53 protein-coding genes (2 of these 53 cut by a window edge) are annotated in these 56,596 nt (G+C 71.4%); 26 read left to right on the top strand and 27 right to left on the bottom strand.

From position 1 onward, the window contains the following. Positions 1-156, top strand: partial view of a Gfo/Idh/MocA family protein gene (locus STRCI_RS37505; RefSeq protein WP_269663456.1) — the final stretch only. Its footprint begins 732 nt before the window's first position; only the last 156 of its 888 coding nucleotides appear in the window; the start codon falls outside the window, past its left edge; its stop codon occupies positions 154-156. Between the two features lie 11 nt (positions 157-167). Here the strand turns inward: STRCI_RS37505 and STRCI_RS37500 are convergent, their stop codons facing one another. Together STRCI_RS37500 and STRCI_RS37495 are read right to left on the bottom strand one after the other, a co-directional pair. Beyond that, positions 168-491, bottom strand: coding sequence for a hypothetical protein (locus STRCI_RS37500; RefSeq protein WP_269663455.1), 324 nt, complete (start codon positions 489-491; stop codon positions 168-170). A 67-nt stretch (positions 492-558) separates the two neighbouring features. Then, positions 559-1,458 carry a GNAT family protein gene (locus tag STRCI_RS37495; protein WP_269663454.1) on the bottom strand — a complete coding sequence of 300 codons (900 nt, stop codon included), beginning with the start codon at positions 1,456-1,458 and terminating at the stop codon, positions 559-561. A gap of 239 nt (positions 1,459-1,697) precedes the next feature. Between STRCI_RS37495 and STRCI_RS37490 the strand changes: the two genes are divergently transcribed. Both STRCI_RS37490 and STRCI_RS37485 read left to right on the top strand, forming a co-directional pair. Continuing rightward, positions 1,698-2,123 carry an OsmC family protein gene (locus STRCI_RS37490; protein ID WP_269663453.1) on the top strand — a complete coding sequence of 142 codons (426 nt, stop codon included), beginning with the start codon at positions 1,698-1,700 and terminating at the stop codon, positions 2,121-2,123. Between the two features lie 47 nt (positions 2,124-2,170). Beyond that, entirely contained in the window at positions 2,171-3,097 is a 927-nt protein-coding gene (locus STRCI_RS37485; protein WP_269663452.1) for a GNAT family N-acetyltransferase, read from the top strand. A 10-nt stretch (positions 3,098-3,107) separates the two neighbouring features. On the opposite strand, the gene STRCI_RS37480 is transcribed toward STRCI_RS37485, so the two are convergent. After that, positions 3,108-3,866 (bottom strand): hypothetical protein, encoded by a 759-nt coding sequence (locus STRCI_RS37480; protein ID WP_269664745.1) that lies wholly within the window; start codon positions 3,864-3,866, stop codon positions 3,108-3,110. Positions 3,867-4,068: 202 nt separating this feature from the next. Here STRCI_RS37480 and STRCI_RS37475 point away from each other — a divergent pair, with 202 nt between their 5' ends. Then, positions 4,069-5,256 carry a glycoside hydrolase family 64 protein gene (locus tag STRCI_RS37475; RefSeq protein WP_269663451.1) on the top strand — a complete coding sequence of 396 codons (1,188 nt, stop codon included), beginning with the start codon at positions 4,069-4,071 and terminating at the stop codon, positions 5,254-5,256. 42 nt (positions 5,257-5,298) lie between these two features. Here STRCI_RS37475 and STRCI_RS37470 read toward each other — a convergent pair whose 3' ends face one another. Next, positions 5,299-7,548: an MMPL family transporter gene (locus STRCI_RS37470; protein WP_269663450.1), complete on the bottom strand. Its 2,250-nt coding sequence runs from the start codon at positions 7,546-7,548 to the stop codon at positions 5,299-5,301. Positions 7,549-7,737: 189 nt separating this feature from the next. On the opposite strand from STRCI_RS37470, the gene STRCI_RS37465 reads away from it, so the two are divergent. Beyond that, the gene (locus STRCI_RS37465) at positions 7,738-7,941 is read left to right on the top strand and encodes a hypothetical protein (RefSeq protein ID WP_269663449.1); all 204 of its coding nucleotides are present in this window, start codon (positions 7,738-7,740) and stop codon (positions 7,939-7,941) included. Between the two features lie 16 nt (positions 7,942-7,957). On the opposite strand, the gene STRCI_RS37460 is transcribed toward STRCI_RS37465, so the two are convergent. Continuing rightward, positions 7,958-9,088 (bottom strand): sulfite oxidase, encoded by a 1,131-nt coding sequence (locus STRCI_RS37460; RefSeq protein ID WP_269663448.1) that lies wholly within the window; start codon positions 9,086-9,088, stop codon positions 7,958-7,960. 136 nt (positions 9,089-9,224) lie between these two features. Here STRCI_RS37460 and sthA point away from each other — a divergent pair, with 136 nt between their 5' ends. From sthA to STRCI_RS37445, 3 genes are all read left to right on the top strand, one after another. Then, complete coding sequence (sthA, locus tag STRCI_RS37455) at positions 9,225-10,628, top strand: Si-specific NAD(P)(+) transhydrogenase (RefSeq protein ID WP_269663447.1); 1,404 nt, start codon at positions 9,225-9,227, stop codon at positions 10,626-10,628. 246 nt (positions 10,629-10,874) lie between these two features. Continuing rightward, complete coding sequence (locus STRCI_RS37450; RefSeq protein ID WP_269663446.1) at positions 10,875-12,347, top strand: APC family permease; 1,473 nt, start codon at positions 10,875-10,877, stop codon at positions 12,345-12,347. Positions 12,348-12,357: 10 nt separating this feature from the next. Beyond that, positions 12,358-13,317: a hypothetical protein gene (locus tag STRCI_RS37445; RefSeq protein ID WP_269663445.1), complete on the top strand. Its 960-nt coding sequence runs from the start codon at positions 12,358-12,360 to the stop codon at positions 13,315-13,317. A gap of 1 nt (position 13,318) precedes the next feature. Here STRCI_RS37445 and prcB read toward each other — a convergent pair whose 3' ends face one another. From prcB to STRCI_RS37430, 3 genes are all read right to left on the bottom strand, one after another. Beyond that, positions 13,319-14,173 (bottom strand): proteasome subunit beta, encoded by an 855-nt coding sequence (prcB, locus tag STRCI_RS37440; RefSeq protein WP_269663444.1) that lies wholly within the window; start codon positions 14,171-14,173, stop codon positions 13,319-13,321. A 73-nt stretch (positions 14,174-14,246) separates the two neighbouring features. After that, complete coding sequence (locus STRCI_RS37435; RefSeq protein WP_269663443.1) at positions 14,247-15,200, bottom strand: lysylphosphatidylglycerol synthase domain-containing protein; 954 nt, start codon at positions 15,198-15,200, stop codon at positions 14,247-14,249. Continuing rightward, positions 15,197-16,696 (bottom strand): hypothetical protein, encoded by a 1,500-nt coding sequence (locus STRCI_RS37430; RefSeq protein WP_418953411.1) that lies wholly within the window; start codon positions 16,694-16,696, stop codon positions 15,197-15,199. The genes STRCI_RS37435 and STRCI_RS37430 overlap by 4 nt, the downstream gene beginning before the upstream one ends. 127 nt (positions 16,697-16,823) lie before the next feature. On the opposite strand from STRCI_RS37430, the gene STRCI_RS37425 reads away from it, so the two are divergent. The 3 genes from STRCI_RS37425 (at position 16,824) to STRCI_RS37415 (ending at position 18,353) form a co-directional block, all read left to right on the top strand. Beyond that, positions 16,824-17,477: a nucleoside/nucleotide kinase family protein gene (locus STRCI_RS37425; protein ID WP_269663441.1), complete on the top strand. Its 654-nt coding sequence runs from the start codon at positions 16,824-16,826 to the stop codon at positions 17,475-17,477. 94 nt (positions 17,478-17,571) lie between these two features. After that, positions 17,572-18,015: a DUF6325 family protein gene (locus tag STRCI_RS37420; protein ID WP_269663440.1), complete on the top strand. Its 444-nt coding sequence runs from the start codon at positions 17,572-17,574 to the stop codon at positions 18,013-18,015. 35 nt (positions 18,016-18,050) lie between these two features. Beyond that, positions 18,051-18,353, top strand: coding sequence for an SHOCT domain-containing protein (locus tag STRCI_RS37415; protein WP_269663439.1), 303 nt, complete (start codon positions 18,051-18,053; stop codon positions 18,351-18,353). 35 nt (positions 18,354-18,388) lie between these two features. On the opposite strand, the gene STRCI_RS37410 is transcribed toward STRCI_RS37415, so the two are convergent. The 6 genes from STRCI_RS37410 to STRCI_RS37385 form a co-directional block, all read right to left on the bottom strand. Then, positions 18,389-18,568: a hypothetical protein gene (locus STRCI_RS37410; protein ID WP_269663438.1), complete on the bottom strand. Its 180-nt coding sequence runs from the start codon at positions 18,566-18,568 to the stop codon at positions 18,389-18,391. A gap of 27 nt (positions 18,569-18,595) precedes the next feature. Further along, complete coding sequence (locus tag STRCI_RS37405; protein ID WP_269663437.1) at positions 18,596-20,431, bottom strand: hypothetical protein; 1,836 nt, start codon at positions 20,429-20,431, stop codon at positions 18,596-18,598. 6 nt (positions 20,432-20,437) lie between these two features. Then, positions 20,438-21,316, bottom strand: coding sequence for a carbohydrate ABC transporter permease (locus tag STRCI_RS37400; RefSeq protein ID WP_269663436.1), 879 nt, complete (start codon positions 21,314-21,316; stop codon positions 20,438-20,440). A gap of 26 nt (positions 21,317-21,342) precedes the next feature. Then, a complete protein-coding gene (locus STRCI_RS37395; protein ID WP_269663435.1) occupies positions 21,343-22,320 on the bottom strand; it encodes a carbohydrate ABC transporter permease in 978 nt (325 codons plus the stop codon). 137 nt (positions 22,321-22,457) lie between these two features. Further along, positions 22,458-23,789, bottom strand: a complete 1,332-nt coding sequence (locus tag STRCI_RS37390) for an ABC transporter substrate-binding protein (RefSeq protein ID WP_269663434.1) — start codon at positions 23,787-23,789, stop codon at positions 22,458-22,460. 268 nt (positions 23,790-24,057) lie between these two features. Then, positions 24,058-25,179 (bottom strand): ROK family transcriptional regulator, encoded by a 1,122-nt coding sequence (locus tag STRCI_RS37385; protein WP_269663433.1) that lies wholly within the window; start codon positions 25,177-25,179, stop codon positions 24,058-24,060. A gap of 313 nt (positions 25,180-25,492) precedes the next feature. Here STRCI_RS37385 and STRCI_RS37380 point away from each other — a divergent pair, with 313 nt between their 5' ends. From STRCI_RS37380 to STRCI_RS37360, 5 genes are all read left to right on the top strand, one after another. Continuing rightward, complete coding sequence (locus tag STRCI_RS37380; RefSeq protein ID WP_269663432.1) at positions 25,493-26,401, top strand: N-acetylglucosamine kinase; 909 nt, start codon at positions 25,493-25,495, stop codon at positions 26,399-26,401. 131 nt (positions 26,402-26,532) lie between these two features. Beyond that, positions 26,533-28,461: a phosphatase PAP2 family protein gene (locus STRCI_RS37375; protein WP_269663431.1), complete on the top strand. Its 1,929-nt coding sequence runs from the start codon at positions 26,533-26,535 to the stop codon at positions 28,459-28,461. A gap of 92 nt (positions 28,462-28,553) precedes the next feature. After that, positions 28,554-30,242: a phospholipid carrier-dependent glycosyltransferase gene (locus STRCI_RS37370; RefSeq protein WP_269663430.1), complete on the top strand. Its 1,689-nt coding sequence runs from the start codon at positions 28,554-28,556 to the stop codon at positions 30,240-30,242. Positions 30,243-30,384: 142 nt separating this feature from the next. Beyond that, entirely contained in the window at positions 30,385-31,305 is a 921-nt protein-coding gene (locus tag STRCI_RS37365) for a MurR/RpiR family transcriptional regulator (RefSeq protein WP_269663429.1), read from the top strand. 344 nt (positions 31,306-31,649) lie between these two features. Continuing rightward, positions 31,650-32,018, top strand: a complete 369-nt coding sequence (locus STRCI_RS37360) for a hypothetical protein (RefSeq protein WP_269663428.1) — start codon at positions 31,650-31,652, stop codon at positions 32,016-32,018. 322 nt (positions 32,019-32,340) lie between these two features. Here STRCI_RS37360 and STRCI_RS37355 read toward each other — a convergent pair whose 3' ends face one another. Beyond that, positions 32,341-33,021, bottom strand: coding sequence for a peptidoglycan-binding domain-containing protein (locus STRCI_RS37355; protein ID WP_269663427.1), 681 nt, complete (start codon positions 33,019-33,021; stop codon positions 32,341-32,343). Between the two features lie 167 nt (positions 33,022-33,188). Here STRCI_RS37355 and STRCI_RS37350 point away from each other — a divergent pair, with 167 nt between their 5' ends. After that, positions 33,189-35,627 (top strand): polysaccharide lyase 8 family protein, encoded by a 2,439-nt coding sequence (locus STRCI_RS37350; RefSeq protein ID WP_269663426.1) that lies wholly within the window; start codon positions 33,189-33,191, stop codon positions 35,625-35,627. Here STRCI_RS37350 and STRCI_RS37345 read toward each other — a convergent pair. From STRCI_RS37345 to STRCI_RS37310, 8 genes are all read right to left on the bottom strand, one after another. Further along, positions 35,614-36,444: an ATP-grasp domain-containing protein gene (locus STRCI_RS37345; RefSeq protein ID WP_269663425.1), complete on the bottom strand. Its 831-nt coding sequence runs from the start codon at positions 36,442-36,444 to the stop codon at positions 35,614-35,616. The genes STRCI_RS37350 and STRCI_RS37345 overlap by 14 nt on opposite strands. 75 nt (positions 36,445-36,519) lie before the next feature. Then, positions 36,520-37,980 (bottom strand): HAD-IA family hydrolase, encoded by a 1,461-nt coding sequence (locus STRCI_RS37340; RefSeq protein WP_269663424.1) that lies wholly within the window; start codon positions 37,978-37,980, stop codon positions 36,520-36,522. A 45-nt stretch (positions 37,981-38,025) separates the two neighbouring features. After that, positions 38,026-39,015, bottom strand: a complete 990-nt coding sequence (locus STRCI_RS37335) for a hydroxyacid dehydrogenase (RefSeq protein ID WP_269664744.1) — start codon at positions 39,013-39,015, stop codon at positions 38,026-38,028. Between the two features lie 116 nt (positions 39,016-39,131). Further along, the gene (locus STRCI_RS37330; RefSeq protein ID WP_269663423.1) at positions 39,132-40,058 is read right to left on the bottom strand and encodes a carbohydrate ABC transporter permease; all 927 of its coding nucleotides are present in this window, start codon (positions 40,056-40,058) and stop codon (positions 39,132-39,134) included. Next, a complete protein-coding gene (locus STRCI_RS37325) occupies positions 40,055-41,023 on the bottom strand; it encodes a carbohydrate ABC transporter permease (RefSeq protein ID WP_269663422.1) in 969 nt (322 codons plus the stop codon). Before STRCI_RS37325 ends, STRCI_RS37330 begins: the two co-directional genes overlap by 4 nt. A 99-nt stretch (positions 41,024-41,122) precedes the next feature. Continuing rightward, positions 41,123-42,433, bottom strand: a complete 1,311-nt coding sequence (locus tag STRCI_RS37320; RefSeq protein WP_269663421.1) for an ABC transporter substrate-binding protein — start codon at positions 42,431-42,433, stop codon at positions 41,123-41,125. 124 nt (positions 42,434-42,557) lie between these two features. After that, a complete protein-coding gene (locus STRCI_RS37315) occupies positions 42,558-43,649 on the bottom strand; it encodes a substrate-binding domain-containing protein (RefSeq protein WP_269663420.1) in 1,092 nt (363 codons plus the stop codon). A 105-nt stretch (positions 43,650-43,754) separates the two neighbouring features. Further along, a complete protein-coding gene (locus tag STRCI_RS37310; RefSeq protein WP_269663419.1) occupies positions 43,755-44,381 on the bottom strand; it encodes a DUF6629 family protein in 627 nt (208 codons plus the stop codon). A 122-nt stretch (positions 44,382-44,503) separates the two neighbouring features. Between STRCI_RS37310 and STRCI_RS37305 the strand changes: the two genes are divergently transcribed. Next, positions 44,504-45,271, top strand: coding sequence for a TetR family transcriptional regulator (locus STRCI_RS37305; RefSeq protein WP_269663418.1), 768 nt, complete (start codon positions 44,504-44,506; stop codon positions 45,269-45,271). Positions 45,272-45,416: 145 nt separating this feature from the next. Next, a complete protein-coding gene (locus STRCI_RS37300; RefSeq protein ID WP_269663417.1) occupies positions 45,417-45,839 on the top strand; it encodes a Zn-ribbon domain-containing OB-fold protein in 423 nt (140 codons plus the stop codon). 58 nt (positions 45,840-45,897) lie between these two features. Here STRCI_RS37300 and STRCI_RS37295 read toward each other — a convergent pair whose 3' ends face one another. Beyond that, positions 45,898-46,284, bottom strand: coding sequence for a PPOX class F420-dependent oxidoreductase (locus tag STRCI_RS37295; protein ID WP_269663416.1), 387 nt, complete (start codon positions 46,282-46,284; stop codon positions 45,898-45,900). A 43-nt stretch (positions 46,285-46,327) separates the two neighbouring features. Between STRCI_RS37295 and STRCI_RS37290 the strand changes: the two genes are divergently transcribed. The 3 genes from STRCI_RS37290 (at position 46,328) to STRCI_RS37280 (ending at position 49,747) form a co-directional block, all read left to right on the top strand. Then, positions 46,328-47,395 carry a hypothetical protein gene (locus STRCI_RS37290; protein WP_418953480.1) on the top strand — a complete coding sequence of 356 codons (1,068 nt, stop codon included), beginning with the start codon at positions 46,328-46,330 and terminating at the stop codon, positions 47,393-47,395. A 46-nt stretch (positions 47,396-47,441) separates the two neighbouring features. Continuing rightward, positions 47,442-48,260, top strand: coding sequence for an SAM-dependent methyltransferase (locus STRCI_RS37285; protein ID WP_269663415.1), 819 nt, complete (start codon positions 47,442-47,444; stop codon positions 48,258-48,260). Between the two features lie 104 nt (positions 48,261-48,364). After that, positions 48,365-49,747 carry a S1 family peptidase gene (locus STRCI_RS37280; protein WP_269663414.1) on the top strand — a complete coding sequence of 461 codons (1,383 nt, stop codon included), beginning with the start codon at positions 48,365-48,367 and terminating at the stop codon, positions 49,745-49,747. A gap of 46 nt (positions 49,748-49,793) precedes the next feature. On the opposite strand, the gene STRCI_RS37275 is transcribed toward STRCI_RS37280, so the two are convergent. Further along, positions 49,794-49,979 carry a hypothetical protein gene (locus STRCI_RS37275; protein ID WP_269664742.1) on the bottom strand — a complete coding sequence of 62 codons (186 nt, stop codon included), beginning with the start codon at positions 49,977-49,979 and terminating at the stop codon, positions 49,794-49,796. 111 nt (positions 49,980-50,090) lie between these two features. Then, entirely contained in the window at positions 50,091-51,251 is a 1,161-nt protein-coding gene (locus STRCI_RS37270) for an ROK family transcriptional regulator (protein WP_269663413.1), read from the bottom strand. Positions 51,252-51,426: 175 nt separating this feature from the next. On the opposite strand from STRCI_RS37270, the gene STRCI_RS37265 reads away from it, so the two are divergent. From STRCI_RS37265 to STRCI_RS37250, 4 genes are read left to right on the top strand one after another with little or no spacing between them, the layout of a single operon-like run. Continuing rightward, on the top strand, positions 51,427-52,392 hold the full coding sequence (locus STRCI_RS37265; protein WP_269663412.1) for a carbohydrate ABC transporter permease: 966 nt from the start codon (positions 51,427-51,429) through the stop codon (positions 52,390-52,392). A gap of 18 nt (positions 52,393-52,410) precedes the next feature. Next, positions 52,411-53,334 (top strand): carbohydrate ABC transporter permease, encoded by a 924-nt coding sequence (locus tag STRCI_RS37260; protein WP_269663411.1) that lies wholly within the window; start codon positions 52,411-52,413, stop codon positions 53,332-53,334. 10 nt (positions 53,335-53,344) lie between these two features. Then, positions 53,345-54,688 (top strand): ABC transporter substrate-binding protein, encoded by a 1,344-nt coding sequence (locus STRCI_RS37255; protein WP_269663410.1) that lies wholly within the window; start codon positions 53,345-53,347, stop codon positions 54,686-54,688. A 14-nt stretch (positions 54,689-54,702) separates the two neighbouring features. Then, positions 54,703-55,905 (top strand): Gfo/Idh/MocA family protein, encoded by a 1,203-nt coding sequence (locus STRCI_RS37250; protein WP_269663409.1) that lies wholly within the window; start codon positions 54,703-54,705, stop codon positions 55,903-55,905. A gap of 35 nt (positions 55,906-55,940) precedes the next feature. Here the strand turns inward: STRCI_RS37250 and STRCI_RS37245 are convergent, their stop codons facing one another. Next, on the bottom strand, positions 55,941-56,596 hold the 3' portion of the coding sequence (locus STRCI_RS37245) for a L,D-transpeptidase family protein (protein WP_269663408.1). It continues 40 nt past the right edge of the window; only the last 656 of its 696 coding nucleotides appear in the window; its start codon lies off the right edge, out of view; the stop codon is at positions 55,941-55,943.

The raw sequence follows: 56,596 nt of genomic DNA, 5'->3' as shown, positions 1-56,596 counted from the left end.
AGCGCGCACGGCGCCGTACCGGCCTTCGCGCGGGCGACGGACGCTCTGCTCGCCACCGTCCGCACGGGCCGTCCGCATCCCTGCGACGCGGCGTTCGGGCTGCGCGTCACCGAGATCCTCGCCGAGGCCGACGCGCTGCTGGCCGCAGCCGGCTGAGTCGGTCCCCCTCAGTCCTCAAAGGGCTCGTCGCTCCACCGGAACCAGGCCCGGTCGCCGTCGATGTGCAGCAGGAACTCGGCGACCGGCCCGTCCGGGGAGGAGAGGGTGACGCGCCGCTCGATCTCGGCGTACACCGCCTCCCACTCCTCCATGTGCTCGTCGACCCGTTCCAGCAGGGCGAGTTCGCGGTCGAACAGCTCGCGTACGGAAGGGTAGGCGGGACCCGGGGTGAAGTGACCCGACAGCCAGGGGAAGTCGGCCTCGTCGATGCCGATCTCCCCGACCGTTCCGTCACCGCTGCGGACCTGCCACACCGCGCCCTGGAATCCCACCGTGCCTCCGTACGCCGCCACTGTCAGTGCCGGATCAGCATCGCATCCGGCACTGACAGCAGGCCTGTTACCGCGTCCGGCCCGGGATGTGGAAGTCGATACGCTCCCGGACCACGGGGTGGCCGGCCTTGGTGAAGTTCGCGGCCATCGGGAAGTTGCCCTGGTCGGTGGCGCCGCTGATGAACTCGGCGCCCTCTTCCGCGAGGAAGTTCGTGCACTCCGCGAGGAGATCGTAGGCGTAGCCGTGGCCGCGCTGTTCCGGCACGACCCCGATGAAGCCGATGACGGGCGAGGTCATGTTGCGCCCCGGGATGTGGATGCCCACGGTCTCGCCCTCCGGAGTGCGGGCGATCTGCCACCACTCGCGCGGGGAGGGGCACCAGTTGAAGAAGTCCAGCTCCTCCTGGGCCGCCTGGTCGAGGCCACCCTGCTCGATGGCCTTCAACGCGTGGGCGTCCAGGGTGACGGAGTGGATGCGGCGCAGCAGGTCGAAGAAGACGCCGTCGTCGGGCTCGGGTGCGAAGACGAGCCGTCCGGGCCGCTCGGGGAGCCCGCAGTCCGGGGTCCAGCGGTACAGGTAGCGCTCGACGAGGAGGTCGTATCCGGCGGCGCGGGCGGCCGCGAAGCGGGTCTCGGCGGCGGCGCTCACGGCCGTGTCGTCGCGCCAGCCTGCGGGCAGGTTGAACTCCAGCTCGACCTGCCACGGCGCGGAGCGCAGGAGTTCGGCCCCCGCCTCCTCCTCGCCCTCGGCCACGTCGAACCAGTTGACGAGCAGGGGCTCCGTGGCGTCGGGGCCGCCCCACCAGGCGCCGCGCGCGACGACCTCGCCGTCGCGCAGGGCCACGCGCTTCCAGTCGGGGCGGTGCACGGTGGCGCGGTGCGCCTCACTCGCGCCCAGCGGGTCGGGCAGGGTGTCGAAGAGATGGGCGTCGCTCTCGTCGAGCGAACGGATGACCAGATCGGTCATGGGTGGATTCCTCCGGGATGAAAGGCTGCGAAGAGCGCTCCCGGCCGGATCACACGAAGCACGCCGGGACAGCGGTGAGGGGAGCGCTGGAGAGGGTGAACTGCACGGCACTCGCCTCCTTCCGTCGTCTCAAGGCGTGATGATCACACCGTAGGTGATCCTCCTCGGGCGCGTCCACCTGTTTTCCCGCGGGTGCGTCCCCGCCTGCCGCACGGCCGCGCGCGATTAGGGTCGGCGGCATGACCGACAACTCCCTGCGCTCCGTCACCGTCGAGCGCGCCTCCTCCGGCCACTTCACCGCGGTCAACGCCCGCGGTGGCACGATCGAGTTCGGCACCGAGGGCGCCGACTTCACCCCGGTCGAGCTGCTGCTCGCCGCGATCGGCGGCTGCACCATGGCCGATGTCGACGTCGCCACCACCCGGCACGCCGAGCCCGGCCGCTTCACCGTCACCGTGACCGGCCACAAGGTCAGCGACGAGCAGGGCAACCGGATGACCGACCTGGAGGTCGGCTTCTCCGTCACCTTCCCCGAGGGCGAGGGCGGCGACCGCGCCCGCGCGATCCTCCCCCGCGCAGTGAAGACCTCCCACGACCGCCTCTGCACGGTCAGCCGCACCATCGAGGCCGGTACGCCGGTCCGGGTCACCGTCGAGGACGCCTGAGCGATAACCGTTTGCAGTCGGCCGTCCGGTGACCGGACCCTGGCCCCATGTCCTACGCCGTCCGCCCCGCCGAACCCGCCGACGCACCCGCCGTCACCGACCTGCTCAACCAGGTCGATCTGATCGAGATCGGCCGCCCGGAGACCGATCTCAGCACCGTGGAGGCCGAGTTCAAGCACCCCGAGGTCGACCTCTCCCAGGATTCCTGGCTGGCCTTCCACGGGGACCGGCTGGTGGCCTACGCGCTGGTGTGGGACGAGTCGAACGGCGAGCGCATCGACGCCGACCACTATGTGCTGCCCGACCACCAGGAGGCCGGGCAGCAGCTGTTCACGGCGCTGGAGACCCGGGCCCTGGCCAGGGCGCACGCGAACGGCGCGTCCCAGGCCGTGCTCCACCTCCACCTCAACACCGAGCCGACCCTGGACACCGAGCTGATCCGCGAGCGCGGCTGGTCCGTCGTACGGCGCTATCACGTGCTGCACCGCCGGGTGGATCCCGCCGAGGACGGCGCCCCGCGGGTCCCGGCCGGAGTACGGCTGCGGGTGTGTGCCGACGAGGCGGACCGCGAGCGGGTCCACGCCCTGTACCAGGCCACCTTCGCCGAGCACTTCGACTTCCAGCCGCGCGCCTACGAGCAGTGGCTGCACGACGTGGACGCCGAGAAGCTCGACTGGTCCCTGGTGTGGCTGGTGAGCACCGAGGAGGCCGGGGACGTGGGCTTCCTCCTCGCCCGCGACGACCGTGAGGCCATGGGCTGGATCCGCAGCGTCGGGGTGCTGCGCGAGGCCCGCGCCCAGGGGCTTGGCGGACTGCTGCTGCGGCACGCCTTCGCGGCCTTCGCCGCCCGGGGACGGGACACGGTGGGCCTCGGCGTGGACACCGGCAACACCACCGGCGCGCCGGGCCTGTACGCCCGGCAGGGCATGACGGTCCACTACGCCGTGGACACCTGGGAGACGGTCCTGAGCTGACCCTGCGCTCTCAGTAGGTGTGGTTCGGGAAGTGCGGATCGTCCCAGCGGTCGGAACCTCTGAGCCCTATCAGGCGTACGTAGTGCAGGAGTTCCTCGGACGCGTCGACCGCGCGCAACCGCTCCGGGGCGCACCGGACGAGCCAGTCGGCGAGTTCGGTGCGCAGCGCCTCCCGGTCGTGCCAGGAGTCCCAGGGCAGCTCGTCGACCAGCAGCTCGTACTCCCATTCGTCCACCGCCAGCGCCAAGTGCCGGTCGGTGACGGGGTGGTGGAGCGCCTCCCAGACGCCCAGCCAGGGGGTGAGCGTGCCGGACGCCTCCGCGCACAGCGCGAACAGCTCGTGCACGGGCACGACGGGCTCCGGATCCAGCAGGCTGCGGGACCACCAGGCGTACAGGAACTCCCATACGGCACCGCTCTGCCGCGCGGGCCACTCCCGCCAGTGGCCGCGCATGAAGGACCGGCCGACCTCGTACATGCCGAACATCGGCTCCACCCGGCCGGCGACCAGTTCCCGGGCGAACTGGGGCAGGATGCGGCGCAGCACGGCGCCGTGGTCGTGCCAGTCGGGGGCGTCCCAGGTCCGGCGGAGCAGATCCGGGTCCAGCTCCACGTCAGGGGTCTTGAGCAGGGTCAGCTCTTCGTCGCTGCCCCAGTGGCACTCGCACTGGTTCTCGTCGCTCGGGGCGGTCATTCCGCGGAAGGTGACGGCCAGGCCGTCCAGGGCGCGGTCGAGGCGGAGCTGTGCGGGAGTGGCGTCGGGGTTCATGGTCGTCGGCAGCCTCAAGGGGACTCCGGACGGGCTTCCACCGGCCGAAGATCGCGACTCTACCTCCTTAAGGGAGCCTTAGTACACCGTTAAATGATCGCCGGATTCTGACGGAGGCTCGATTTCCCGGTGGGCGGCGAGCATTCTGAGAGCGCTCTCAGATCCATCCCCCACGCACCTCCCGCACTCCGGAGACCCCCACATGACACCCCGTCACCAGCGTCCGCTCGGCCGCCGCAAGCTGCTCTTCGCCCTCGGCGGGGCCGCCGTCGCGGCGCCCGCCGTGGCCGCCCTCGCCCCGCACGCGCTCGCCGGTCCCACCGCGGCCGCGGGCCTGCCGCTGACGCTCGTCAACGACACCGGCTCCTTCGGGAACGGCAGCGTCCACGTCTACGTCGTCGGCAACCAGGACGGCCGCCAGGTACGGCTCACCCCCGACGGCACGCTCGCGCCGATCGCCCTGTCGGACAACGGCCCGGACGGTTTCACCGACTACGCGATCAGCCTCGCGGGCAGCGGGGAGACCCGGTTGACGCTGCCGTACATGTCCGGGCGGATCTACGTGGCGCTCGGACAGAAGCTGAGGTTCAAGGCGGTGGCCGACGGCAACGGCAACGCCGCCCTCCAGTACCCGGCGGGCTGGGTGACCTCGGACCCCAACTACCCGGTGCTGCACGACTGTGCCGAGTTCACGTACAACTCCTCCGGCATGTTCTGCAACACCACGATGGTCGACATGTTCAGCGTGCCGATGAGCATCCGGCTGACCGGCGCCAAGGAGCAGACCACGGGCACGCTGCGTCCCGGCGGGCGGGCGTCCGTCTTCGCGGCCGTGGGACGGAACGCGGAGTTCGAGCGGCTCGTGGTGGACGACACCCGGGTGCTGGCGCCCGGGCACGGACTGGACGCCGGGCTGTTCCCGAAGGACTACCTCGCGCCGTACATCGACGAGGTGTGGAGCGCGTACACCGGGCGGGATCTGGTCGTCACGACCAACGCGGGGGCCTTCACCGGGCGGGTGCGCGGTGAGCGGCTGACCTTCTCCGGGCCCGCCGAGGTGTCGTTCGCGCGGCCCTCGACCCGGGACGTGCTGTTCTGCGACGGCACGCTCGCCGCGCCGAACGACGGCACGACCGGTCCGGTCGCGGCGGTCCTCGGCGCCGGGTTCAACCGGTCGACGCTGGTCTCGCACCCGGCCCAGCCGACGACCGAGCCGGCCGACTTCTACCGCGGCGACCTGTCCAACCACTACTCCGCGGCCCTGCACGCGGCGAGTGCGGACGGCAAGGCGTACGGCTTCGCCTTCGACGATGTCGCCGACTTCGCCTCGTACATCCAGGACACCGCCCCGACCGGGATACGGCTGACCCTCACGCCGTTCGAGGACTGAGGCCCGAAGGGGGAGCCTGCAGGGGGAGCCCGAAAGAGCCGCTCAGCTCCGCTCGTGCTCCCCCTCCGCGTCGATGTGCGGGAGGATCCGGTCCAGCCAGCGGGGTGTCCACCAGGCATGCCGGCCGAGCAGGGTCATCACCGCGGGGACCATGAGCAGCCGGATGACGGTCGCGTCGATCAACACGCTCACGGCCAGGCCCAGTCCGAGCATCTTGACCACCACGTTGTCACTGATGATGAAGGCGGCGAAGACGCTCACCATGATCAGTGCGGCGCAGGTGATGACCCTGGCGGTGATCTCCAGGGCGTGCGCGACCGATGCCTTCGCGTCCTGGGTGCGCAGCCAGGCCTCGTGCACCCGGGAGAGGAGGAAGATCTCGTAGTCCATGCTCAGCCCGAAGATGATCGCGAACATCATCATCGGCACATAGCTCTCGATCGGCACCTTGCCGTTGACGCCCAGTGCGGGGCCGCCCCAGCCCCACTGGAAGACGGCGACGACGACGCCGTAGGAGGCGGCGATGGACAGCACGTTGAGGACGGCGGCCTTGAGCGCGACCAGCAGTCCGCGGAAGACGGCCAGAATGATCAGGAAGGCCAGCGCGACCACCACGCCGATGATCAGGGGCAGCCGTTCGGCGACGATGTCACGGAAGTCGACCTGGGCCGCGGTGGTGCCGGTGACATAGCCCTTGGCGTCGTAGCCGGACAGCGCGTCGGGCAGCGTCTGGTCGACCAGGCGGTTGGTCAGGTCCGTGGTGTCGGCGTTCTGCGGGGACGTCTTGGAGTAGACGGTGGAGATCAGGACGTCCCCGTCCTGGGTCGTGGTGAGCGGGGTGACCGCGGCGGTGCCGGAGACCCCGTCGAGGCTCTTCTGCACCTTCGAGGACAGGTCCGAGCGCTGCGACGAGGGCACCTGCGTCTGGTCCACCACGACCGTCAGCGGACCGTTGGAGCCGGGGCCGAAGGCGTCGGTCATCAGGTCGTAGGCGCGCCGGTCGGTGAAGGACGTCGGGTCGGCGCCGTCGCCGATGTGGCCGAGCTGCATGGAGAAGACCGGGATGGCGAGGACGGCGACGGTCACGACCCCGGCGGACAGGAACGTCAGCGGACGCCGCGCCACGCGCTGCGCGTACCGGTGCCAGGTGCCGTGCGGGGTGGCACCGGGCTCGGCGTCGGTCTCGGCGACCGGCTTGCGGACCCGGTAGCGGTCGATGCGGGTGCCGATCAGCCCCAGCAGCGCCGGTACGAGGGTCAGGGCGCCGACGACCGCGGACACCACCGTCACCGCGGCGGCGAGACCGAGTTTGCCGATGAACGACACACCCGAGGCGTACAGGCCCGCCAGGGCGACGATCACCGTGCAGCCGGAGACCAGGACGGCGTGGCCGCTGGTGGCGGCGGCCCGTCCGGCGGCCTGGACCGGATCGGCGCCGTCCATGAGGTTCTGCCGGTGACGCGTGATCAGGAACAGGGCGTAGTCGATGCCCACGCCGATGCCGATCATCGTGGCGAGCGTCGGGGAGACGGTGGCGAAGGTGAACGCGGCGGCGAGCAGACCGAGACAGGCCAACCCGCCGACCACGCTGATCAACGCGGTGACCAGGGGCACCACGGCCGCGATCACACTGCCGAAGCCGATCAGCAGGACCACGATGGCCACCCCGAAGCCGATCAGCTCGCTCACCCGGTCGTCCGCCTCGGGCCGGGCCAGTTCACCGAGCGGGCCGCCGTACTCGACCTCGGCCCCGGCCGAGCGCAGCGGCTGCACCGCGTCGTCGACGCCGTCGAGGTAGCTGTCCCCGAGCAGCGAGGGCTGCTCGTCGAAGCGGACGGTGATGTAGGCGGTCTTGCCGTCGGAGGACAGGGGGCCGACGTTCGGCTGGCCGCTCTTGGGCGGCGGGGCGGTCAGCGGGTTCTGCACCGCCAGGACGTGCGGCAGCTTCCCCAGGTCGCCGACCGTGGTGGACATCTGCGAGTCCAGCGAGTCCAGGGACTTCTGCGCGTCGTGCACGACGATCTGGCTGCTGTAGCCCCCGGCCTGGGGATCGTGCTGCTGGAGCACGTTCTGGCCCTGCTGGGACTGCGACTGCGACAGCGAGAAGTCGTCGGAGTACTCGCCGCCGTGCAGATGGTTCAGGGTCTGGAGGGCGGCCAGGACCACCAGCCAGGCGATGATGACGATCACGAAGTGCCGGGCGCAGGTCTCCCCGAGCCTGTGCAGAACCCCCCGTGCGGGCGGCGCCGTGGCCCCGCCCTTTCCCCCCTCGGTGACGCGAGTCGGTGACATGAATTGGCATCTCTCCGTCGCCCGAGACATGACTAGTCACCATTAGACGCCGATCCGATCAACCCGTCATTTTCAGATCGGCCGCCCCCTCCGGATGCACGCTGCGCGAAGGCGTTGAATGGTGATAGCTAACCCATGCGCGCGAGCGCCGGGGCCGCCCCATGGATCCGGACCCGAGGAGCAGAGATCATGCCGACGTCACAGCCCGCGTCCGGGCCGTCCGAGGACCGTGCCACCCCGGACGACCTGCTCCACACCCGCACCGGCACCGAGGTGTCGCCGGAGGACCTGGTCCTTGCCTCGGGCAAGGACATCACCCCCCGCAGTATGGAATGGGCCAAGCGCAAGCTGGAGGCAGAGGGACCCGCCGCCCTCGAGAAGATGCTCCCCTGAGCGGCCGGGTCGCCGCTCACCCGAGTTCCTCCGGGTCCGGGCACACGACCCGGATCCGGTGGACCAGGTTGTTGGCGAACCCGCCGCGGTTCCACGGCTGCCGGAGCGGCTGGGTGTGCCCTTCGGCGTCGGTGGCGCGCGCGCTCAGCACATGCTCGCCCGGGGTCGCGGTCCAGTCGGCCCGCCAGCGCCGCCACGCCCACCGGTGTCCGCCGTCGGGCGCGAGACCGGCCCGCTGCCAGGTGCGCCCGCCGTCGGTGCTGATCTCGACCCGGGTCACCGGCGCCCCTCCGGACCAGGCGCGGCCCTCCAGCGTCTGAGGGCCGGGGGCGACCACGCGGGTGCGGGACATGAAGTCCGGGAATCCGGGCGGGATCAGCAGGGCCCGCGGGGCGATCCGGGTGACCGGTTCGCCCTCCTCGTCGGGCCGCTGCCGGATCCGGTAGGCCACGGCCTGCTGGAACCCGGTGAACGGCTCGTCCACGACCGTGATGCCACGCAGCCACTTCACGTGCGCCATGCCGTACCAGCCGGGGACGACCAGGCGCAGCGGTCGGCCGTGCTGCGGGGGCAGCGGGGCGCCGTTCATCGCGTGCGCGACCAGGACCCCGGGCTCGGCGCCGAGCGCCACGTCCAGGGGCAGGGCGCGCTGGTAGTCCTGTTCGACGCCGCGTTCCACGCCGTGGTCGGCGCCGGTGAGGACGACCTCCACGGCGTCCGTATCGACCCCGGCCGCGTCGAGCAGCAGCCGCAGCGGTACGCCGGTCCACTCGGCGGTGCCGACCGCCTCGACGAGCCAGGGCTGGCTGACCGGGCGGGGCGTGAGCAGGGCCCGGCCGTTGCCCGCGCACTCCAGCGTGACGCGTGTGGTGACCTGGGGGAAGGCCCGCAGATCGGCGAGGTCCAGACGGAGCGGGCGGCGGACCCGGCCGTCGAGAGTGAGCTGCCAGGAGGCGCCGTCGGGCACATACGGGATGTCGTAGTGGGTCAGGACGTAGTGCAGGCCCGGGGGCGTGAGGTCGTAGCGCAGGGCCTCCAGCGGCAGGCCGTGGTTTCTGGTGGCGAGCGCCAGTTCGTCCCGGCCGATCGCCTCGTCGGACACGGGCGGCCGGGCGGGTGCGCTCGCGTCACCGAGTCGTGCGCCCATACCCGCATTGTCCCGCCGGAGCAGCGCCGACGCCCTGCCGAGACCCCGGCCCGGCTCAACCGGCCGCCGGGCGAGGCGGGTTCGGATCTCCGCCCGCCCTTCCGGAACCGGTCTCGGGGCTGCCAGACTCCGGTGGATGCCCGACTTCGACATGCTCGTCCTCGGATCCGGTCCGGGTGGCCAGAAGGCCGCCATCGCCGCGGCCAAGCTGGGCCGCCAGGTGGCCGTCATCGACCGCCCCGACATGGTCGGCGGGGTCTCCATCCACACCGGCACCATCCCCTCCAAGACACTGCGCGAGGCGGTGCTCTACCTCACCGGCCTCACCCAGCGCGATCTGTACGGCCAGAGCTACCGCCTCAAGGAGGACATCACCGTCGCCGACCTGATCTCGCGCACCCAGCACGTGGTGGGCCGCGAGGTCGACGTCATCCGCAGCCAGCTCTCCCGCAACCAGGTGGCCCTGTACGCCGGGACCGGACGGTTCGTCGACGACCACACCGTCGCCGTGCGTGAGGTCACCGGCCATGAACGCCTGCTCACCGCCGAGCACATAGTGATCGCCACCGGCACCCGGCCGGCGCGGCCCGCCAGCGTCGAGTTCGACGGCCGCACGATCATGGACTCGGACAATGTGCTCAACCTGGAGCGGGTGCCGCGCTCGATGGTCATCGTCGGCGCCGGGGTCATCGGCATGGAGTACGCCTCCATGTTCGCCGCGCTCGGCAGCAGGATCACGGTGGTGGAGAAGCGCGCCGGGATGCTCGACATGTGCGACGTCGAGGTCGTGGAGTCGCTCAAGTACCAACTGCGGGACCTGGCCGTGACGTTCCGCTTCGGGGAGACGGTCGCCGCCGTGGAGCGGCATCCCCGGGGCACGGTCACCGTGCTGGAGAGCGGCAAGAAGATCCCCGCCGAGGCGGTGATGTACTCGGCGGGCCGGCAGGGCCTCACCGAGGAACTCGACCTGGACAAGGCCGGTCTGACCGCGGACCCGCGCGGCCGGATCTCGGTGGACGAGCACTACCGCACCGAGGTGCCGCACATCTACGCCGTCGGCGACGTGATCGGCTTCCCGGCGCTCGCCGCGACCTCCATGGAGCAGGGCCGCACCGCCGCTTACCACGCCTTCGGGGAGCCCGTCGGCCGGATGCACCACCTCCAGCCGATCGGCATCTACACCATCCCCGAGATCAGCTTCGTCGGCCGTACCGAGGACCAGCTCACCGAGGAACTGGTGCCGTTCGAGGTCGGTATCTCCCGCTACCGCGAGCTGGCCCGCGGGCAGATCATCGGCGACTCCCACGGCATGCTGAAGCTGCTGGTCTCGCCCGAGGACCGCACCCTGCTCGGGGTGCACTGCTTCGGCTCCGGAGCCACCGAGCTGATCCACATCGGGCAGTCGGTGATGGGCTGCGGCGGCACGGTCGACTATCTGGTCGACGCGGTGTTCAACTACCCGACGCTCGCCGAGTCCTACAAGGTGGCGGCGCTGGACGCCACCAACCGGCTGCGCCAGGTCGACCGCATGGACGAGTAGCCGGAGCAACAGCCCTGCTCCGAACAGTGTTTCGGGCCGCCGTCCGCCAACGCCCCACCCCGTCCTGAGCAGTCGGCGGGTGGGGCTATCATCACTCATCACTTGCACACACCGTGTGATCGTGTGCCGACTCTGCGGCGGCACGAGCGCCGCCACCCCCACTTCTCGTGCAACCCCCCACCCCCCATACGCCGTTCAGGTCTCCCGGTCTCCTGGCGGCGTGCACGACGGAAAGCAGCACAGGCCATGAGCAACAACAGGGGCCGAGGGCTTCAGGCAGGCGCCCTCGGCACGTTCGACACCGTGGTGATGGCGGTCGCGGGCAGTGCTCCGGCGTACTCGCTCGCCGCGACCACCGCGGTCCTGGTCGGGGCGGTGGGGACGGCGAGTCCGGCCGCGTTGCTGTACTGCGCGATACCGATGCTGGGGATCGCCCTGGCGTTCAGCTATCTCGGCCGCATCGATGTGAACGCGGGCGCCAGTTACTCATGGGTGGGCCGAACTCTCCATCCTTTCCTGGGCTTTCTCAGCGGCTGGGCGCTGGTGGTGTCGGCGACCATCTTCATGGTGGCCGGATCGCTGCCCGCCGGATCGATGACGCTCGCCCTGTTCGACGAGCGACTCGCCGAGAACACTGCCCTGTCCACACTGGTGGGCGCGGCCTGGTTCGTACTCATGCTGCTGGTGGTGCTGGGCGGCGCGCGGCTCACCGTACGCGCCCAGCTCGTGATGTCCGGGGTCGAACTCGCCCTGCTCGCCCTGTTCGCGGTGCTCGCCGTCCTCCACACCGACAACGCCCGGGCCTTCGACTGGTCCTGGTTCGGCCTCGGCCAGTTCGACGGTGTGTCGGGCTTCGCCTCGGGCGCGCTGATTGCCGCGTTCTACTACTGGGGCTGGGACGTCACCAGCAACCTCAGCGAGGAGACCCGCAACAGCCGCCGTACGGCGGGCATCGCGGGCCTGATCGGACTCGGCGTGGTGTTCCTGCTGTTCGAGGTGTTCACCATCGCGGTGAACGTCATCCTGTCCGCCGGCCAGATCCACGCCAACGACGCCAACGTACTGGCGGTCCTCGGTGCCGAGATCTGGCCGGGCTGGGGCGGGAAGCTGCTGATCGTGGCGGTGATGCTGTCCACGGTCGCCACCCTGGAGACGACGCTCATCCAGGTCACCCGCTCGCTGTTCGCGATGGGCCGCGACCGCACGATGCCGGGCGCGCTGGGCAAGGTGCACCGCACCTGGAACACGCCGTGGGTGGCCATCGCCGTGGTCGGCGTGGTGGCGCTGGCGATGTTCGTCGCCTCCAACGCCCTGGGCACGGTGGGCGACATCCTCTCCGACGCGATCTCGGCGATCGGCCTCCAGATCGCCGTCTACTACGGCCTGACCGGCCTCGCCGTCGTCGTCGCCTACCGCAAGATGCTGCTGAAGTCCCCGGCCAACTTCGTGCTCGGCGGGGTGTGGCCGCTGTTCGGGGCCCTGTTCATGTTCTGGGTGTTCGTGGAGTCGCTCGGCGAACTGAGCCCCGCCGCCGTCGCGATCGGCATCGGCGGACTGGCCGCCGGACTGGTACCGATGCTCTGGTACTGGCGACGCGGCAGCGACTACTACCGGCCCGCGAAGCTGGACGCCGCCCACGCCATCGCGCCGGACTACGTGCCCGCGGGCCGTCCGCCCGCGCACGCCCGCGTCCACGAGGGTCTGCCCACCGACTTCTGAGGGGCCCGCGATGGCGCGAGACCGCTACACCCCCGACTTCGACCCCGACTGCGGGGACGCGCCCCTGACCTCCGCCCGCCAGGACATCGTCATCGGACGCTGGCAGGGACTGCGCGACCTGCTGCGCATCACCGGCCCCGACTGGCTCTCCCGGGGCCACCGGGTGCGCATGCTGGCCCAGGCCTGCGCGGGCAGTTCCACGATGGAGTCCTGGCTGGCCGCCGAGCCGGACAGCGCCGACGCGCTGGTGCTGCGGGCGGCCACCGAGACCGCCCGGGCGTTCAACCTGGCCATCGCCGCGGGCCGGGGCACCCCGATCGACCAGCGGCGCGTCGACACGGCCGTACTGGCGTGCCTGAAGGCCGCCGAGTCCTACGTCGACGATCCGACGCCGTGGATCTCGCTGATCTCGGTGGCCCGGCTGTACCCCTCCGGGGTGCGGCGGCAGGAACTGGCGCGCTGGTGGGACGAGTTGCACCGGCGCGACCCGTACAGCGCGGAGGGGCACCTCCAGGTGCTGCACTACTACTCGGCGCGCTGGCACGGCACCCACGGCCTGATGTACGACTTCGCCCGCGACGCGGCCGGGGTGGCACCGCCGGGCTGCCCGCTGCCGGTGCTGGTGCAGTACGCCCGGGTGGAGGAGTACCGCTACGCCCTGGACGCCGCCCATGGGCGGACGTCCGCCATGGGCCTCGGGCAGCACTGGGACCACGACGTGGCGGCCGGTGACGTACGGCGGACCTGGCAGCGCTGGGTGACGGGCCGTGAGGCGCACGCGGTGGCGCCCGGCGAACTGCGCGATCTGCACTACCTCACCCACGCCGCCTGTCTCGCCGGGCTCCCGGACATCGCCGCCTCGCTGCTGCGGATGACGGGCCGCCGGGCGACCCGCACCCCGTGGTCGTACACCGGGGACCCGGTGAAGCAACTGGCCAAGTGGAACAAGGAGTTGCTGCCGCACGGCTGAGCTACGGGGCGACTGTGGGCCCGTCCGGGTGGGTTTGGCGCTGCTCGATCATCTCGCGGCTCAGCCGCTCCGTCTCGGCTTCCGGCAGCCGCTCGAAGCCGTCCTCGGTGATGACCGAGACGATCGGGAAGATCCGGCGGTTGAGGTCCGGGCCGCCGGTCGCGGAGTCGTCGTCGGCGGCGTCGTAGAGCGCCTGGAGCGCCGCAAGGGACGCGTCGCGGCGGGACATGCCCCGGTGGAACAGCTTCTTCAACGCGCCCCGGGCGTAAGGGGATCCGGATCCCTCGGCGTGGAAGTCCTGCTTCTCGTACAGGCCGCCGGCGAGGTCGAAGCTGAAGATGCGGCCCCGTTCGCCCTCGGGCCGGGCCGGGTCGTAGCCGGTGAGCAGGGGGACGACGGCGAGGCCCTGCATGGCCTGGCCGAGGTTCTCGCGGATCATGCCGGCCAGGCGGCGCGCCTTGCCGCCCAGGGTCATCGGGATGCCCTCGATCTTCTCGAAGTGGGTCAGCTCCACCTGGTAGAGCTTGACCATGTCGACGGCGAGTCCGACGGTCCCGGCGAAGGCGACGGCCGTGTGATCGTCGGCCGGGTGCACCTTCTCCAGATCCCGCTGGGCGATGACGTTGCCCATGGTGGCCCGCCGGTCCCCGGCGATCAGCACTCCGTCGCGGTAGGTGAGGGCGAGCACGGTGGTGCCGTGCGGCACCTGGTCGGGCGCGGCCCGCATCCCGTCCGGCAGGACCCTGCGCGTGCTGAGCAGCTCCGGGCGGTGCGCCGCGAGGAACTCGGTGAAGGACGAGGATCCCGGGACGAAGAACTCCTCGTCCAGTCCCCCGCCGTACTCGCCGTGCGTCATGGAACTCCCCCTCGTCCGTGATCCGACAAAGGGTGTCCTACCTGAAGCGCGGGCACGGGAAACGCCGCGCGGGTCACAGGGCCTTGCGGCGGATCAGCACCCCGAGCACCAGCAGGCCGGGCAGCAGCGGCAGCCACACCGTCAGCAGCCGGTACCCGAGGACCGCGGAGGCGGCCGAGGCGGCGGGTGCCCCGGCCGCGGTCAGGGCGAGCGCGAGGGCCGCGTCGAGGGAGCCGAGCCCGCCGGGGGTGGGCAGCAGGGCGGCGGCAGTGCTGGCGGCGAGGTAGAGCAGCGCCACCCGCGCGGGCGGCAGCGGCAGGGCGACGGCCTGGGTGACGGCGATCAGCACCGCACAGTGCAGTACGGCGAAGGCGAGCGAGCCGCCCCACAGCGCCGCCGCCCGCCGCGGCCGGGCGTGCACGGCCCTGATGTCGGCGACGGCGGCGCCGAGCACGCGCCGGCGGCGCTCGCGCAGCGGCCCGGCCAGCAGCGCGGTGACCGCCGCGGCGACGGCCGTGGCGAGCAGGAGTGCGGGCAGGCCGGGGGCGCCGCGCGGCAGGCTGAGGACCCCGGGGCAGGCGAGGGTCAGGGCGGCGATCAGGGCGGCCCGGACGACTGCTCCGGCGGTGCCCTTGACCGCCACGGCGGTGGCCGCGCGGGCGGCCGGCAGTCCGCGGCGCATGAGGAAGCGCAGGTTCACCACGCCCGCGCCGAGCCCGGCGGGCAGCACGTGGTTGGCGGCGGAGGCGGCGAACTGCGCGGCCACGAGCCGCCCTCGGGGCAGCCGCTCGGGCACCGCGCCCTGCTGGGCGAGGGCCGCGCACAGCCAGGTGCCGACGGCGGCGGTCGCCGCCACCAGCAGCCAGCCCTGGTCGGCCAGGGCGAGGCGGACGGCGCCGGTCTCCAGCACCGGCCAGTGCCGCCGGGCCAGCCACCCGGCGGCCACCAGGACGGTGAGGCCGAGCGCGGTGTGCCAGTAGGCGGACCGTCTTCGGGTGGGAGCCGCGACGAGCGGCCCGGATGTCATTCGGGTCCGCCCTCGCGGGGCGTCGGCGCGATGCGGACGTCCATGCCGTCGAGCCGGTGCAACTGCCAGCCGCGGGCGTAGGCGGGCGGGGTGCCGCCGAGCACGCTGAGGTGGGCGACCGGTTCCCGGCGTGCGGTGCTCAGGATCTCCGCCCGCGTCATGTTGGCGTTGTTGCCGTGGATCGCGCCCGAGGAGCAGCCCGCGTAGTAGGCGATCGGGATGGCCTCGTGGCCGGTGAGCAGACAGGGCGGGCGGACACCGAGGGCGCGCATCGCCTCGACGTCGCGGGCCCAGACTCCGTGGTCGCGGACGGTGCGGTCGGTGATGTGGTTCAGGACGGCGAACTGCACGGCCAGATGTCCGGCCACCGCGACCGCGAGGACGCTCGCGGCGACCGGCCGCCACCGGCCGCCCGGGGTGGTGACCAGGTGCAGCAGACCGTCGGCGACGGGAATGGCCAGCAGCGCGTAGGCGGGCAGCAGGAAGCGGGGCGCCGCGTAGCCGATGAGGAACAGGTACGGGACGGCGGCGGTGGTGGCGCAGGCCAGCGGGATCAGGCTGGGCGCGGTGCGTCCGGCGCGTACGGCGACGACGAGCCCGAGCGCGGCGAGCAGCGGCAGCAGCACCCACCACACGAGGAGGACCGGCTCGGGCATGGACCCGGTGCACGGCCGGCACAGCGTCCGCCCGACCAGACTGCGCATCTGGTCGTCCACGGCGAGGTGCCAGCCCAGGTCGCCCTGGACCCGTGACGCCTGGGCGAGCCGTTCGCGCAGGCCCCCGTAGGAGGTGTACGCCTCCACCACCCAGGGGACGGCACCGGCCACCAGGCCCGCCGTGGTGACGAGGCCGAGCCGCCAGTGCCGCAGGACCGCCGCGACCGCCAGCAGGGGCAGGGCGACCCAGACCGCGTCGGTCGGGCGCATCACCGCCATGAGGGCGGCGCCCACGGCCACGCCCCACAGGGCCCGCCGGTCGGGGCGGTCCGCGGCGCGGGCGCGCAGGTAGCAGCCGACGGCGAGCAGGGCGCCGAGGGCGACCCAGAGGTTGGGCATGGCCTGCGGGCCGTAGAAGAGCGTCACCCACAGGGAGCCGAACAGGGCGCCGCCGCCGGCCACGACCCGGATCGGGAACACTCCGCGCCAGGCGCGCAGGGCGAGGAAGAGGGCGATTCCGGAGAGGACGGCGAGATAGACCCGCAGCAGGCCGGTGGAGGACGACCAGGAGGCGATCGGCGCCACCAGCAGGGAGACGCCCCGGGCGCGGGGTGCGCTGAAGAAGGCGGCCGGGGCCTGGTCGCCGACCTGGCTGATATAGACCGTCTCGTCCCAGCCGAGCCCCATGTCCGGGCGGACGAGGAGGAGTTGCGCGGCGGTGAAACCAGCGGCCACCGCGGCGAGCAGGGCGTTGCCGCGCATCCGCCAGGACCTCCCGGACACGGCCGCCGCTTCGCGTCGCCCCATACCTACGAGCATGGCGTTCGTGTCGTGGGCCATAGTCCACCCCTGCCAGGGAAAAGGAGAAAACACGGACAAACTAACTCGGTCGGTGCGGGAGCGCAGGGTCCGGTTCGGCCAGGTGCATGACGGCCGCGCGGCACGGGCCGGATGACAGACTCGGCGTGTGTCCCCGACTTTCGACGATCTCCTGGCCCGCGCCCGCGCCCTCCCGGCCTCCGGGCACCGAGCGGTCCTCGGCATCGCGGGCAGCCCCGGCGCAGGGAAGACGACGCTTGCCGAGCGCCTCGTCCAGGAGCTGAACGGGTCCGGGACACCCTGGGTCGCCCACGTCCCCATGGACGGCTTCCACCTCGCCGACAGCGAGCTGGACCGCCTGGGCCGACGCGACCGCAAGGGCGCGCCGGACACCTTCGACGCGGCGGGGTACGCGGCGCTGCTGCGGCGGCTGCGCGAGGAGCCGGACCAGGAGGTGGTGTACGCGCCGGGCTTCGAACGGGTCCTGGAACAGCCGATCGCGGGCACCATCCCGGTACCGCCGTCGGCCCGCCTGGTGGTGACCGAGGGCAACTACCTGCTGCTGGAGACGGACTCCTGGGCCCGCGTACGCCCCGCGCTCGACGAGGTGTGGTTCTGCGAGCTGCCCGAGCAGGAGCGGATCCGCCGGCTGGTCGCCCGCCACGAGGAGTTCGGCAAGAGCCACGAGGCGGCGGTGGCCTGGGTGCGGGGCACTGACCAGCGCAACGCCGATCTGGTGGCCGGTACCCGCGGGCGCGCAGATCTTGTCGTTGCGACGGGCCCGGCACTGCGGCGGGCCTGACCGCGCCCGGCCGAGGTGCGACGCCCGCGGGCCGGTGCTGCAATTGAGGGGCGGATGCCCACGGGGGGCACCCGCGAGCACCAGGGGTGACACCGTGAGCGACGAACTCGAAGACGTGGGCCCGATCGACTACCTGGTCGTCGAGTTCCCCGGCAACCGTATGACCGGCGAGGGCTTCCCTCTCCTGGTCGACCTCGTGGACCGCGGCATCATTCGGATCATGGACCTGATGTTCGTCAGAAAGGACGACGACGGGACCGTGAGCGGCCTGGAGATCGCGGATCTCGACGGCGACGGCACGCTCGACCTGGCCGTCTTCGAGGGCGCGTCGTCCGGGCTGCTGGGCCAGGACGACATCGAGGACGCGGCGGCCGCGCTGGAACCCGGCAGCTCCGCCGGCATCCTGGTCTACGAGAACCGCTGGGCCGCGCCCTTCGCCGCCGCCCTGCGCCGCGGCGGCGCCCAGCTGATCGCCTCCGGGCGGATCCCGGTACCCGCGCTGGTCGCCGCCCTGGACGAGGCGGAGTCCGCCACCTGAACGAAGAACCGCTGACGGACAGAGAGGGATCAGTCATGCCAGGTCTCCTGCGCGGGGTCGCGCGCACCGCCATCGTGTCCGGAACGGCGACCGCGGTGTCGAACCGGGTGAGCCGCAGACAGCGAGGCCGCTGGGCCGAGCAGGAGCGCGCCCAGTACGCGGCCGCGCCCCCGCCTTCCTACACCCAGCAGCCTCCGGCGCCCGCGCCTGCGCCCGCGCCGACCCCCGACATGACCGACAAGATCGAGCAGCTGAAGCAGCTCGGCGACCTCAAGGCACAGGGCGTGCTCTCCGAGGCGGAGTTCGAGGAGCAGAAGCGCCGGGTCCTGGAGGCGTGACCCGCAGACGTGACCCGCAGACGCTGATCAGGCCGTCAGCCATGCTCCCTCGGGGTGGAGGCGCGGTCGGCGGCGATCGCGGCCGCCAGTGCGAGCAGGGCCTCCACTTGGGCATGTGCGATGAGCTGGTCCGCGCTGAGTCGGCCCTTGGTCCATTTGTCGCTCGCTTCCAGCAGCTCCCGCGCCTTGTGGGCATGTGCCGTGTGGTCGGCCATCGCAACCCCTCCTCGTGATCAGGGCTGTCAAGGTAGCGGGCGCAGCGTCAGCGCCGGATCGCCGGTGGCGTCGCCCGCCGGGTCTCCCAGCAGTGCCGTGAACGACTCCGTGCGGACGGTCAGCCCCTCCTCCGTCCGCTCGAACCGCGGGGCGAACGGGCCCTGTCCGCCGTAGCGCACCGCGAACACGTGCAGGTCCGCCGGGGTGTTCGGGGCGGGTTCCGCCTCCAGGGCCGTCGAGGTGAGCAGGTGGCGCCAGCCCTCGTCGGGGTTGCCGTAGCCGCGGGGGTCCGCCGCGAGGGCGAAGGCCGCCTGTTCCTGGGTTCGTGCCGTGCGGGCGTCGAAGTGGTCCGGGGTGTCCGACTCCGGGTGGGTCAGGCGGAGTTCGCCCGCGCCGACGGCATCCGGGATGCAGGTTCGGCGGACTCGGTCGCCCTCGTCTGCCGCGTAGGGGAACCCGGCGAGCAGGTAGGGGTCGCCGGGGAGTCGCTCCACGGCCACCGTCAGCCACAGGGCGGTGCCGTCCGTGACGTACAGCGAGCGCACATGGCGCAGCACATGGTCGCGGCCGACGACCGGCTTCGTGACCAGCTTCGCCGTCAGGCCAACCGCGCTCGCGTCGCGGACCCGGACCTCGCCCATCGGCCGGCACAGCAGGAAGCCGTCCACGACCGGGCCGAAGCCGTGCTGGCGGTTGACCGCCGCGGGGAGGTAGTAGGTCCCCGCCGCCTCGATCAGCGAGGGGGTCATCCGGCTGTCGAAGGCCACCGACACGCTTCCGGCGCGCAGTTGGTGCCGGTGCGTGGCCTCGGACGGGGTGCGGTGCCAGGGCGTGGTGTCCTGGATCTGCCACACCAGCATGAACGCGAAGTGCCCGTCGATGCCGCCGTCCGGCTTCACCGCGTGCCGGCCCCAGCGGCTGTCCCCGCGATAGCGGCCGATGTCGGCGCCGACGCGGGCACCGAAGTAGCGCAGGCCCAGTACCGATTCGAAGCCCGAGTGCTGCTCGCTGTAGCGCGGGCCGCCGAGGTCGAAGCCGCCGTTCGTCAGGCGGGCGTCGAGGTAGCGGGCGAGGGTGTCGCCGTCCTCCGCGAACACCTCCTCGCCGCTCACCCGGTGGGCCTGCGCGAGGAAGGACAGGGAGATCGGGCCGTAGTTGTTGTCATACGCGCCGCCGTGCTCGGGCGGCAGCAGCGCGCCCCGGTCGCGGACCCGGTGGGCGCGGATCTCCTCGCCGTACAGGCGCAGCGCGCGGCCGCGCACCTCCTGCGCCCGCCCCGGCGGGAGGTGTCCGGCGAGCATCAGGCCGCCGACGACACAGCCGATGGCCTGGTTGCCCGCCTCCTGCGGGTTGAAGAAGGTCGCCTCGGTCAGCCAACGCCAGTAGCCGTGGCCCAGCTCGACGAGCCCGGCACGGACTTCGTCGTCGATCAGCCCGTCCGCCGTGTCGAGGACGTTGACGAGCTGGAGCAGGGCCCACACCGTGCTCGGCCAGTCGCCGATCGGGTGGGCGCCGGGCGCCAGGACGTAACGGGCGTAGGGGAAGCCGGAGTCGCGCACCCGCAGGTTCGGGTAGCCCGGGTTGTCCCCCGTGTACACGCGCTCGCGCAGATGGAAGCGGAGACTGCGCAGCACCGCCTCCGGCAGGCGGGCGTCCTTGGTGCGGGCGTGGGCGAGGGCCAGCAGGGAGGTCACGCCGAGCGAGGTGTCGCCGATGTCGTCGAGGGCGTCGGGGTGTTCGAGGTTGCCCTCGGGGGTGATGCGGGCCTGGGCCTGCTCAGTGACGTCGGCGAGGACGGCGTCGTAGGCCTCGGGAGTGTCCGGCAGGTGGTGCAAGGGGCCGCGCTGGTGCGGGAGACGCATGTGGTTTCAGCCCTTCATTCCCGACGTGGCCATGCCTTCGACGAGCCTCTTCTGGAAGATGAGGAAGCAGATGAGCGTGGGCAGGAGGGCGAGTGTCGACATCGCGAACATCGCGCCGTACGAGGAGCCGCTCGTCTGGTCGAGGAAGAGGGTCAGGCCCAGGGGGACGGTGAACCTGTCGTTCTGCTGGAGGTAGACGAGCTGGTGGAGGAAGTCGTCGTAGGTCCAGATGAAGGTGAAGATCGTCGTGGTGATCAGGGCCGGCTTCATCAGCGGCAGGATGATCTTCCAGTAGATCTGCAGGGGGTTCGCGCCGTCCATCATCGCCGCCTGGTCCAGCTCGCGCGGGATGGAGCGGATGAACTGCACCATCAGGAAGATGAAGAAGGCGTCCACCGCGAGGAACTTCGGCACGATCAGCGGCAGGAAGGTGTTGATCCAGGTCAGGTTGTAGAAGATCGTGTACTGCGGGATCAGCACCGCCTGGGTGGGCAGCATCAGCGTGCCGAGCATCAGGCCGAACCAGATCTTCTTGCCGCGGAACTCGAAGCGCGCGAAGGCGTAGGCGGCCAGCGAGCAGGAGATGACGTTTCCGATCACCGCGCCGATCGTGACGATCAGCGAGTTGGTGATGTAGAGGGAGAAGGAGTTGCCGGAGCCGCTCCAGCCCTCGGAGTAGTTTTCCGGGCGCAGTTGGTTCGGGATGAGCCCCGGGTGGGTGAAGATCTCGGTGTCGGGCTTGAGGGAGCTGCTCAGCATCCACAGCAGCGGGTACAGCATCACGACGGCCACCCCGATGAGCAGGGTGTGCGTGAAGATACGGCGCGAGCCGGTGAGCGAGCGGAGCCGGTGCAGGGGTGAGGCGCTCGGGGTGATGGCGGACATGGGGTGAAGGACTCCTCGCGCAGATGTCAGTCGTCGTAGTGGACCCAGTAGCGGCTGGCGATGAAGTTGACCGCCGTGAAGCCCGCGATGACCAGGAACAGCACCCAGGCGAGCGCTGAGGCGTATCCCATCTGGAGGTCGGTGAAGCCCTTCTTGTACAGGTACAGGGAGTACAGCATGGTCGAGTTGAGCGGTCCGCCGGAGCCGTTGCTGATCACGAACGCGGGGGTGAACGTCTTGAACGCGTCGATGATCTGGAGGACCACATTGAAGAAGACGATCGGAGTGAGCAGCGGCAGGGTGATCTTGAAGAACCGGGTGACCGGACCGGCGCCGTCGATCGCCGCGGCCTCGTAGACGTCCTTCGGCAACTGCTTCAGCCCCGCCAGGAAGATCACCATCGGCGTGCCGAACTGCCAGACGGCCAGCAGGACCAGCGTGTACAGCGCGGTGTCCGGGCTGGAGATCCAGTCCTGCCCCTCGATCCCGAACCAGGCCAGGAAGTCGTTGAACAGCCCGTCGCCGCCGAAGACCTGCCGCCACACGATGGCGATGGCCACCGCCCCGCCGAGCAGGGACGGCAGATAGAAGGCGGCCCGGTACAGCCCGATGCCCTTCAGGTCCCGGTTGAGCAGCATCGCCACACCGAGCGCGAGCGCCAGCTTCAGCGGCACCGACACCAGGACATAGACCAGCGTGGCGTGCACCGAGTCCCAGAAGACCGGGTCGTCGGCGAACATCCGCTCGTAGTTGTCGGTCCCGACCCACTGCGCCTCAGTGAGCAGGTCGAAGTCGGTGAAGGACAGATAGAGCGAGTCGAGCATCGGATAGATCGTCAGGCCGAACAGCCCGACGAACCAGGGGGCCAGGAAGAGATACGGCCACCACCCCCCGCCCCGCCGTCTGGCAAGGCGCCGCCGCAAACGCTCACGCTCCCGCGGATCGGCCGGAACAGCGGCCCCCACCGCCTCCTTGACGACCACGTCTCTCTGCGCGGTGGTCATACTCATCTCCCTGACCCAACTCCCGGTGACTCAAAAGATGCAGCTGCCGCACTCCCTAAGGGGCGCGGGGGACTGCGCGACAAGCCACGACGAACGAGCACCCGCCGGCCGACCTGTCGCGGCAGCCCCAGTAGCGCCTATCCGCCCAAAATCCCCGAAGCCTGATCAAAGAACTCCCCGAGCTGAGCCTTGATCGACTTCTTGCCAAAGGCGACCGCCAGATTGGACTGGAACAACAGATCCCAGATCTGATCAGCCCCCTGCGGCGGCGGCACCGGCGCCGGCAGCGCATTGCTCGCCTTGGACACCCGCTGCGCGATGTAGTCCGCGTTCTCCATGTTCAGCTTGTCCGTCTCGGTCAGCCCCGAGGCGATCAGGCCGCGGGCCTTCTCCGTCGGCGGGATACCCCGCAGCAGCTGCATGTCCTTGATCGCGGTCTCGTCCTGCGCGAAGAAGTCCATGATCTTCACCGAGTCGGCGACCTTCTTGCTCGCCTTGGTCGCGCTGAGCAGCACACCACCGTTGACGAAGTTGCCCTCGCGGGCGCCCGAGAAGTCGCCCTGCGGGGTGGGCAGGAAGTCCAGCTGCGCGTCGGTGATGGAGCCGCCCGCGCCGTAGACACCGGAGTCGAAGGTGAACAGGGCCTTGCCGATGACGACCGCGTTCTTGGTGAGGTCGTTGTGCGCGGCGGAGGTGATCGCGGGCGGCGGGGAGGCGTTCGCCTTGCGCATGTCCGCCCAGTACTCCCACCACTCCTGCAGCGTCTCGGAGGTGAACCCGAGCTTCTTGCCGTCGTCGGAGAAGAACGTCTCGCCGTGCTCGCGGGCGAAGACCTCGAAGGCCTGGAGGGTCCCGCCACCGCCGTCGTCGACGCCGTAGGTCTTGCCGCCGCTCTTCTTGTAGACCTGGGTGGAGATCGCCTTGAGGTCGGCCCAGGTCCACTCGCGGTCGGGCAGCTCCAGGCCGAGCTCCTCCAGGGCGCTGCGGTTGACGGTGAGCTGGTTGACGCCGATGCCGGAGGGGACGCCGTAGAGCTTGCCGTCGACGGTGCCCGCGGCGAGCAGGGTCTTGGAGAAGCCGGTGAGGTCGAGCGCCTTGCCGACGTAGGAGTCGAGCGGGGCGAGCACGCCCTTGCGCGCGTACTGGGCGACCAGCGCGGTGTCCATCTGGAGCAGGTCGGGGGCGCTGCCGCCGGCGATGTTGGTGTTGAACTTGTCGAAGTACCCGTCGTAGCCGGAGTACGTCTCCCGGATCTTGATCTTCGGGTTCGACTTCTGGAAGGAGGCCAGCGCCTTCTTGTACGCCGCGTGCCGGTCGTCGCTGCCCCACCAGATCATGGTCAGGTCGCTGCTGGTGCTGCCGGCGCCGGTGCCGCCGCCGCAGGCGCTCAGGGCGCTGCCGAGGGTACCGGCGACGGCGAGGCCGCTCGCGGTGCGGAAGAGGGTTCTGCGCGAGATCTGGTGACCCACCGGGTCCTCCCTGGATGTGCGTGACGGATGCCCGCCGGCCGATGCGGCTCGGGATCCTTGTGGATGGCGCCTTCCGGATTGCCGCGACCTCGCCCGGTCGCGCGGCCCTGACGGGCGGGGGTGCACGGCCGTCGTCCCTGCCGTGTCCGGACGAGCACGCCCTCGTCCGGCTCGCCGTACGTCGTACGGCTCGATGCCCCGCCCTGAACCGGGTCCCGCCGGTTCAGAAAGCGCTTGTCCGGACATTGGCAGAAGCGGCCGGAGTCCGTCAATGCCTGCCCGGGTCCCCGCCGGTCACGGTTTGGATTCCGCGGGCCACCGCGAGCCGGGTGGCCCCGACGACGGTGCCGTTGTCGCCGAGGGCGCTGCTGACCACGTCGGTGGGCCAGCTCAGCTCGGCGAGCGCCGCGCGGACACCGGGCAGGAGCTGCGGGTGGGCGCCGACGGCGCCGCCGAGCACGATCAGGCCCGGATCCAGTACGGCGGAGACCGCGGCGGCGAGCCGGCCGATGTCGGCGGCGTGCCGGGCGACCACCGCGGCGGCGGTGGCGTGCCCCTCGTCGGCGAGCGCGAAGAGCCCCTCGGCGGTCCGCGGACAGGGCCCGTCGGCGTCCCGCCACGCCTCGGCCGTACGCCGCAGCAGGGACCCCACGCCGATGTGCTCCTCCAGAGCCTCGCGGCGCGGCTCGCGGCCCTCGTCCCAGGGGTAGGGCAGGCGCGCCACCTCACCGGCGGCGCCGTTCGCGCCGCGCAGCACACGGCCGCCGATGACGACGCCGAGACCGATGCCGACGCCGATGCGCAGATAGCCGAAGGTGTCCCGGCCGAGCGCCGCGCCCTCGTGCAGTTCGGCGAGGGCCGCGCAGTTGACGTTGTTCTCCAGGTGGACGGGGACGCCCGGCGGCAGCGCGACGGCCATGGCGTCGTAGACGGGTCCGGCCTTGGCGGTCGCGGGCCGCATGCCGGTGCCGTGCCGGTCGCGGGTGGTCACATCGCCCACGGCTACGACGACGGTGCGCAGCGGCGCGTCGGCGGGCAGCGCGGCGAGGACCGTGCGGACGGTGCCGGCGGCCTCGGCCCGGGGGCCGTCGCCCTCGGCGAGCAGGGTGCCGTCGAGGGCGCAGCCGCGCACCCGGGTCCGGTCGGGGCCGAGGTCGACGGCGAGGACGGAGCCGGCGGCGGCGCCCAGCCGGTAGACGGCGGCGGAGCGGCCGGTGGCGCCGGCGGCGGTGCCGGAGTGCGCCGCGAGGCCGACGGCCTCCAACTCGGCGACGGCGGAGGACACGGTCGGTTTCGACAGTCCCGCATCGGCCGCGAGCCGGGGACGGGTGGCGGCGCTCGCCCCGGCCAGCACGGCGAACACCGCACGCGCGCTCTCGCTCAGGTCCATGGTCTCCCCAGGTCGTGCTGTGGCCGTCCGGTCTTCGTACGTCCGGCCGCAAGGATCGTTCGGCGTCGGGTGATCGGGCAATCGGCACCGGGATTTCCGCGCCTCTTGACGCACCCTACTTCGTTAGTTAACTTCCTAACGAACTCCGGCGGCACTCGCCTGCCGCACTCCTCAGAAGCCTGTCCCGAGGCTTCCCGACTTCCTGTCCAGCCACGGTTCGCCCGCCGTCGCAGACGAACGCAGCGCACGCTTCGAGCGTTTCGAGTGTTTCGAACGGCTCGACTGCATCGACTGCATCGACGAAAGAGATTCCGTGCAGGACGTTTCTCTTCCGGCCCCGCTCGTGGTCGGTATCGACGTGGGCGGCACCAAGACGCATCTGCGTGCGGTCGCGGGCCCGGACCTGATCGCCGACCGGGTCCGGGCCAGTACCGGCTGGCGGCCGCACGATCCGGTGGCCGCGGCCGGCTGGCTCGCCGCGCTGGTCGCCGAGTCCCTGCCGCGGGGCAGCCGCCCGGCGGCCGTGGCGGTCGGCGGACACGCCTGTGAGACCCCACGCCAGTGCGCGCAGATCCGCACCGCGCTGCAACTGCACTTCGACGCCCCGGCACTGGTCGTGGGCGACGCGGAACTGCTGGTGCCCGCCGCCGGTCTGGACAAGGGTGTCGGCCTGGTCGCGGGCACCGGTTCGGTCGCCGTCGGACGGCTGCCCGACGGCAGCCCGCTCCAGGTCGGCGGCTGGGGCGCGGTCCTCGGCGACGAGGGCGGCTCGGCCGGTCTGGTCCGGGAGGCCGTACGGGCCGTCTGGGCGGCGCACGATCGCGGCGACACCCCCGACGCGCTGGCCGAGGGACTTGTCGCCGCCTTCGAGGTTGCCGAAGTGCCCGCGCTGGGCGCCGCGTTGGAGTCCGCCCAGGATGTCTCCGCGGACTGGGGCGGTCACGCGCCGGTGGTGTTCGCGGCGGCCGAGGCCGGTTCCGCGCTCGCCCGTGCCGTGGTCGCCGAGGGCGGCCGGTCGCTGGCGGGGCTGGTGGCCCGGCTCGCCTCACGCGGGGTCCCCGTCGACGACGTGGTGGTCGCGGGCGGCACGATCCTCGCCCAACCCGCCCTGTACGACGCCTTCGTGGCCGCGCTGACGGAAAGCGTTCCCCACGCATGCCCCGCGCCCCTGCGAGTTCCACCGGTACTGGGCGCGATAGCGCTTTCTAGTTCACTTCTCTGACACCGTCCGGTCGCCGACCGATCCGGCGCCCGACACAACTCGCCGTGAATCTTCGCTCAATCGAGTCGAGTCGATCACTTCGATCCCCTCCCCCGGCCGTACGGCCGAAGAGCTCAAGAGAGGCAGTTCGCATGCCGTCCACCGCCGGGAACCGGTCGCACGCGCCGGTCAGTGAAGTCGCCCTGAACCGAAGGGGTTTCCTCAGGACCTCCCTGGGCGCCTCGGCCGGGGTGCTGGCCGCCCCCACCTTCGTGACCTGGCTGGCCGCCGCGGACGCCAAGGCCGCCGCCGGTGCCGCCGCGTTCGTCGACGACTACCGGACCAACGTCGTCGCGAACCTCACCCCGGAGACCAACGCGGTGGTCCGGATCCTCGGCGGCTTCGCCGAGGTGTGGCGGACCGGCGACGCCTGGAACACCGGCACCCCGCTGCTGCCGGAGGTGCTGCGCGCCAACGTCCGCCACTGCGTGCGCGTCACGACCACGCGGACCGAGGAGCAGGCGAAGCAGGCGTTCGTCGTCGACCGCCAGCACCAGAGCTACGCGATGATCGCCGCGCTGGGCCCGCTCGCCGACCTGTACCGGACCGGCGCCAAGGCGGTCACCTCGATCACCGGCGCTCCCGACGGCACCCCGGCCACCACCGTCAGCGACGCCGTGCCCGCCGACGCCCCGGCCGGATCGGCCCTCGGCGCGGGCTCGCAGAGCTCGGAGCTGGGCAAGGTGGCCCAGTTGGTGGACACCGTGCGCGGCCCGTTCGCCTCCGGCAATCCGGCCAAGTTCGCCTACCAGTACCCGCGTCCGTGGCGGATGAACGAGAACAGCGAGATCGTCGACACCGGCCGCAAGGACGAGCTCGGCTACCCGGTGTACGACTCCGAGGTCGTGGTCGCCCCGCAGCTGCTGCGCCAGCGCAGCACCAACCCGGCCGAGGACGGCGGCTTCCCCAGCGGCCACACCAACGCCCTGCACCTGGCCGGTCTGGCGTTCGCGTACGCCGTCCCCGAGCGCTTCCAGGAGCTGGTCACGCACGCCTTCGCGCTGGCCGACACCCGGATCGTGGCCGGTATGCACTCCCCCGTCGATGTCATCGGCGGCCGGGTGATGGCGACGGCGCTCGCGGCGGCCGCCCTCGCCGACCCCTCGAACGCGGAGCTGAAGGCCGCGGCCCGCGCCCAGGCGCTGGCCTACTTCCAGGCACGGACCGGCGGGGAGGAGCTCCACGCCTACGCCCACTCGGCCGGCGCCGACACCGACCCGTACGCCGACCGGGAGTCCAACGCCCGCTCCGTACGCCCGCGTCTGACGTACATCCTTCCGCGGCGCGGCCGTGACCTCCCGCTGACCGTGCCGAAGGGCGCCGAGGTGCTGCTGGAGACGCGGCTGCCCTATCTGGACGCGGCGCAGCGGCGCGCGGTGCTTCGCAGCACCGCGCTGCCCTCCGGGTACGTCCTGCTCGACGGCTTCGAGCAGTGGGGACGGCTGGACCTGTTCGCCGCGGCGGACGGCTACGGCGCCTTCGACACCGACGTCACGGTCACGCTGGACGCGGCGGCGGGCGGCTTCCACGCGGCCGACAGCTGGCGCAACGACATCGTCGGCGACGGCTCCCTGACCAAGCGCGGCACCGGCACGCTCACACTCACGGGCGGCAACCGCTACGCCGGCACGGTGGTGGAGGGCGGCGCCCTGGTCGCCGCCTCGTCCCGAGCCCTGGGGCGCGGGGATGTCCGGGTGGCGGCCGGCGCAACGCTGCGCGTGGCCTCCACGACGCGCGTCGAGGGCGGCTACGTCCAGGACTCCGGCACGCTGGAGACGACGCTGCGCGCCGGGCGCGGGCCCGCCCTGTGGGTGAAGCGGCGCGCCCGTCTGGAGCGGGGCGGGGTGCTCGCGCTGCACCTGGACGCCGAGCGGCCGCCGGCCGTGGGCAGCACGGTGCCGGTGCTGCACGCGGCGGCGCTGCGCGGCCGGTTCGACCGGATCGAGCTGAACTCCGACCGGCTGCGGGCCGTACCCGTGTACACGGCGGAGGGTCTGTCGGTACGACTCCTGAAGCGGTGACGCCGCTGGTGGCGGGAGCTGGTGCACAGTAGGCGCATGAGGCGCAGCACCCCTCCCGCCATCGTGCGGCCGGTGACATCGCGGGGCGGATGATGGCAAGCGAAGTAGACACCCGCCCCGATGTCCCCGCGGACGTCCCCGCCGCGGCACGCGCGCGTGAACTCGCGCGCCGCCCCTGGTTCGTCCCCCTCCTCGCCGTCCTGCTGCTCGTCCAGATGGCCGTCGCGATGGTGACGACGGCCGTACGGCAGACGCCGACCATCGACGAGCCCGTGTACGTGGGCACGGCCGCCGTCTACCTCCATGAGCACAGCCTGCGCCTCAACCCCGAGCATCCCCCGCTGGGCAAGCTGGTCGTGGCGGCCGGGGTGGCGCTCGCCGATCCCCGTTACGACGCCTCGTTCGCGGGCGACCAGGGGCAGGTGGGGCGACATCTGCTGTACGAGTCGGGCAACGACCCCTGGCGGCTGATGCTGTTCGCCCGCCTGCCGGTGATCGTGCTGACCCTGCTGTTCGGTCTGGTCGTGTTCGCCTTCGCGCGCGAACTGGCCGGTCCGGCGGGCGGGTTGATCGCCCTGGCCCTGTACTGCCTGTGCCCCGACCTGATCGCGCACGGTTCGCTGGCCACGCTGGACGTGCCCGCGGCGGGCTTCCTGCTGACGTCGGTGTGGCTGCTGTGGCGGGCCCGCGCGCGCCCCCGGCTGTACCTCCCGCTCGCCGGGGCGGCGCTCGGGGCGGCCCTGGCGACGAAGATGTCCACCCTGCCCGCGGTGCCGGTCCTGATGGGCCTGGCTGCCTGGTCGGTGTGGCGGGCGACGCCGGCGCCGGGCCGCGGCATCGCGCTACGGCGGGCCGCGGCGGGCGCAGCCGTGCTGGCGCTGACCTCGGTGGCCGTCGTCTGGGTCACGTACCTGATGGTGGATCCGCGGCTGCGCTGGGCGCCGGAGCAGCCGGTGCCGGTGGTGCGCGGGCTGAAGGGCCTGGCCGTCGAGCTGTTGCCGTTCCCGGAGGCGTACCGGGACGGGATGCGCGTCCAGTTCGCCTTCGAGAACCACCCGTGGCAGGGCTTTCTGTTCGGGCGGCTCTACACCGGATCGCTCTGGTACTACCTCCCGGCCGCGCTGCTGGTGAAGACCCCGCTCGGCATGCTGGCGCTGTGGGCGGCGGGCGCCGTGACGGTGCTGGCGGTACGACGGCTGCGGCCCGCGGCGCCCTACCTCCTCGTCCCCACGGCCGTGCTGCTGGCCGCGGCCATGCAGGGCTCGCGGGATTTCGGGACGCGGTACGCGGTGTTCGTGCCGATGTTCCTGGCGGTGGCGGCGGGGTGTCTGCCGGCCGTGGAGAGAGGCCGCCGCTTCAAGGTGCCCTCGGTGGTCGCGCTGGTGGCGCTGGTGACGTTCGTGGCGGTCAGCTCGCTGCGGACGTATCCCTACTATCTGCCGTACTCCAACGAGGCGTTCGGCGGCCCCGCGAAGACGCATCTGCGGCTGCACGACGCGGCCGTGGACTGGGGCCAGGACCTCGGCCGGCTGGCGGACCGGCTGCGCGAGGAGCGGTACCGGGGCGAGCGGATCTGGCTCGTGTACAAGGGCAGCGGTGTGCCGTCGCACTACGGCATCGAGGCCGCCGATCCGCGGCAGGTGCCCGCGCGGGAGGTCCATGGGCTGCTGGTCGTGTCGGACACCTCGGTGGCCAAGGCGACCGGTCGGCTGGCCGAGTTGATCGACAGCAGCCGTCCGATCGATACGGTCGGCCACTCGATCACCATTTATCGCCGGTGATCGTTGTGATCCCTCCCCCAGGTCACGCGCGGCACCGGCCCCGGATGCGACGTCGGCCACCGCTGTGCTCACTTTCAAGCTCCTGGTCAGCACGGTGTGTGAGCTATGTTGAGGCACTGTGGAAGACAAAGGAGGCGCACCGGTGCCATCGCCGCAGCAGGCACGCGCACAGGCATCCGCGATCACCTCGGGCAAGACCGCTCCGGAGGCGGAGGCTTCCCCGACTTCCCAGCTCCGAGTGCTCTTCGACGGCCCTCATCTGTCCCCGGGGCAGCGCCGTATCGCCCAGTACCTGATCGAGAACATCACCGAGGCCGCCTTCCTGTCGATCACCGATCTCGCCGAGCGGGTCGGGGTCAGTCAGCCCTCGGTCACTCGCTTCGCCGCGGCGGTCGGCTTCACCGGTTACCCCGCGCTGCGGGAAAAGCTCCAGGCCATCGCGCTCGGCGCGCTCGCGGGCGGCCCGGGGGCCGAGGAGAACAGCAGCAACGAACTCCAGGCCGCCGTCGACGCCGAGATCGACAACCTGGAGAACCTGCGGCGCGACTTCGGCGACCCCGACCAGCTGATCGCCGTCGGCCGCGAGCTGTCCCGGTCGACCCCGCTGACCATCCTGGGCCTGCGCATCTCGGCGTCGCTGGCCGAGTACTTCGCCTACGCCGCCCGCCGTATCCACCCCGACGTCCGCCTGGTGACTCGGGGCGGCAGCGTCGCCTACGACGCGCTGCTCCAGTCCCGCGAGGCGGGCGGCACCTGGGTGCTGGCCTTCTCGATGCCGCGGCACGCCCAGGAGACGCTCACCGCGGTGCGGGTGGCGCGCAGCGCCGGGCTGCGGATCGCGCTCGTCACCGACCTGGCGCTCGGGCCGGTGGCCGACTCGGCCGACGTCGTCTTCGCCACCGGCACCGGATCCCGGCTGGTCTTCGACTCCTACGCCGCGCCGGGCGTGATGGCCGCGGCACTGCTCCAGGCCATGACGGACGCGGACCCGGAGCGTACGCAGGCCCGGCTGGAGGAGTACGAGCACATCTCCGACCAGCACCAGTTCTTCCTGCGGGACTGACCTCCCGCCACTTCCGCCAAACCATCTCACAGCGGCAGCTTCCACCCCTTTTCGAGCATGAATGTTTTCATACGTCTTGCAAAGCGGACGGCATATATAAATACTTCTCCACGCCGCACCAGCTCGCAGGAAGCCGACGTCCGCTCATGCGCACGACACCCCATCCGTTGTGCGCACCCAGTCGGCCCCGCGGGCTCCGCGACGGGCACCCGCAGCCGCCGTCTCCTACCCGCGTCGGCGCCCAGGGTGTTCGGCCGGGCGGCCCCGGTCATCCCCTAGGCCGGGGCCGCCCCGACCTCGTCGTGACCACCCCTCACGACGCCGCACACCCGGAAGCGAGCACCATGGCAACCCTGACGACCACGCGCACCACCTCGGACTGGCCCTGCCAGGTCAAGACGCCGGGCACCTACGACTGGGAGCGCTCGGCGGCCAAGTGGCTGCGCGAACTGGTCCCGGCGCGCTACGCCAGCTACCCCGCGCTGATCCGGCACCCCGTCCTGCTCGCCCGTCATGCGCAGATCCAGGTCCAGCAGGAGATCCGCGTCGCCCGCACCGCGCTCCAGACCGCCCGTGCCGACCTTCCCGCCCTCGGCATGCCCGAGTCGGTCATCGAGCACACGATCAAGCTCTACGCCGCGGAGGTCATGCAGCTCCAGCACATCGCCCGGAGCGTGCGGGCGGTGTCGCAGGCGCTGGTCGAGCGCCGCTGAGCGCGGGCACGGTGGCCGTGCGGCCGTCGTACGCGTGTCACGGAACCCGGCGCGTCGGAGCCCGCTGACATCGCCGCTCGTCAGTCGTCGTGCCGGTGGAGCCAGTACCAGACGACGCCCACGGTCAGGGCCAGCAGGAAGAGGGCGGGCAACAGCAGGCCCGGGACGCGGGAGCCGTTCATCGGGGAGGGCTTTCGGCTAGGAGCGGGCCGGGCGCCGGGTGCGCGGCCCCGCCACCCATGGTGACGCCCGGTGACACAGCGTTCGCGCCGCTTTCCCTACCCCTTGCCCCGCGTTCGAAGGGCCGCCCGGCCGGTCCGCGTCAGCCACCCACCCTGGTGTTGCGGGACTCCAGCGAGCGTCGCGTGTCGTTGCCGTAGACGCCGGTCTCGTCGCCGCTGATGCCGTACCAGAGCTGGAAGCGGGCCACGGCCTCCCTGAGCGTCGCGTCGTAGACACCGCTGGCGGAACCGGCGGTGTAGACGTCCGGGACCGCCAGCAGGCGCTGCTGGAGCTCGATGACCTCGGGGCCGCTGTCGCCTTCGCGCAGGGTGCCGGGGCCGTCGGGGTCGGGGGCGTTGGGGTCGGACGCGTCCCAGTCCGTCGGGGTCGGGGTCGGGGTCGGGGTCGGTGAGGACGTCGCGGGAGGTGCGGGCGCGGTGCCCGCCTCCGGGCGGCCTTCGTCCTTGTCCTGGGGCAGAGCCAGGGCGGCACCGAAGCCGAGCAGGGCCGCGGCGGTCACGGCGACCGCGACGGCGGCGCGGGGCTGGACGCGGCCGCTGCGGGGGCGGCCACCGGGTTCTGGGGCGGGGACGGGGGCGGCTGCGGGGACGGGCGGCAGTTCCTGGGTGTCGGCATCCGAGCCGTGGGGTGGCGTGGGCAGCGGGACGGGCTCGTAGGGCCCGGAGTCCTCGGCCGGCTCGCGGAACAGGTCGGCGAGGGCGTCGGTGCGACGGGGGCGCAGGACTCGGGCCGGTTCGAGGGGTGGGTCGGTGTTCTCCACGTTCGGTTTCCTTCCGTCCCGTGCACAGGGGGCGAAATCACTCCGATGAGTGATACGGGGCCGCCACCCCGGGAGTTCAGCCACCTCCCCACCACCAAACGATCGATACGATCAATTCAGCCAGAGTTATTGAGCGTTTGATCGATGGCGTGCTAGAAACCGCCGTCATGACGACTCGTTGGTCACGTCGCGGCTTTCTGACCGCGAGCACCGCAAGCGCTCTCTCCGTCACCCTGCCCACCCCGGTCGCCGCCGCCCAGGAGTCCGCCGCTGAGGAGGCGGACGAGTTCGCGGCCCTCCGCGCGAAGTGGCGCACCCTGATCCTCGGCGAGGGGTTCAGCCCCACCGCCGAACCCTTCAAGAGCCGGCTCGCCGAACTCGGCAGCACCGCGGGCCAGTTGCGCTCCACCATGGCACCGGCCGCCGGATCCCTCTGGCCGGACCTGGTGTACGCCGACCCCGAACCCGACACCGACCAGGAGTCGTACGGCTACTCCGGCAACCTCAACTCCAGCTACAACCGGCTCAGCACGCTCGCCCAGGCGTACAGCCGGCCCGGCACCGGACTGACCGGCGACAGCACGCTCAGAACGGCCATTCTGACCGGCCTCGATCACCTCGGCACCGAGGTGTACAACAAGGACCAGACCCGCTACGGCAACTGGTACAGCTGGCAGATCGGCGCCCCGCAGGCGCTGCTCGACGTCTGCGTCCTGATGTACGACTCGCTCACCGCGGCCCGGATCGCCGACTATTGCGCGGCGGTGGACCACTTCGTGCCCGATTCAGCGGTCGCCGCCTACACCGGGACCAGCACTGGCGCCAACCGGGTCGACCTGTGCCGGGTGCTGGCGCTGCGCGGCATCGTTGGGGGCAGCGCCGCGAAGGTGGCGCTCGCCCGGGACGCCCTCTCCCCTGTCTTCCCCTATGTCAGCAGTGGGGACGGGCTGTACACCGACGGATCGTTCATCCAGCACACCACCGTGCCCTACACCGGCTCCTACGGCTCTGTGCTGCTCGGCGGGCTCGGGCTGCTGTTCGCACTGCTCAACGAGTCGACCTGGGCGGTCACCGACGCCAAGCGGCAGATCGTGTTCGACGCGGTGGAGCACGCGTGGGCGCCGTTCCTCTACAACGGCCTGGTCATGGACGGGGTCTCCGGCCGGGCGATCAGCCGGGGACTGTCCGCGTCCGACAGCAAGCAGATCCAGCAGGACGATCACCTGCGCGGTCATCCGATCCTCGCCTCGATCGTTCTGCTCGGACAGGGCGCGAGCACGACCGAGTCGGCCCGTTGGCGCGGCCTGGTCAAGGGCTGGCTGCAACGCGACTACTACAGCCCGCCGATGAGCAACCCCTCGATCGGTCTGTCGCACCTGGCCCGGCTGAAGTCGGTCCTGGACGACACGACGATCGCACCGATCGCCGAGCCGACCGGGCACCGCCTGTTCACCGGCATGGCCCGCGCCACCCACCGCAGACCCGGCTGGGCCGCCTCGCTGAGCATGGCCGACCGCAGGATCACGTACTACGAGACCGGCAACGGCGAGAACCTGCGCGGCTGGCACACCGGTTCCGGACTGCTCTACTGGTGGGGCGACACCTTCGGCAACGGCCAGTACAGCGACGCCTTCTGGCCCACCGTCGACCCCTGCCGGCTGCCCGGCACCACCGCCTCGCGCAAGGTCCTCGCGGACGCCGCCGGCGGTGACTGGGGCGCCTCGCTGCCCGACGTGAACTGGGTGGGCGGCACCACCGACGGACAGCGGGCGGCGATCGGCCAGTATCTGAAGGGACTTCAGTCCACGCTGCTGGCGAAGAAGTCGTGGTTCTTCCTCGACGACACGGTGGTCTGCCTCGGCGCGGGCATCCGCTGCACCGACGGCACCCCGGTGGAGACGACCGTCGACAACCGCAACCTCGGCCCCACCGGCAACAGCCCCTTCACGGTGGACGGCACCACCACGCCGCTCGCCTACCCCTGGTCGCAGACGCTCACCGGCACCCGGTGGGCGCACATCGGCGGCCACGGCGGCTATGTCTTCCCCGGCGGGGCGAACGTCAAGGCGCTGCGCGAGGCGCGCGACGGCCGCTGGAGCGACATCAACAAGGGCGGCTCCACCACCGTGCTGAACCGCAAGTACCTGACCATGTACGTCGACCACGGCACCGACCCGACCGCCGGCACCTACGCCTACCTGCTGATGCCGGGCGCTACGGCGGCGCAGACCCAGGCGCGGGCCGCCGCCACCGGCTGGGTGAACGTCCTCGCCAACACCGACGACCAGCAGGGCGTGGCCGTTGCCTCGCTCGGCTTCACCGGGGTCAACTTCTGGTTCGGCGGCACCGTGGGCGATCTCGTCGCGAGCGACCCGTGCTGCGTGCTGATCCAGGAGCGGAGTGACGGCACCGCGGTGATCTGCGTCAGCGATCCGATGCGCACGCGGACGAGCCTGACCCTCACCTGGAACCGTGCCGTCGCCTCGGTGACGTCCAGACCGGCCACCGTGACCTCGGCGACGACCGGTGCCTCCCTGACGCTCGCCTTCGGCGACCTCAGCGCGACGGCGGGCGCCACCCAGCGCGTCACGGTCAGGCTCGGCTGAACATCCCGTGCAGGGACGCCTTCATCGCTGCCACGAAGGCGTCCCTTCGCGACGCGTCAAGGGCGTCCAGGGACAGATACGGGTTGAGGTCCTCCAGCTCCACCAGCAGCAGCTCCCCGCCGGGGGCGCGGCAGGCGTCGACGCGCTGGATGCCGTGGCCGATGCCGTTCCAGTCGACGAAGCGCCGGGCGAACTCCAGGTCGGCGCCGGTGGGTTCGTAGGTCTTGAGCTCCCAGCGGCGGTCCGGGCGCGGGGCGTTCAAGGCGTACTGGAAGTGGTGGTCGACGAAGTAGAAGGAGACCTCGTAGGCGAAATCGACGCACGGCTGGACCAGGACGCTGCCGTCGGCCAGCTCGCGGGCCCGCTCCCCGGTGACGATCTCCAGCCCTATCGAGTCGGCACCGAGTTTGGGCTTGACGACGTAGCGCTCGGCCTGCGGCAGCCGCGCCAGGTCCTCGGGCCGGTCGACGGTCGGGATGACCGGGAAGCCCTCGGCGGTCAGGTCGAGCAGGTACTGCTTGCCCGCCATGTCGGCGCGCCCGGTCAGCTCGTTGTAGACGAGGGCCCCGTTCTCGGCCGCCCGCGCGCGGAAGGCGTCGTAGTCCTGCTGGTAGGCGAGGACCGGCCCGCTGTTGCGTACGACGACGGCGTCGAAGCCGTCCATGAGCGCGACCGTGTCCCGCGGGTGGCACAGGGCGAGGTCGAAGTCCTCGCGCAGGGCGGCGGTGAGCTGGATGTCCTCGTCGCAGTAGCGGCGCCCGCGGGCCGGATAGGCCAGGTCGGTGACGTACAGCAGGCTGCGGCGGGCGGTCGGCATACGGGCTCCTCGGGACGGACGGGAGCCGATCGTATGCATGCCGCCCCACACCGAACAAATGTCGGGTTTACGGCGTCACAGTCCCGCCGCCCACAGCTCCCGCCTGCCGATTCCCGCGAGGCCGCGGCGGACCGTGCGCCGGGGGCCCGGCTCGATGGGCGGGTGGGAGGGGACGGCGAGGACGCGGCATCCCGCGGCCTCGGCGGCGCTGACGCCGGTCGGCGAGTCCTCGACGGCCAGGCAGGCGGCGGGGTCGACACCGAGCGCCCGGGCGACGGCGAGGTAGGGGTCGGCGGCCGGTTTGGTGCGCGGGGTCTCGCCCTCGGCGACCGTGGCGCGGAACCGGTCGCCGCCAAGGGTTTTCAGGACGGCGTCCACGACCGGGCGGGAGGACGCCGAGACGAGGGCGGCCGGGATGGCGAGGTCCTGGAGCAGGTCGAGGAGGTCGAGCGCGCCGGGCAGCGGGGCGGTCTCGCGCTGGACGGCGGCGAGGAAGCGGGCTTCGAGCTCTGCCGCCACGGTGTCCGGGTCCGCGGGGTGCAACAGGGCCGCGGTGTCGGCGGCCGAGCGGCCGAGGGCTTGCAGGAGGGCGTCCGGCTCGATGCCCGGCGCGGCCTCGCGGACCGTGCGCAGCCACAGGGTCTCGGTGTCGACGAGTGTGCCGTCCATGTCGAGCAGCACGGCGTGCGGGGCGGCCGCGAACGGCGTTCCGTCGAGCGTCCAGTGCCGGTCGGGATGGCGGCCGAGCGCGGCGAACACCTGGGCGGCGACGTCCACGTGCCGCAGCGTGCGGGCCGGTGCGCCGATCCCGGGTCCGGCGGCGACGAGCCACGCCGTGCGCTCCTCGGCCGTACGGCCGCCGTGGCCGCCCGCGTCGACATGGCCGTGGTCGGTGACGACCAGCACGGTCCACTGCTCACCGGCGTACGACGGCCGGGAGCGGACGGCCTCCAGCAGGCGGCCGAGGCGGGCGTCGGCCCGGCGGATCGCGGCCTCGTAAGGGCCGCCGCAGCCGAGGAAGTGGGCGGTCTCGTCGGGTGCGCCGAGGTAGACGAAGGAGGCGGCGGTGTCGTCGTCGGGGTCGGCGAGGAGTCGTACGGCCGCGTCGGTGATCTGTTCGTCGCAGTGCTCCCAGGCTTCCGGGGTGTCCGCGGTGGGTGAGATGTACACGGACCGGGAGGGGGCGGCGAACAGGGGGCCGCCCGCGCGGGCCTGCAGCAGGGGCTGCCAGCCCGCGGCGACGAAGGTGCGCAGGCCGCCCTGGACGGCGAGGCGGGTCGCGAAGTCGGGGAAGACGTCCAGGCGGTGGCCGGTGAAGTCGTTGCTCCACACCCCGTGCCGGGCGACCGTGACACCGGTGACGACGGTCGCCCAGCACGGGCCGGACATGGTGGGCGTGCGCGCGTCGACCTCCACGGGGGCGCGGAAGCCCTCGGCGGCCAGGGCGTCCAGGTGCGGGGTGGCCAGCCGGTTCAGGGTGTCGAGGCGTACGCCGTCGATGCCGACGACGAGGACGCGGTGGGCCGGGGCGGGCATGAAGGTCCTTTCCTGCGGCGGGTGTTCACGACGAAGGCAGTCGGCTCAGGCCGAGCGGATCAGTTCGTCGGGGGCGACCTGGTGGGCGAGGGGCAGGCCCTGGGCGTAGCGGGCGACCTCGTCGACGGCCCAGTCGGTCATCCGGCCGAGTTCGTTGCCGAGGGAGCCGGCGATGTGCGGGGTGAGCAGCACGTTGGGCAGCGTGTACAGCGGTGAGTCGGCCGGGGGGACGTCCGGTTCGGTGACGTCGAGGACGGCGTGCAGGCGGCCGGTGACCAGGTGCGCGATGAGCGCTTCGGTGTCGACGAGGTCGCCGCGGGCGGTGTTGACGAGGGTGGCGCCGTCCTTCATCAGGGCGAGGCGGCGGGTGTCGAACATGTGGTGGGTCTCCGGGAGTTGGGGCGCGTGGATCGACACCACATCGCTGTGACGGACCAGTTCGTCGAGACCGACCGGCCGCACACCGAGGGCGCGGGCCCGGTGCGCGTCGACATGGGGGTCGTGGAGCAGGACGTCGAGGTCGAAGGGGCGCAGCAGTTCGATGACGCGGCGGCCGATACGGGAGGCGCCGACGATGCCGACGGTGCGGTGGTAGTTGCCGTGCCCGGTGTAGTACGGCAGCAGGTCGGGGCGGCTGCGCGCGCCGGTGTAGGCGCGGGCGACGTCGAGGACGCGTTTGCCGGCGAAGAGGATGGCGGCGAGGGTGAACTCGGCGACGGGCACGGCGTTGGCGGCGGCCGCGGAGGAGACCGTGATGCCGCGGCGCCAGACGGCGTCGGTGACATGGTGCTTGACGGAGCCCGCGGCATGCACGACCGCACGCAGCCGGGGCATCAGGGTGAGCGCTTCCTCGGTGAGGAGGGGGGCGCCCCAGTGGGTGAACAGGACTTCGGCGGCGGCGAGTTCGCGGGGGTCGGCGGTGGTCAGGTCGGTGACCGCGGTGGTGGTGTCGACCCGGGCGACGGTGTGCAGTCGGGTCAGGGCGGTCACGGTCTCGGGCTCGGCGAGGAGCTGCCGGTGGATCTGGGCGCCCATGGCGAGGAGGGTGTGCGGGCGGGGGTGGGTGTTCAAGGGGGCAGTGTTCTGGGGGGCGGTGTTCAGGGGGGTGCCTTCCGATGCGTTGAAGGGGGTGCCGTCCGGTGCGGGCATCGTCACTTCACCGCGCCCGCGGTCAGCCCGGAGCGCCAGAAGCGCTGAAGGCAGACGAAGGCGACGATCAGCGGGACGACAGCGACGAGGGAGCCGGTGATGACGAGCGAGTAGAACTCGGGCTGCTGCTGGGTGACGCTGTTCCACATGAACAGGCCGAGGTTGACCGGGTAGAGCTGTTCGTCGTTGAGCATGACCAGGGCGCCGAAGAAGTTGTTCCAGCTGGCGGTGAACGAGAACAGGAAGATGGTCATGAAGCCCGGTGCCAGCATGGGCAGCCCGATCCGGGCGAAGGTGCGCAGCTCACCGGCGCCGTCGACGCGGGCGGCCTCCAGGACCTCGCCGGGAACGTAGCCTTCGGAGAAGACGCGGGCGAGGTAGACGCCGAACGGGTTGACCAGGGCGGGCAGCAGCAGGGCCCAGTAGGTGTTGACGACTCCGGCCTTGGTGGCGAGCAGGTACATCGGCAGCTGGATGACTGTGGTGGGGACCAGGACGCCGCCCAGGACGAGCGCGAACAGCTTCTCCTTGCCGCGGAAGTCGTACTTGTCGAAAGCGTAGCCGGTGGCGACACAGAGGAGGGTGGAGACGGCGGACCCGACGACGGAGTAGAGGATGCTGTTGCCGAACCAGCGCAGATAGATGCCGTCGTTGAAGGTGAAGACGCGTTCGAGGTTGGCGAACAGGTTGAAGTCGCCGAAGGCGAAGCCGGAGGTGGCGAACAGGTCGCGGTGGTTCTTGGTGGCGGCGAAGAGCAGCCAGCTGACCGGCATCAGGGTGTAGAACGCGGCGACGATCAGCAGTCCGTTGACAATGCCCTTGGAGAGCAGGGCACTTGGGGCGGCGCGACGGCGGGTGGTCGCCTTGCCCTCGGGGGCGGCCGAGCGCCTCCGGGCTGTGGGTGGGGTGTCCTGGGTGAGGGTGCTCATTGCGCGGCCTTCCACCGGTTGCCGAGCCGGGTGACGAGGTAGGAGAGGGCGATACCGAGCGCGGCGAGCATCAGGGACGCGGCGGCGGCCAGGCCGTAGTCGTGCTGCACGAAACCGGCCTTCCAGATGTAGAGGGTCGGGGACCACTCGGTGTCGATCGAGGGGGCGCCGCGCTGGTTGAGGAGCTTCGGTTCGGTGAAGATCTGGATCGCGCCGACGCAGGTGAACAGAACGGTCATGACGACCGCGGAAGCGATCATCGGGACCATGATCTGGAGGGCCGTGCGCAGGGCGCCGGCGCCGTCCACGACGGCCGCTTCGATCACTTCGCGCGGTACGGCCTGCAGGGCCGCGTAGAAGATGACCATGTTGTAGCCGGTCCACTGCCAGGCGGTCAGGTTGACCAGGGAGCTGAGCACATGATCGCTGCGGTAGAAGTCCCAGGAGCCGCCGAGCGCACCGATCCAGTCGAGCACCGGGCTCAGACCGGGTGTGTACAGGTAGATCCAGATGATCGAGGCGATCAGTCCGGGGATCGCGTGCGGCAGGAACAGGGCGAGCTGGAAGAACCGCTTGGCGCGGGCCAGGGCGGAGTCCACCAGCAGGGCCAGGGCGAGGGAGCCGCCGATCATCACCGGGATGTACAGGGCGCAGTACAGCGCGATGTGCCCGAAGGAGGCCCGGAAGCCGGCGTCGGAAAGGGCCTCGGTGTAGTTGCCGAGGCCCGCGAACACCCGCTCGGTGCCCCCGAAGCCGAGTCCGGAGGAGCGCTCCTGGAACAGGCTCATCCACACCGCGTAGGCGATAGGCGCCGCCATCACCACGGCGAACAGGACGAAGAACGGGACGATGAACAGGGCGGCGGTACGGCGCTGCCCGCGCCGCAGCGGCGAGGCGCCGGACGCCGGCGGCGCGGGCGCACGGACGGCCGCGGGCCGCGCGACCGGGGCGGAGGGTGCTGCCACAGCATCTCCTTGGCGGGGTCGGGCGACGCGTTGCCCCTGCCGGGGAGGGCGGGGGCGGGGCGCCGCGAGGGGTGGGCGAGGGGAGGCCGCGCCGCGTGACTACTTCGCGAGCTTCAGGCCGCGTTCCGTGATGCCGGACTCCGCCTTCCGCTGGCCCGCCTCGACTCCGGAGGTGAAGTCGGACTTGGCGGTCTGGTCCTGGACCGCGGTGTAGACGTCCATCTGGTTCGGGCCCCAGGTCCAGCCGGGGACGATGGTCTCGGCCTGCTCGGAGGCGAGGGCGTAGAGGTCCTGGCCGTTCAGATAGGCGGTGTCGAACTTCGCGGCGGCCACCTCCCGCATCCCGGGGTTGGCCGGGAGGGCGCTGCTGGGCGACTCCAGGTCGGCAAGGCGAGACTCGACTCCGGCCTTGTTCGTGGTGAGCCAGGTGATGAACTCGGCGGCGGCCTCGGCCTGGTCGCTGCCCTTGAGGACGCCGTAGGAGGTGCCGCCGTAGTTGCCGCTGGCGGCGGTGCCCCAGTGGGGCATGGGCGCGACGGCCCACTTGCCGGCGAGGTCGGGCATGGCGGTCTTCATGGCGCCCGCGGACCAGGTGGCGCCGAGGAAGGACAGGGTCCTGCCGGAGGTGCGGGCCTTGGTCTCCTCGGGGCTGTAGCCGGTGTAGGACTGCACGAGGTCGTCCTCGATCAGTCCGTCCCAGTAGGAGGTGACCTTGTTGGTCGCGGCGTCGTCGACGGCGGGCTTCCAGGCGTCGCGCTCGACGGAGAACCACTTCGCCCCGGCCTGCCAGGACAGGGCGGCCAGCAGCGCGGGGTCGTTCTTCGGCATGGAGGCGAGCCGGGCGTTCTTGTCCTGCTTCCTGACCTTCTCCGCGGCCGCCTTGAACTCGTCCCAGGTGGTGGGGACCTCGATGCCGAACTTCTTGAACAGGTCGGTGCGGTAGTAGTAGAGCTGCGGCGCCGCGTCGTAGGGGACGGTCCAGGTCTTGCCGCCGAAGGTCACCAGGTCCTGTACGGCCTGCGGGAACTTCGTCTTGACCGTTTCGCCTGCGTACTCGGTCAGATCGATCAAATTACCCTGGCTGGCGAACTCGGGGACCATCTGGTACTCGATCGTCGCCACATCCGGCGCGTTGCCCGCCTGCACGGCGTTGGCGAGCTTGCTGTACCCCTCGGTGCCGCTCGGTATCTCGGTGAGCTCGACCTTGATGTCCTGGTGCGTCCTGTTGAACGCCTCGACGGTCGACTTGGCCCCGAGCGTCCAGGTCCAGTAGGTGAGGGTGACCGGCTTGCCGTCGCCGGCGGTGTCGGTCGAGTCGCCATCGCCGCCGCACGCGGTGGCGAGCAGGCCGAGCGCGGCGACGGCGGCGAGGGTGGCGGTGCTGCGGAACGAACGTGAAGTGCGCGTCATGGCACGTCTCCTACGGGACCTCGTACGGGAAGAGGCGGTCGCAGGACATCTTTTGCGCCAGAACGATCGACGTCAAGAGCGTTCGACCAAGACAATCAAAACGATCGCACAATGAACGTAACGCTCACTCCGCGATCGCTTCACCGCCGCAGGAGGTGCGGATCCTCAACACGGGCAGCAGGTCGACGTGTTGACCGGGCCCCGGCTGCCGCCCGTCGCGGCGCTCCGCCAGCCGCCGGAGCAGCAGTTTGGCGGCCAGTTCGCCGACCGCGCGCTTGGGCGGGGCGACGGCGGTGAGGGGCACGTCGGACAGGCCCGCGACCTCGTCGTCGTAGGCGATCAGCGCCAGGTCGTCCGGCACCCGCACCCCGGCGGCCTGGAGCCGCGGCACCAGCACGATCGCGTCCTCGTCGCTGTGCACCAGCGCTGCGGTGACCCCGCGCTTGTGCACGGCGTCGACGAGGTGGTCGACGCTCGCCTCGTAGTCGCCGTGCTCGCGCACCGCCGGGGCGTCGATGTCGACGTCCAGTCCGAGGGCCCGCACTGCGGCCCGGAATCCGGCGGAGATCTGGTCGGCGTGCGGGCCCTCCTGGAGCACCGCGGTGATCTTGCGGTGGCCGAGAGCGGCGAAGTGCCCGACGGCGACGGCGGCGCCGTGGGCGCGGTCGGTGCGGACCCGGTCCAGGACGGCGGCGGGGTTGCCGGGGGGCGCCGAGCGTTCCACCAGGACCGCCGGGACGTCATGCGCCAGCAGCCATTTCTCCTGCCCGTCCTCGGGCACTCCCCCGAACCAGCTCGGCGCGACGAGCAGCCCCTGCGCGCCACCCGCGATCAGATGCTCGGCCTGCACGGAGTCCTCGGCGTCGACATACCCGGACACCCCGAGCACGAGCCGTCCGCCCTGCGCCGCGACGGCCTCCCGGGCGCCGCGGACGATGTCGGCGAAGATGTAGTTCGTGGTCGGCACGATCATTCCGATCACCACGCCCTCGGCGCCCGCCGGCCGCTCGCGCGGTTCGGTGGCGGCGCCCTCCGGCCAGACCACCGCGCCGTGCAGCCGCTGCACCCGCCCCTGGGCTGCCAGCGCCTCCACGTCCCGTCGCAAGGTGACCGCGGAGACCCCGAGTTCGGTGGCGAGTTCGGCGACCCGGATGCTGCGCCGCTCGCGGACGAGTTCGAGCACTCGCTCATGGCGCTGGTCGACATGGAGTCGCATGGGTTCCCCCTGGTCGGTGACGTGTTTCCGGGCACGGGCAGAGGCATGATCCCGGAGCGCTCACTCTACGCCCACCATCGTATCGATCGTTTGCGATCAATACGATCACATCGCTGCGGCCCGACCCCCACTCCCGCGCACCCACCCCAGCAGCACCACCGAGACCACCGCGGCGAACGCGCACCACGTCGACACGAACTCCGTCCGCCACAGTGCCGCGCAGATCAGTGCCCCCACGGCCACCAGCACCCCGAGCGTCACCAGTCCCCGCTCACCGGAGAGCAGGAGGGAGCCGACGGTGGCGAGCAGGTATCCAGCGATCACCAGTTCGGCATGCGGCAGGTCGACGACGTATCCGACGGTGTGGCCGCGGATCTCGGCGCGCACCGGCCGGGTGGCGAGGATGTAGGAGAGCGTCGCCGCGGTGGCGATGCCGAGGGCGAGCGGGACGAGCAGCCGTGGCCGGGCCCGCCGTGGAGCCGCCGCGAAGGCGCCGACCGGCACCCACAACGGCAGCAGCGGGAGCGCGATGACGGCCCAGGCGAGGACCGCGGGGCCGGTTCCGCCGTCCTGCGCCCAGACCGCGGCCTCGATCAGTTGGTGCGCGCCCAGCAGCAGGGGCAGCGCCGCCAGCGGCAGATCACGGGCGCCGCGGGCCTGTACCACGCAGGCCACGCCGATGGCGGCGATGCCGGCGCCCGCCACGAGGTCGGCCTCCGCGCTCCAGCACATCGCTCCCCCGGTGATCGAACGGCAGGAACTCCATCTTCTCCTGTCCACGCCAAATGCACTCAGTTCCCCGTCCACGCTGCACTGAGTGCCATCACAGGTGATCAGGTGCTACGTTCCCGACCATGAGCTCCAGCAGTGCGGCGCCCCGCCGTGGCGAGAAGGCCGAGAAGGCTGAGAAGGCCGAGAAGGCTGAGGCGGCGGCCGCGAAGCCGCCCATGCGGGAGGCACTGGTCGCCGCGGCCTTCCGGCTGTTCCTGGAGCGGGGCTACGAACAGACCACGATCGACGACATCGTGACGCTGGCGGGGGTGGGGCGGCGGTCGTTCTTCCGGTACTTCCCGTCCAAGGAGGACGTCGTCTTCCCCGACCACGAGCGCTGCCTGACCGACATGACGGCGTTCCTGGCCTCGGGGGCAGGGGACGAGGAGCCGGTGCGGCGGGTGTGCGACGCGGCGCGCCTGGTGCTGCGCCTGTACGCGGAGAACCCGACCTTCTCCGTGCAGCGCTACCGGCTCACCCGGCAGGTGCCGGGCCTGCGCGCCTATGAGCTGTCGGTGGTGTGGCGCTATGAGCGGGCGCTCGCCGCGTATCTGCGGGCGCGCTTCACGGGCCGGCGCGACGGGACGCTCCAGGCCGACGTGATCGCGGCCGCGGTGGTCGCCGCGCACAACAACGCGCTGCGTTCCTGGCTGCGTTCGGACGGGCAGGGCGACGCGGACGCCACCGTCGACCACGCGCTGAGCTATGTGCAGTCGTCCTTCGGCGCCCCGCCCCCGGGGCTCGCCGACGCGCGGTCCGAGGACGTGATGGTCGTGGTGGCCCGCCGGGACGCGCCCCTGTGGCGGGTCGTCCAGGAGATCGAGACCGCTCGGGGATCCCTCACGAACTGAGCAGATTGAGGGTACGGAGTGCCTTTACCTCTGGCACTGAGTGCCATACGCTGCCGGTGTGCACGGTGGCACAGCGACCGGGCACGTGCGTGCGCGGCCGTCCCGCGTGCGTGGGATTCCGGCCGAGCGCAGGGAGTTGACCAGCGTGTACCACCCCTCAGGAAGCGTTGCTCGCCAGACCGCCGGCCCCGCGGTCGGCGTACTCGAAGCCACCGGCGCGGCCACCCAGGGCACCGACGCCATGCTCTTCCAGCGCTGCACCTGGTGCGGTACCGCGATGTACCACCGGCTGCTGTGTCCGGTCTGCCAGGGCAGCGAGCTGCGCACGGAGCGCAGTGAGGGCACGGGGACGGTGCGGCACGCGACGGTGGTGCACCGCAACACCCCGGCCGCGCGCAATGTGTCGCTGGTCGAGATGGCCGAGGGGTTCGTGGTGCGCGGCCGGGTGATGGGCCCGCTGATCGGCATCCACAGCGGGGACCGGGTCCGCCTCTCCCAGGCCAAGGACCCGGTGCGGGGCGAGCCGGTCTTCCAGCTGGTGGACGAGCCGTACCGCGCCTGGACCTGAGGAGCGCCGCCCCGCGCACCTGCCGGGCTCGGACCTGGGGCACAACGGCCCTACGGCACTACGCCGTCAGCCTGATCCGCACACCCACCGTGCCGTCCGCGCCCCGGCGGACACGGCTGCCGAGCAGGGTGAGGCGGCCGACAAGACCGTACTTGCGCGCGATCAGCTTGCGGTAGCGGGCGCTGGTCTCCCGGTCAGTGATCTCGGCGGTGGCCGGGACCGGGTCCCCGGTCGGATTGCCGCGCAGATCGCAGGGGCCGACCAGGATGTCCCCGCGGGCCCTGATGCGCTTGACCTTCCAGGAGTCGGCGACCGTCCACACACCGAGGGTGTCGCCGTCGCGCACCACCCACACCGGGGTCGGGACGGGGGTGCCGTTCTTGCGGTAGCTGGTGATCAGCAGGTACTGGCCGGTGCCGAGCCGCTCCAGCGGCGTGTCGTCCATGGGCGGCAGTTTAAGCAGGAGCCTCGCGGGCCCCTCGTGCGGGATGCTGGAGCCGGTGCACACGACAGGGGGCTGCACGGTGACGAGCGATGGCGGGGACACGGGGCCGGCGGCGACCGGGCGGCTGATCGAGGTGGGCTGCGACGAGTCCGGCTCGGACGGCGAGAACCTCACCGGCGGCAACACCGAGGTGTTCGCGCACGCCAGTGTGCGGCTGCCGGTGCCGGTGGCCGCCGCGTACGTGCAGGAGATCCGCGACTGGATCCGCTCCCCCGCCGAGGAGTACAAGGCGAACCATCTGCTCCGGGAGAAGCACCGGGCGGTCCTGGAGTGGCTGCTCGCTCCCGCCGGGCCGATCCACGGCACCGCCCAGGTGCATCTGATCGAGAAGGCGTACTTCGTGGTGGACCGGGCGGTCGACCTGCTGCTCGGCGATCCCGACGCCGCCCTCCCGCTGTACCGGCGCGGGCCGGAGCTGTTCGGGCCGGAGCGCTGGCGGGAGTTCCTCCAGGCCGCCAACCAGCTGCTGCGGGTGCGCAACGAGGGTGAGCCCGAGGCTCCGGTCGACACCTTCTTCCGTACCGTCGGCGCGCTTCGGCCGGTCGCCGCCGGGGACGAGGTGGCCGAAACGCTGCACCGGCTCGCCTCGGCCCGCGCCCGCGCGGACGCCTACCGGGCCGAACTGCTGGCGGGCCCGCCGCTGATTCCGGTGCTCAATCCCCTGTTGCCCGCGATCGTCGCCACCGCCGCGTACTGGAGCGCGGGCGGTGCCGCGGTACGGCTGGTCCATGACCGGCAGAACATGCTGACCCCGGAGCGGATCGCCTGGATCGAGGGCCGGGCCCGCCGGGCCGGGGTGCGCCTGGCCGGGGTCGAGCTGGTGGTCGCGCGGGAGGATCCGCGGATACAGCTCGCCGACTTCCTCGCCGGGATCGCCCGCAAGATCGCCGACGACGAGCTGGGCGGCCGGGCCGATCCGGAGCTGGCCGCGCTGCTGCGCCCGTACGTGGATCCGGCGTCGGTGTGGGGCGACGCGGCGGGCCGCGTGCTGCTCGGGGTGCCGGAAACGGATGGCGCAGCCCCCTCGGCAAACATCAACTCGGGCGTCTAGATTGCGGGTTGACACATACCGATCCAGCCATCGCAGGAGCCGTCCCGTGAGGGAGAACCCGTCGGCCGCGGCCGACCGAGCGTCGCTGCGCGCCCGTATCAACACCCTCCAGCCGCACACGGCCCGGATCTGGAACTACTGGCTGGGCGGCGGGGACTACTACGAGGTGGACCGGGTGGCGGGCGACCGGATCCGGGACCTGCATCCGGCCATCGGCGACTACGCCCGCGCCGACCGTGACTTCCTCGGCCGCGCGGTGCGTCATCTGGTCGTCGAGGCCGGAATCCGCCAGTTCCTCGACATCGGGACCGGGCTGCCCACCGCGGACAACACGCACGAGGTGGCGCAGCGGCTGGCCCCCGACGCCCGGATCGTCTACGTCGACAACGACCCGCTGGTGCTGGCGCACGCCCGCGCCCTGCTGACCAGTTCCCCGGAGGGCCGCACCGACCATCTCGACGAGGATCTGCGCCGTCCCGAGGCGATCCTGGAGCGCGCCGCCGCCACCCTGGACCTCAGCCGTCCGGTGGGGCTGCTGCTGCTCTCGGTGGTGATCTTCCTCGGGGACGACGAGGATCCGTACGGCGTCGTGCGGCGGCTGCTTGAGGCGCTGCCGCCGGGCAGTCATCTGGTGCTGTCGCACACGGTGACCGGCCCGGACATGCCGGACGTGGACCGGGCGGTGCGGTTCTGGAACGAGCACGGCACGCCCCCGCTCACCCAGCGCTCCCCCGAGGCCGTCGCCCGCTTCTTCGACGGGCTCGAACTCCTCGATCCGGGCGTGGTGTCGTGCTCGCGCTGGCGCCCCGAGGACCCCGGGGCCGCTGAGGTGGCGCTCTACGGCGGAGTGGGCCGCAAGCGGTAGCGCGGTGAACACCGGCGCCCTCGGCCACGTATGGAGTGGGGGCGCTCAACTCGGAGAGCGTCTCGCGGTGTTGGAATCGCGCTGTTCGGGTTCGGGAGCCAGGCATGAGGCACGCACGACGACGGATCGTCCGGCGAGTGACACGGCTGGCGGCCGTCGGAGGACTGCTGCTGGGCTCGGCGATGGTGACACGCGCCGTGGCCAGTGAGCCCTCGGACGCCGCGCCGGGCGCGTCCGTGCGCTCCGCCGTGGACACGGGGGCCGGTCTGGTCGAACGGCTCGGCAGCGCCCGTACGGCGGGCAGTTGGCTCGGTGCCGACGGGCGGCCGGTGGTCGCGGTGACGGATGAGCGGGCCGCGGCCGAGGTGCGCCGGGCGGGCGCGCAGCCGAAGCTGGTGTCGCACAGCATGAACGAGCTCAAGTCGGCGGCGTCCACGCTGGGTTCGGCGCCCAAGGTGACCGGGACGGCCTGGGCGATGGACTACCGGACCAACCAGGTCGTGGTCCGCGGCGACAGCACCGTCTCGACCGCCGACTGGTCGAAGCTGACCGATGTGGCGGGCGGGATCGGCTCCTTCGTACGGATGGAGCGCACGGACGGCACCTTCACCACCCGGCTGAACGGCGCGCTGCCGATCCTGTCGACCGCCGGGCGCTGCTCGGCAGGGTTCAACGTCACCGACGGGCAGCGTGACTTCATCCTCACCGCCGGGCACTGCGGGCCGAACGGCTCGGTCTGGTTCTCCGACACCCAGGGCCGCGAGCAGGTCGGCAGCACGGTCCGGGGAAGCTTCCCCGGCGGCGACTTCTCGCTGGTGCAGTACGCGAGCGGCGACGCCGGTGACGGCGCCGACGTGGTGGCCATCGGCGACGGACGCGGGGTGCGGATCACCGGGGCGAGCGATCCCTCGGTCGGGCAGCGGGTGTTCCGCAGCGGCAGCACCAGCGGGCTGCGGGACGGGACGGTGACCGCGCTGAACGCGACGGTGAACTATCCCGAGGGCACGGTGACCGGGCTGATCGAGACGAACGTGTGCGCGGAACCGGGGGACAGCGGCGGGCCGTTGTTCTCGGAGGGGGTCGCGCTCGGTCTGACCTCGGGCGGCAGCGGGGACTGCCAGGCGGGCGGTACGACGTTCTTCCAGCCGGTGACCAAGGCGATGGCCGAGGTGGGCGTCCAGCTGATCACGGCGGGGGCGCAGGGCGGCGGGCAGGGTGGCGGTCAGCAGAGCGCGGCGCCCGAGCCGTCGGCGTCGGGCACGCAGAGCGCGATCGCGCCGGGGGCGGCCTCTCCGGGCTCCTCGGCGCCGGTCGGCGGCGGGGACGCGGGGGCGCAGCTGCTGTCCCGGCTGGCCGATCCGCGGAACGTGGGGCCGGGGCTGCTGATCATCGCCGGGTCGCTGGTCGCGCTGGTGGCGACGCGGTTCATCCGGGCCGAGCAGGACCGCAAGGCGTATCAGCGGTACTACTCGGCGACTTGGGGCTGAGTTCGTAGCTCGTGAAGAAGGGGTCTTCGAGGGTCCTCGGGAAGCGTCAGGCCGCGTTCGCCGGCTGCGGGGCCGCTGCGGCCCACTCCATGACGAGGCGCTGGTATTCCTCGCGCTCCTCGACGCTCAGTGTCCCGCCCGCCCGGCGCCACAGGGCCCGGATCTCCTCGTTGACCTCGTCTGCCGAGCGATCGGAAACGGGTTCAACACTGGTGGACATGGTGTGAAGCATACGGCCGGAGAGGTGAAGGCTCCGTGAGCAAGCGCGGCCAATACGGACATAACGGACCGTGTTGCTGATCACGTCCCGATCTTGGCAATACGTCCAGGTCCGCACCCCCCTTCAGGCTTCAGCCGCGCCCAGCACCAGCACCTGGATGGCGAGGACCGCGGCGCCGCGCGCCCAGTCGTGGAAGTCGGACATCCGGGTCTCCAGGTCCAGCGGAGCGGCCAGCGGATGCCGGTGCTCCCGGACGGTCCGCATCACCTTCTCCCCGGCCACGTCCATCAGGCCGACCCCCTCCCCGGCCAGCAGGATCCGCTGCGGCATGGCGAAGTTGGCGATCTGCGCAAGCAGGATCCCCAGGGCGCGGGCCGCCTCGTCGACGACGCGGGCGGGCGGCGGGTCCCCGGCGGCCGCGAGGCGGAGGATCTCCTCGTAGGTCCAGTCCCGGCCGGTGCCGGCCTGCACCTGATAGCGGATGTTGGGGATGGTGAGCATCGACACAGCGCTGCCGCGGGCGCCGTCCGGGGTGAGGGGGCCGTGCGGATCGATGATCCAGTGCCGGCCGAACCCGCGGTCCTCCTCCTCGCAGGACACCCGCCGGCCGCCGAGGACCAGGGAGTAGCCGAGTCCGGCGCCGATGGTGAGCACCACGAAGCGGTCGAGACCGCGCCCCGAGCCGAACCAGTTCTCGGCCTCGGTGAGCGCGGCGACGTCGTTCTCGACGACGACCGGCAGCCCGGTGCGCTCCTGGACCAGCGCGGCGAGCGGAATCTCGCGCCAGCCCAGGAACGGTGACTCCGCGACGACCGCCCGGCCCTGGACGAGGCCGCCGACGCCGATGCCGATCCCGGCGAGCCGGGGGAAGTCGCGGCCCAGCTCCGCGGTCATCTCCGCCAGCAGACCGGCGACCTCGGCGGGGTCGTGGCCGGTGAGCGGTCGGTCGAGGCGGGCGACGATCTCGCTGCGGAGGGTGGTGACGACGCCGTAGACCATGTCCGCGGTGATCTTGTAGCCGATGAAGGAGCCGGACCCGGCGACCACGTCGAGGGGCTGGGACGGGCGGCCCGTGCGCACCTCGGCCGGGGATCCGGCCTCGGGGACCTCCACGAGCAGGCCGGACTCGATGAGCGGCTTGGTCAGCCGGGTGAGGCTGCCCGCGGAGAGGTTCAGCCGCCGGGCGATCTCGGTGCGCGACAGCGGACCGCCGACGAGCACCTCGATCGCCACGGAGCGCTCCCCCGCGCTCAGCGGAAGCCAGTCGGTGACGGCTGCGGTCATGAGGTTCTGCCCTCTCGGTTAGTTCGGTCTTTTTTTCGATACGGAAACAACGAGGTCACTGTACGGCCGATTGCCCGGCCGGGAAAAGATATCCGCCCACCTCTTGACGGCCCGATTCTTTCGCCTCAAAAGTAAGTGCCCGAGGACGAGCCGCCGCGGACGAGGGAGTCTCCCGATGACCATCGCCTCCAGCAGCCCACCGTCGCGTCTGCCCCTGGGCGGCGCCGAGGGGGCACGGACCAGGCCGAGGACGGACCGGGCACGGGCCCGGGAGTCGGGCGGTGACGGGCGGCTGGCCGCCGTCTTCCTGGCGCCCGCCCTGCTGGGCTTCGTGCTCTTCCTGCTCTGGCCCACGCTGCGCGGCGTCTATCTCAGCTTCACCCGCTTCAACCTGCTCACCCCGGCCGAGTGGGTCGGCCTGGACAACTACGCACGGATGGTCAACGACCCCATCTTCTGGGACTCGTTGGCGGTCACCGTCGAGTACGTGGTCATCAACATCGGGGTCCAGACGGTCGCCGCGCTCGCCATCGCCGTGCTGCTGCAGCGGCTGACGCAGTCGGCGGTGCTGCGCGGGATCGTGCTGACGCCGTATCTGATGTCCAACGTCGTCGCCGGCATCGTCTGGCTGTGGCTGCTGGACACCCAGCTCGGCATCGGCAACGAACTCATCGCCGCGGTCGGCGCCGACCGGATCCCCTTCCTCGCCGACGAGACCTGGGCCATCCCGACGATCGCCCTGATCAATGTGTGGCGCCATGTCGGCTACACCGCGCTGCTGCTGTTCGCGGGGCTCCAGGCGATCCCGAACGACATGTACGAGGCGGCGAAGGTCGACGGCGCGAGCGAGTGGCGGATGTTCTGGCGGATCACCATGCCGCTGCTCCGGCCGGTCCTCGCGGTCGTCCTGATCATGACCGTGATCGGTTCCTTCCAGGTGTTCGACACGGTCGCCGTGACGACCGCGGGCGGTCCCGCCAACGCCACCAACGTCCTTCAGTACTACATCTACGGCGCCGCGTTCGGCCGCTTCCAGTTCGGCTACGCCTCCGCGATGTCCGTGGCCCTGCTCGTCGTGCTGAGCGCCATCACATTCCTCCAGTACCGGCTCACCCGGGCCGGCCAGAGCGACCTCGGCTGACGGAAGGGAGCGACCGACATGGCTGCCGTGACGGCGACCACCACGAAGGTACGGCCCACCGGGCGCCGCAGGCTCTCCCCGGGACGGATCGTGGCCTGGACGGCGATGGCCGCGATCGTACTGATCACCCTGCTGCCGTTCTACTGGATCCTGCGCACCGCGCTCTCCTCCAACACCGCGCTCGCCGCCCACCCCGGCGACCTCCTCCCCGTCGACCCGACCACCGGCGGCTTCGAACGCGCCCTCGGCCTCCAGTCGACCGAGGAGGCCATCGCCCAGGGCGGTTCCGGCGGCGGGCTGAAGTTCTGGCGCTATCTGATCAATTCGGTCATCGTGTCCACACTGATCAGCGGGTGCCAGATCTTCTTCTCCGCGATGGCCGCGTACGCCTTCGCCCGGCTGCGCTGGCGGGGCCGGGACCAGATGTTCGCGCTGTTCCTGGCCGGGCTGATGGTGCCGACCATCTTCACGCTGCTGCCCAACTTCGTGCTCATCAAGGAACTCGGCCTGGTCGACAACCTGCTCGGCATCGCCCTGCCGACGATGTTCATGACCCCGTTCGCGGTGTTCTTCCTGCGCCAGTTCTTCATGAACGTGCCCCGGGAGGTCGAGGAAGCGGCCCTGCTCGACGGCGCCGGGAAGATCCGGATCTTCTTCCGGGTCATGCTGCCGATGGCGTCCACCCCGATCCTCACCCTGGGCGTGCTGACGTACATCACCGCCTGGAACGACTACTTCTGGCCGCTGATGGTGTCCTACAGCGACAGCTCACGCGTGCTCACCGTGGCACTGGCGATCTTCCGGGCGCAGACCCCGCAGTCCGGCTACGACTGGTCGGGACTCATGGCGGCCACGCTCATCGCCGCGCTCCCGATGCTGCTGCTGTTCGGCGTCTTCGCGCGGCGCATCGTCAGCACCATCAGCTTCACCGGCGTCAAGTAAGGGGACCGGCATGCGAATTCGTACCGTCGCGGCGCTGACCGGAGCGCTGGCCCTGTCCTTGGTCTCCGGCTGCGGTCAGGGCGACACCACCGGGGCCGGGTCGGACACGGTGACGTACTGGCTGTGGGACGCCAACCAACTTCCCGCGTACCAGGCGTGCGCCAAGGGCTTCGAGCGGCAGAACCCGGGCCTGAAGGTGAAGATCACCCAGATGGGCTGGGCCGACTACTGGACCAAGCTCACCGCGAGCTTCATCGCGAGCACCGAACCGGACGTGTTCACCGACCACATCCAGAAGTTCGGCCAGTTCGCCGACCTGGAGGTGCTGGAGCCCCTGGACGACCTGGGCATCGACAACTCCGCCTACCAGGAGGGCCTGGCCGCCAACTGGACCGGCCAGAACGGCCATCGCTACGGCGCCCCCAAGGACTGGGACACCGTCGCCCTGTTCTACAACCAGAAGCTGGTGAAGGAGGCCGGTCTCACGGCCGAGGAGCTCAACACCCTGTCCTGGAACCCCGAGGACGGCGGCACCTTCGAGCAGGCCATCGCCCGTCTCACCGTCGACGACAACGGCAAGCGCGGCGACGAACCGGGCTTCGACAAGAAGAACGTCAAGGTGTACGGCCTGGCCACCGGCGGCGCCGGCGACAGCGACGGACAGACCACCTGGAGCCCGTTCGCCGCATCCGCGGGCTGGCACTACACGGACAAGCCGCGCTGGGGCACCGAGTACCAGTACGGCGACAAGACCTTCCAGTCGGTGATCGACTGGTACTTCGGCCTGGCGGACAAGGGCTATCTCGCGCCGTTCACCGACTACACCGACGGCGCGAACCCGGCCAACGCCCAACTCGCCTCCGGCAAGGCGGCGGCCTCCTTCGACGGCGCCTGGATGATCTCCACGTACTACGGCACCAAGGGCCTCGACGTCGGCACCGCCGTCACCCCCACCGGCCCCACCGGCAAACGCGCCACGATGATGAACGGCCTCGCCGACTCCATCACCAAGAACGCCGACAACAAGGCGGGCGCGAAGAAGTGGGTCGCCTACCTGGCCTCGGACGAGTGCCAGCGGACCGTGGGCGGCTACGGCATCGTCTTCCCCGCCACCCCGGACGGCACCCGGGCCGCGGTGGCCGCCTACGAGAAGAAGGGCATCGACGTGTCCGCGTTCACCGAACCGGTCACCGACAGCGAGCACGCCACGACCTTCTCCTTCCCGGTCACCGACTACGCGGCGGACGTGTACGCCCTGATGCGCCCGGCGATGCAGGACGTGTTCGCGAACGGCGCCCCGGTGAGCGAACTGACCAAGACCAACGACCAGATCAACTTCATCCTCGGCCAGTGAAAGGCACTCACTCCATGACGTTCTCCCTCGGCATCGTCGGCGCCGGGCAGTTCTCCGGCAGCTTCGCCAAGCTGTTCCTGGCGCACCCCGGCGTCAGCGACGTCCACGTCACCGACCTGCTGCCGGAGCGTGCGGAGCAACTGGCGGCCGCGGAAGGGCTGTCGGGCACGTTCCCCTCGTACGAGGCGATGCTGGAGTCGCCGTCGATCGACGCGGTCGCGATCTTCACCCAGCGCTGGACGCACGGCCCGCTGGTGCTCCAGGGACTCCACGCGGGCAAGCACGTCTACTCGGCCGTCCCCATGGCCATCACGACCGAAGAGATCGCGGCGATCATCGAGGCGGTCAAAACGACCGGACTGACCTACATGATGGGTGAGACCAGCCAGTACAACCCGGCGACCGTCCACGCCCGCAACCGGATCGCCGAGGGCGCCTTCGGGCGGATCTTCTACGCCGAGGGCGACTACGTCCACGACATGGATCTGGGGTTCTACGAGGCGTACCAGTACAGCGGCGGCGAGAACTGGAAGGCCACCGCCTCCTATCCCCCGCTGTTGTACCCCACACACGCGGTGGGCGGGGTGCTGGGCGCCTGGCGGACGCACGCGGTGAGCGTGTCGGCGATCGGTGTCGTCGACGAGCGGGGCGACGGCGTCTTCGACAAGAGCGTCAGCCAGTTCGGCAACGACGTCTCCAACGCGACCGCGCTGTTCGAGGTCGCGGGCGGCGGCTCGTTCCGCACGAACGAATTCCGCCGGGTCGGCTACCCCTCCCACATCCGGGAGTCCCGTTTCCGCTTCTTCGGGACGGAGGCGAGCATGGAACAGCTCGCCACGGTCGCGTTCTGGCAGGACAAGAACGGCGTGAAGGACATCAGCGAACTGCTGGAGCCCAAGCCCACCCTGTCCCCCGACGACCCGTCGCTCCAGCACATCGCACCCGAGCTGCGGGCCGCCTTCACCTCGGGTTCGGCACCGGTGCACGAGCGCGCCCGCCTGCCGCGGGTGTTCGACGACCTCCCCAACGGGCATGAGGGCAGCCACCACTTCCTGGTGGACGACTTCGTGACCGCGGTCAACACCCGCACCCTGCCGTCCGTGAACGCCTGGGCGGCGGCCCGCTACACCCTGCCGGGCATCATCGCGCACGAGTCGGCGCGGCAGGGCGGGGCGAGGCTTCGGATCCCGGACTTCGGAGACGCGCCGGAGGCGTGACGCCTGGGCTCCGCAAGCCGGGTGCCCGCGTCGGCTCAGGTGCCCGGCTTGCGGCCGTACACGAAGACGTCGTCGCCGTTCTTCAGCATCGACCAGTACTTCTTGGCGGTGGTCTTGGTCATGTTGACGCAGCCGTGCGAGCCGGGCGGGTTCCACATGCTGACGCCGACCGAGTGGAAGGCCTGGCCGCCGTCGAAGAACTGGGCGTAGGGCATCGGCACGTCGTAGATCGAGGAGACGTGGTCGATGTTGCGCCAGTAGATCTTCTTCAGGCCGGTACGGGTCTCGTAGCCGTTGCGTCCGGTGCGCACCGGGACCGGGCCGTAGACGAGCTTGTCGCCGTCCTGGATCCAGCTCAGCTGGAGCGTGAGGTTCACGCAGGCGATCCGGCCCTTGTTGACCGGGCACTTGCCGTCCTTGTTGGGTGTGCTGCCGACGGCCTTCTGCTTGTTCATGAGGTCCATGACGCCCCAGGTCACGGGTCCGGCGTAGCCGGCGTTCGGGCTGATCCCGTGCTTGGTCTGGAACGCCTGGATGGCCTTGCAGTCGGAGGCGGACTGCCTGCCGTCGACCGGCAGGCCGAGGAACTTCTCCACCTTCTTCTGATACGGCCCGGTCTGCGAGGTACAGCTCGCGGCCTGCGCCGGAGCGGTCCCGAGCGCCACGATGAGCGGTGCCGTCAGCGCGGTGA

The sequence above is a fragment of the Streptomyces cinnabarinus genome (genome assembly GCF_027270315.1).
Taxonomy (GTDB): domain Bacteria; phylum Actinomycetota; class Actinomycetes; order Streptomycetales; family Streptomycetaceae; genus Streptomyces; species Streptomyces cinnabarinus.
This window is presented reverse-complemented; position numbering and strand designations above follow the sequence as displayed.

Coding starts and splice junctions, on each gene's coding strand:
- STRCI_RS37495 (WP_269663454.1), bottom strand. CDS start 1,458: ATGACCGATCTGGTCATCCGTTCGCTCGACGAGAGCGACGCCCATCTC.
- STRCI_RS37490 (WP_269663453.1), top strand. CDS start 1,698: ATGACCGACAACTCCCTGCGCTCCGTCACCGTCGAGCGCGCCTCCTCC.
- STRCI_RS37485 (WP_269663452.1), top strand. CDS start 2,171: ATGTCCTACGCCGTCCGCCCCGCCGAACCCGCCGACGCACCCGCCGTC.
- STRCI_RS37480 (WP_269664745.1), bottom strand. CDS start 3,866: ATGAACCCCGACGCCACTCCCGCACAGCTCCGCCTCGACCGCGCCCTG.
- STRCI_RS37475 (WP_269663451.1), top strand. CDS start 4,069: ATGACACCCCGTCACCAGCGTCCGCTCGGCCGCCGCAAGCTGCTCTTC.
- STRCI_RS37470 (WP_269663450.1), bottom strand. CDS start 7,548: ATGTCACCGACTCGCGTCACCGAGGGGGGAAAGGGCGGGGCCACGGCG.
- STRCI_RS37465 (WP_269663449.1), top strand. CDS start 7,738: ATGCCGACGTCACAGCCCGCGTCCGGGCCGTCCGAGGACCGTGCCACC.
- STRCI_RS37460 (WP_269663448.1), bottom strand. CDS start 9,088: ATGGGCGCACGACTCGGTGACGCGAGCGCACCCGCCCGGCCGCCCGTG.
- sthA (WP_269663447.1), top strand. CDS start 9,225: ATGCCCGACTTCGACATGCTCGTCCTCGGATCCGGTCCGGGTGGCCAG.
- STRCI_RS37450 (WP_269663446.1), top strand. CDS start 10,875: ATGAGCAACAACAGGGGCCGAGGGCTTCAGGCAGGCGCCCTCGGCACG.
- STRCI_RS37445 (WP_269663445.1), top strand. CDS start 12,358: ATGGCGCGAGACCGCTACACCCCCGACTTCGACCCCGACTGCGGGGAC.
- prcB (WP_269663444.1), bottom strand. CDS start 14,173: ATGACGCACGGCGAGTACGGCGGGGGACTGGACGAGGAGTTCTTCGTC.
- STRCI_RS37435 (WP_269663443.1), bottom strand. CDS start 15,200: ATGACATCCGGGCCGCTCGTCGCGGCTCCCACCCGAAGACGGTCCGCC.
- STRCI_RS37430 (WP_418953411.1), bottom strand. CDS start 16,696: ATGGCCCACGACACGAACGCCATGCTCGTAGGTATGGGGCGACGCGAA.
- STRCI_RS37415 (WP_269663439.1), top strand. CDS start 18,051: ATGCCAGGTCTCCTGCGCGGGGTCGCGCGCACCGCCATCGTGTCCGGA.
- STRCI_RS37410 (WP_269663438.1), bottom strand. CDS start 18,568: ATGGCCGACCACACGGCACATGCCCACAAGGCGCGGGAGCTGCTGGAA.
- STRCI_RS37405 (WP_269663437.1), bottom strand. CDS start 20,431: ATGCGTCTCCCGCACCAGCGCGGCCCCTTGCACCACCTGCCGGACACT.
- STRCI_RS37400 (WP_269663436.1), bottom strand. CDS start 21,316: ATGTCCGCCATCACCCCGAGCGCCTCACCCCTGCACCGGCTCCGCTCG.
- STRCI_RS37395 (WP_269663435.1), bottom strand. CDS start 22,320: ATGACCACCGCGCAGAGAGACGTGGTCGTCAAGGAGGCGGTGGGGGCC.
- STRCI_RS37385 (WP_269663433.1), bottom strand. CDS start 25,179: ATGGACCTGAGCGAGAGCGCGCGTGCGGTGTTCGCCGTGCTGGCCGGG.
- STRCI_RS37375 (WP_269663431.1), top strand. CDS start 26,533: ATGCCGTCCACCGCCGGGAACCGGTCGCACGCGCCGGTCAGTGAAGTC.
- STRCI_RS37370 (WP_269663430.1), top strand. CDS start 28,554: ATGGCAAGCGAAGTAGACACCCGCCCCGATGTCCCCGCGGACGTCCCC.
- STRCI_RS37360 (WP_269663428.1), top strand. CDS start 31,650: ATGGCAACCCTGACGACCACGCGCACCACCTCGGACTGGCCCTGCCAG.
- STRCI_RS37350 (WP_269663426.1), top strand. CDS start 33,189: ATGACGACTCGTTGGTCACGTCGCGGCTTTCTGACCGCGAGCACCGCA.
- STRCI_RS37345 (WP_269663425.1), bottom strand. CDS start 36,444: ATGCCGACCGCCCGCCGCAGCCTGCTGTACGTCACCGACCTGGCCTAT.
- STRCI_RS37340 (WP_269663424.1), bottom strand. CDS start 37,980: ATGCCCGCCCCGGCCCACCGCGTCCTCGTCGTCGGCATCGACGGCGTA.
- STRCI_RS37335 (WP_269664744.1), bottom strand. CDS start 39,015: ATGGGCGCCCAGATCCACCGGCAGCTCCTCGCCGAGCCCGAGACCGTG.
- STRCI_RS37330 (WP_269663423.1), bottom strand. CDS start 40,058: ATGAGCACCCTCACCCAGGACACCCCACCCACAGCCCGGAGGCGCTCG.
- STRCI_RS37320 (WP_269663421.1), bottom strand. CDS start 42,433: ATGACGCGCACTTCACGTTCGTTCCGCAGCACCGCCACCCTCGCCGCC.
- STRCI_RS37315 (WP_269663420.1), bottom strand. CDS start 43,649: ATGCGACTCCATGTCGACCAGCGCCATGAGCGAGTGCTCGAACTCGTC.
- STRCI_RS37310 (WP_269663419.1), bottom strand. CDS start 44,381: ATGTGCTGGAGCGCGGAGGCCGACCTCGTGGCGGGCGCCGGCATCGCC.
- STRCI_RS37305 (WP_269663418.1), top strand. CDS start 44,504: ATGAGCTCCAGCAGTGCGGCGCCCCGCCGTGGCGAGAAGGCCGAGAAG.
- STRCI_RS37295 (WP_269663416.1), bottom strand. CDS start 46,284: ATGGACGACACGCCGCTGGAGCGGCTCGGCACCGGCCAGTACCTGCTG.
- STRCI_RS37290 (WP_418953480.1), top strand. CDS start 46,328: ATGCTGGAGCCGGTGCACACGACAGGGGGCTGCACGGTGACGAGCGAT.
- STRCI_RS37280 (WP_269663414.1), top strand. CDS start 48,365: ATGAGGCACGCACGACGACGGATCGTCCGGCGAGTGACACGGCTGGCG.
- STRCI_RS37275 (WP_269664742.1), bottom strand. CDS start 49,979: ATGCTTCACACCATGTCCACCAGTGTTGAACCCGTTTCCGATCGCTCG.
- STRCI_RS37270 (WP_269663413.1), bottom strand. CDS start 51,251: ATGACCGCAGCCGTCACCGACTGGCTTCCGCTGAGCGCGGGGGAGCGC.
- STRCI_RS37265 (WP_269663412.1), top strand. CDS start 51,427: ATGACCATCGCCTCCAGCAGCCCACCGTCGCGTCTGCCCCTGGGCGGC.
- STRCI_RS37260 (WP_269663411.1), top strand. CDS start 52,411: ATGGCTGCCGTGACGGCGACCACCACGAAGGTACGGCCCACCGGGCGC.
- STRCI_RS37255 (WP_269663410.1), top strand. CDS start 53,345: ATGCGAATTCGTACCGTCGCGGCGCTGACCGGAGCGCTGGCCCTGTCC.
- STRCI_RS37250 (WP_269663409.1), top strand. CDS start 54,703: ATGACGTTCTCCCTCGGCATCGTCGGCGCCGGGCAGTTCTCCGGCAGC.